Origin of the sequence: Pseudomonas sp. Au-Pse12, assembly GCF_021341665.1 — a bacterium.
Taxonomy (GTDB): Bacteria; Pseudomonadota; Gammaproteobacteria; order Pseudomonadales; family Pseudomonadaceae; genus Aquipseudomonas.
Window position 1 is genome coordinate 1 of sequence record NZ_JAJTTH010000018.1, and the last position, 57,476, is coordinate 57,476.

At 65.0% G+C, this 57,476-nt stretch carries 42 protein-coding genes; 7 read left to right on the forward strand and 35 right to left on the reverse strand.

The features are described from left to right. Positions 1-132: 132 nt before the first annotated feature. The 12 genes from LXM55_RS30640 to LXM55_RS30695 all read right to left on the reverse strand — a co-directional run bounded on the left by LXM55_RS30640 (position 133) and on the right by LXM55_RS30695 (position 16,505). A complete protein-coding gene (locus tag LXM55_RS30640; RefSeq protein WP_233323852.1) occupies positions 133-1,875 on the reverse strand; it encodes a ShlB/FhaC/HecB family hemolysin secretion/activation protein in 1,743 nt (580 codons plus the stop codon). 503 nt (positions 1,876-2,378) lie between these two features. Further along, positions 2,379-2,891, reverse strand: coding sequence for a poly-beta-1,6-N-acetyl-D-glucosamine biosynthesis protein PgaD (gene pgaD / locus LXM55_RS30645; RefSeq protein ID WP_233323853.1), 513 nt, complete (start codon positions 2,889-2,891; stop codon positions 2,379-2,381). Further along, complete coding sequence (gene pgaC / locus LXM55_RS30650; RefSeq protein ID WP_233323854.1) at positions 2,891-4,240, reverse strand: poly-beta-1,6-N-acetyl-D-glucosamine synthase; 1,350 nt, start codon at positions 4,238-4,240, stop codon at positions 2,891-2,893. The genes pgaD and pgaC overlap by 1 nt, the downstream gene beginning before the upstream one ends. Before the next feature lie 3 nt (positions 4,241-4,243). Further along, complete coding sequence (gene pgaB / locus LXM55_RS30655; RefSeq protein WP_233323855.1) at positions 4,244-6,241, reverse strand: poly-beta-1,6-N-acetyl-D-glucosamine N-deacetylase PgaB; 1,998 nt, start codon at positions 6,239-6,241, stop codon at positions 4,244-4,246. A gap of 14 nt (positions 6,242-6,255) precedes the next feature. Beyond that, a complete protein-coding gene (pgaA, locus tag LXM55_RS30660) occupies positions 6,256-8,742 on the reverse strand; it encodes a poly-beta-1,6 N-acetyl-D-glucosamine export porin PgaA (RefSeq protein WP_233323856.1) in 2,487 nt (828 codons plus the stop codon). A 264-nt stretch (positions 8,743-9,006) separates the two neighbouring features. Continuing rightward, on the reverse strand, positions 9,007-10,506 hold the full coding sequence (locus LXM55_RS30665; RefSeq protein ID WP_233323857.1) for a YdgA family protein: 1,500 nt from the start codon (positions 10,504-10,506) through the stop codon (positions 9,007-9,009). A gap of 219 nt (positions 10,507-10,725) precedes the next feature. Beyond that, positions 10,726-11,361 (reverse strand): NADH:ubiquinone oxidoreductase subunit N, encoded by a 636-nt coding sequence (locus LXM55_RS30670; RefSeq protein WP_233323858.1) that lies wholly within the window; start codon positions 11,359-11,361, stop codon positions 10,726-10,728. 93 nt (positions 11,362-11,454) lie between these two features. After that, positions 11,455-12,903 carry an efflux transporter outer membrane subunit gene (locus LXM55_RS30675; RefSeq protein ID WP_233323859.1) on the reverse strand — a complete coding sequence of 483 codons (1,449 nt, stop codon included), beginning with the start codon at positions 12,901-12,903 and terminating at the stop codon, positions 11,455-11,457. Further along, positions 12,900-13,790 carry an efflux RND transporter periplasmic adaptor subunit gene (locus tag LXM55_RS30680; RefSeq protein WP_233323860.1) on the reverse strand — a complete coding sequence of 297 codons (891 nt, stop codon included), beginning with the start codon at positions 13,788-13,790 and terminating at the stop codon, positions 12,900-12,902. Before LXM55_RS30680 ends, LXM55_RS30675 begins: the two co-directional genes overlap by 4 nt. Then, positions 13,787-13,996 (reverse strand): DUF1656 domain-containing protein, encoded by a 210-nt coding sequence (locus tag LXM55_RS30685; RefSeq protein WP_011058538.1) that lies wholly within the window; start codon positions 13,994-13,996, stop codon positions 13,787-13,789. The genes LXM55_RS30680 and LXM55_RS30685 overlap by 4 nt, the downstream gene beginning before the upstream one ends. Then, positions 13,993-16,080, reverse strand: a complete 2,088-nt coding sequence (locus LXM55_RS30690; protein ID WP_233323861.1) for an FUSC family protein — start codon at positions 16,078-16,080, stop codon at positions 13,993-13,995. The genes LXM55_RS30685 and LXM55_RS30690 overlap by 4 nt, the downstream gene beginning before the upstream one ends. Further along, on the reverse strand, positions 16,077-16,505 hold the full coding sequence (locus LXM55_RS30695; protein ID WP_233323862.1) for a MarR family winged helix-turn-helix transcriptional regulator: 429 nt from the start codon (positions 16,503-16,505) through the stop codon (positions 16,077-16,079). The genes LXM55_RS30690 and LXM55_RS30695 overlap by 4 nt, the downstream gene beginning before the upstream one ends. Before the next feature lie 197 nt (positions 16,506-16,702). Here LXM55_RS30695 and LXM55_RS30700 point away from each other — a divergent pair, with 197 nt between their 5' ends. Together LXM55_RS30700 and LXM55_RS30705 are read left to right on the forward strand one after the other, a co-directional pair. Continuing rightward, entirely contained in the window at positions 16,703-16,981 is a 279-nt protein-coding gene (locus tag LXM55_RS30700; protein WP_233323863.1) for an antitoxin of toxin-antitoxin stability system, read from the forward strand. Beyond that, positions 16,978-17,259 carry a type II toxin-antitoxin system RelE/ParE family toxin gene (locus LXM55_RS30705; RefSeq protein WP_233323864.1) on the forward strand — a complete coding sequence of 94 codons (282 nt, stop codon included), beginning with the start codon at positions 16,978-16,980 and terminating at the stop codon, positions 17,257-17,259. Before LXM55_RS30700 ends, LXM55_RS30705 begins: the two co-directional genes overlap by 4 nt. On the opposite strand, the gene LXM55_RS30710 is transcribed toward LXM55_RS30705, so the two are convergent. From LXM55_RS30710 to LXM55_RS30750, 9 genes are all read right to left on the reverse strand, one after another. Beyond that, positions 17,256-17,501, reverse strand: coding sequence for a DUF2789 domain-containing protein (locus tag LXM55_RS30710; protein WP_233323865.1), 246 nt, complete (start codon positions 17,499-17,501; stop codon positions 17,256-17,258). The two genes, LXM55_RS30705 and LXM55_RS30710, sit on opposite strands and share 4 nt — an antisense overlap. A 14-nt stretch (positions 17,502-17,515) precedes the next feature. Beyond that, a complete protein-coding gene (locus LXM55_RS30715) occupies positions 17,516-17,977 on the reverse strand; it encodes an aminoacyl-tRNA deacylase (protein WP_233323866.1) in 462 nt (153 codons plus the stop codon). A 108-nt stretch (positions 17,978-18,085) separates the two neighbouring features. Beyond that, positions 18,086-19,033, reverse strand: coding sequence for a sulfotransferase family protein (locus tag LXM55_RS30720; RefSeq protein WP_233323867.1), 948 nt, complete (start codon positions 19,031-19,033; stop codon positions 18,086-18,088). Next, entirely contained in the window at positions 19,021-19,809 is a 789-nt protein-coding gene (locus LXM55_RS30725) for an aspartyl/asparaginyl beta-hydroxylase domain-containing protein (RefSeq protein WP_233323891.1), read from the reverse strand. Before LXM55_RS30725 ends, LXM55_RS30720 begins: the two co-directional genes overlap by 13 nt. Further along, positions 19,806-20,411, reverse strand: a complete 606-nt coding sequence (gene cysC, locus LXM55_RS30730; protein WP_233323868.1) for an adenylyl-sulfate kinase — start codon at positions 20,409-20,411, stop codon at positions 19,806-19,808. Before cysC ends, LXM55_RS30725 begins: the two co-directional genes overlap by 4 nt. Next, positions 20,395-21,909 carry a TolC family protein gene (locus LXM55_RS30735; protein WP_233323869.1) on the reverse strand — a complete coding sequence of 505 codons (1,515 nt, stop codon included), beginning with the start codon at positions 21,907-21,909 and terminating at the stop codon, positions 20,395-20,397. The genes cysC and LXM55_RS30735 overlap by 17 nt, the downstream gene beginning before the upstream one ends. 74 nt (positions 21,910-21,983) lie before the next feature. After that, positions 21,984-28,943, reverse strand: a complete 6,960-nt coding sequence (locus LXM55_RS30740; protein WP_233323870.1) for an Ig-like domain-containing protein — start codon at positions 28,941-28,943, stop codon at positions 21,984-21,986. A 69-nt stretch (positions 28,944-29,012) separates the two neighbouring features. Further along, a complete protein-coding gene (locus LXM55_RS30745) occupies positions 29,013-29,846 on the reverse strand; it encodes a sulfotransferase family protein (protein WP_233323871.1) in 834 nt (277 codons plus the stop codon). Positions 29,847-30,021: 175 nt separating this feature from the next. Then, entirely contained in the window at positions 30,022-31,602 is a 1,581-nt protein-coding gene (locus LXM55_RS30750) for a glycosyltransferase family 39 protein (protein WP_233323872.1), read from the reverse strand. Positions 31,603-31,827: 225 nt separating this feature from the next. Here LXM55_RS30750 and LXM55_RS30755 point away from each other — a divergent pair, with 225 nt between their 5' ends. Both LXM55_RS30755 and LXM55_RS30760 read left to right on the forward strand, forming a co-directional pair. Further along, on the forward strand, positions 31,828-32,418 hold the full coding sequence (locus LXM55_RS30755) for a phage tail protein (RefSeq protein ID WP_233323873.1): 591 nt from the start codon (positions 31,828-31,830) through the stop codon (positions 32,416-32,418). A 62-nt stretch (positions 32,419-32,480) separates the two neighbouring features. Beyond that, a complete protein-coding gene (locus LXM55_RS30760; RefSeq protein WP_233323874.1) occupies positions 32,481-32,792 on the forward strand; it encodes a DUF6916 family protein in 312 nt (103 codons plus the stop codon). On the opposite strand, the gene LXM55_RS30765 is transcribed toward LXM55_RS30760, so the two are convergent. Genes LXM55_RS30765 through LXM55_RS30780 form a run of 4 tightly spaced genes read right to left on the reverse strand, consistent with a single transcriptional unit; the run spans position 32,785 to position 37,531 of the window. Next, a complete protein-coding gene (locus LXM55_RS30765; RefSeq protein ID WP_233323875.1) occupies positions 32,785-33,279 on the reverse strand; it encodes a GNAT family N-acetyltransferase in 495 nt (164 codons plus the stop codon). The genes LXM55_RS30760 and LXM55_RS30765 overlap by 8 nt on opposite strands. Before the next feature lie 51 nt (positions 33,280-33,330). After that, positions 33,331-35,427: an HlyD family efflux transporter periplasmic adaptor subunit gene (locus LXM55_RS30770; protein ID WP_233323876.1), complete on the reverse strand. Its 2,097-nt coding sequence runs from the start codon at positions 35,425-35,427 to the stop codon at positions 33,331-33,333. After that, positions 35,427-36,749 carry an efflux RND transporter periplasmic adaptor subunit gene (locus LXM55_RS30775; protein WP_233323877.1) on the reverse strand — a complete coding sequence of 441 codons (1,323 nt, stop codon included), beginning with the start codon at positions 36,747-36,749 and terminating at the stop codon, positions 35,427-35,429. The genes LXM55_RS30770 and LXM55_RS30775 overlap by 1 nt, the downstream gene beginning before the upstream one ends. Further along, entirely contained in the window at positions 36,746-37,531 is a 786-nt protein-coding gene (locus tag LXM55_RS30780) for an efflux RND transporter periplasmic adaptor subunit (RefSeq protein WP_233323878.1), read from the reverse strand. Before LXM55_RS30780 ends, LXM55_RS30775 begins: the two co-directional genes overlap by 4 nt. A 237-nt stretch (positions 37,532-37,768) precedes the next feature. Between LXM55_RS30780 and LXM55_RS30785 the strand changes: the two genes are divergently transcribed. Together LXM55_RS30785 and LXM55_RS30790 are read left to right on the forward strand one after the other, a co-directional pair. Next, positions 37,769-39,967, forward strand: coding sequence for an outer membrane assembly lipoprotein YfiO (locus LXM55_RS30785; protein WP_233323879.1), 2,199 nt, complete (start codon positions 37,769-37,771; stop codon positions 39,965-39,967). Then, on the forward strand, positions 39,937-40,692 hold the full coding sequence (locus LXM55_RS30790) for a DUF3142 domain-containing protein (protein WP_233323880.1): 756 nt from the start codon (positions 39,937-39,939) through the stop codon (positions 40,690-40,692). The genes LXM55_RS30785 and LXM55_RS30790 overlap by 31 nt, the downstream gene beginning before the upstream one ends. 94 nt (positions 40,693-40,786) lie before the next feature. On the opposite strand, the gene LXM55_RS30795 is transcribed toward LXM55_RS30790, so the two are convergent. The 10 genes from LXM55_RS30795 to LXM55_RS30840 form a co-directional block, all read right to left on the reverse strand. After that, positions 40,787-43,252, reverse strand: a complete 2,466-nt coding sequence (locus LXM55_RS30795) for a TonB-dependent siderophore receptor (protein ID WP_233323881.1) — start codon at positions 43,250-43,252, stop codon at positions 40,787-40,789. Positions 43,253-43,349: 97 nt separating this feature from the next. Then, the gene (locus LXM55_RS30800; protein ID WP_233323882.1) at positions 43,350-44,303 is read right to left on the reverse strand and encodes a FecR domain-containing protein; all 954 of its coding nucleotides are present in this window, start codon (positions 44,301-44,303) and stop codon (positions 43,350-43,352) included. Next, positions 44,300-44,809: a sigma-70 family RNA polymerase sigma factor gene (locus LXM55_RS30805; protein ID WP_233323883.1), complete on the reverse strand. Its 510-nt coding sequence runs from the start codon at positions 44,807-44,809 to the stop codon at positions 44,300-44,302. Before LXM55_RS30805 ends, LXM55_RS30800 begins: the two co-directional genes overlap by 4 nt. Positions 44,810-44,879: 70 nt before the next feature. Further along, the gene (locus LXM55_RS30810) at positions 44,880-46,472 is read right to left on the reverse strand and encodes an efflux transporter outer membrane subunit (RefSeq protein WP_233323892.1); all 1,593 of its coding nucleotides are present in this window, start codon (positions 46,470-46,472) and stop codon (positions 44,880-44,882) included. A gap of 14 nt (positions 46,473-46,486) precedes the next feature. Continuing rightward, entirely contained in the window at positions 46,487-47,557 is a 1,071-nt protein-coding gene (locus tag LXM55_RS30815; protein WP_233323884.1) for an HlyD family secretion protein, read from the reverse strand. A gap of 14 nt (positions 47,558-47,571) precedes the next feature. Further along, a complete protein-coding gene (locus LXM55_RS30820; protein ID WP_233323885.1) occupies positions 47,572-49,116 on the reverse strand; it encodes an MFS transporter in 1,545 nt (514 codons plus the stop codon). A 176-nt stretch (positions 49,117-49,292) separates the two neighbouring features. Further along, positions 49,293-50,219, reverse strand: coding sequence for a LysR family transcriptional regulator (locus LXM55_RS30825; protein WP_233323886.1), 927 nt, complete (start codon positions 50,217-50,219; stop codon positions 49,293-49,295). Positions 50,220-50,397: 178 nt separating this feature from the next. Continuing rightward, the gene (locus tag LXM55_RS30830; protein WP_233323887.1) at positions 50,398-51,765 is read right to left on the reverse strand and encodes an HlyD family type I secretion periplasmic adaptor subunit; all 1,368 of its coding nucleotides are present in this window, start codon (positions 51,763-51,765) and stop codon (positions 50,398-50,400) included. After that, a complete protein-coding gene (locus tag LXM55_RS30835) occupies positions 51,755-53,911 on the reverse strand; it encodes a type I secretion system permease/ATPase (RefSeq protein ID WP_233323888.1) in 2,157 nt (718 codons plus the stop codon). The genes LXM55_RS30830 and LXM55_RS30835 overlap by 11 nt, the downstream gene beginning before the upstream one ends. A 37-nt stretch (positions 53,912-53,948) precedes the next feature. Continuing rightward, complete coding sequence (locus LXM55_RS30840) at positions 53,949-55,301, reverse strand: TolC family outer membrane protein (protein ID WP_233323889.1); 1,353 nt, start codon at positions 55,299-55,301, stop codon at positions 53,949-53,951. A 363-nt stretch (positions 55,302-55,664) separates the two neighbouring features. Here LXM55_RS30840 and LXM55_RS30845 point away from each other — a divergent pair. Continuing rightward, a partial coding sequence (locus tag LXM55_RS30845; protein ID WP_233323890.1) for a retention module-containing protein occupies positions 55,665-57,476 on the forward strand: 1,812 nt, incomplete at its 3' end.

Below are 57,476 nucleotides of genomic sequence, written 5' to 3' on the forward strand. Positions count from 1 at the left end.
GAGGATGAACGCCAACCCGCGTTTCGACAGCCCCCAGAAGGTGTCGCGCGGTTGCAGGGCAGCCGAAGGCTGGCGGGCCAGGAAGGCGAGTTGGCGAACGTCCATGTCAAAAGCCTCAATGAATCAGTGCAATCAGAGAAAGAGATCCAAACGGAAGTAGATCGGTGCTTCCCGCTCACTCAGGGCATCTGGCCGCTCGAGGGAGTGGGCGAAGGTCAGGCTGGCGGCGAGGTGCTTGCCGCGGGCGAAGAATTCGATGGAGTCGCTGGAGACCCGGCCATGCTGCTCGGCGTTGTAGCGGTCGTTGCGGATCGCCCCGACGTCATAGCCCAGCCCGGTGCCGTACTCGGCGAACGCCGGGCGCAGCCAGTTCCAGGTCACCGGGCGACTCCAGCGCAGGTCGTTGCGCCAGTAGTAGCCGCTGTCGCCATTGAGGCTCTGGTCCTTGTAGCCACGGATCGAGGACTGGCTGCCCAGGCTCATGCGTTGCGAGCTGAACAGCACATCCTCGCTGCGCTGGCCGGTGACCAGGCTGCTGAACACCAGGGACTCGTCCCACAGCTTGAACGGCTGCAGGTAGCTGGCGGTGGCGGTGTATTTGCGATAGCGCGCGTTGGCCTGGCGATTACCGTACTTGTCGCGCTGGTTTTCACGCTGGGCATCGAAGGCGCCGATGCCGTCCTGCAGCCCCAGGTCGAGGTTGACGAAAGCGCCGCCGACGCGCCGGCCATGGTTGATGCCGAACTGGGCTTCGCTGAGGCGGTTGCTGCTGTTACTCAGCTTGCTGTCTTCGATGTAGTTGTTGGTGCGCAGGTAGCTCAGGCCGCTGTTCAGCGAGGTCTTGCTCACGGCGTCACGGTGGATCACTCGCTCCACCCGCAGTTGGTGGTTCTGGCTGTCGCCGGTCTGCTTGAAGTTGAAGCCCTGCCCCTGGGCCAGGGAGCGGTATTCGCTCTGGCTGTAGCTGTAGCTGAGGTTCCACCAGCCAAACGGCAGGTTGTAATAGAGCATGGCGTTGCGCGAGGTTTTCTGGTGGTCGCTGATGGCGTCGTGGCCACCGCGCAGCACCAGTTGGTCAGCCAGGCCCAGGGGGCTGTCCCATTCGAAAGAGCTGCCCCACTGCTGCTCGCCGGTGCTCTTCTGGCCCTCGTTGCTGCGTGACAGCCCTACGCGCCAGGGCTTTTGCGCATTGTTCTTCACCAGCACTTCACTGCCGCCCACGGCCTGCCCAGGGGCCAGTTCCATCTGCGCCTGGTTCGACGGCAAGCGGTTGAGCTGGTCGACCATCTGCTCGATCTGCCGCAGGTTGAGCAACTCACCGCTGCTGCCGGGAAAGGCCATGTTCAGTTCGCGGGTGCTGAGTTTGCTGTCTTCGGCGGCCTTGAGGCCTTCGAGCTTGCCTTCCACCACCAGCACCTGCAGGTGGCCGCTGGAAAGATCCTGCTGCGGCAGGTAGGCGCGGCTGGTGACCAGGCCCTTCTCGATGTAGCGGTTGGTGATGACCTTGAGCAGCTCGTTGAGCTGAGGCACCCCCAGGCACTGGCCGATGTAAGGCTTGAGCAGGCTCTCGCGCTCGCTGGCGGACAGCGAGTCGGCGCCCTTGAGCTGGATGTCCTTGATCGGGAAGCAGCGGCTGTCGGCGGGCGCGCTGGGCGCCACCGGAGTGGTGCTCTTGCCGGGCAGGTCCTTGAGTTCTTCGAGACGCCGCTGCTGTTCTTCCAGCAGGCGGTTCTGCCGGTCGCGGATCAGGTCCTGGTCGCCGGGGCTGAACGTCGGGGCTGGTAAGGGGGCGGCAAGCGCCGTGTGCAAGGGGCCAGTCAGCAGCAGGCAAGACAGCGCACAGCACAACCTCATCCCGAGGGTGGAGAGAGACATATTCGATCCTTCGAAACCGTGACTGCAAGAGTTACGAAGGGGGCGATACTAATAAGCCACTATTGCGTCGTCAAATAACTGCCGGTTAATCGCCAGTGGCGATTAAGCCGTATCTAAAAAGCATTCTCAGAGATAAATCACATGCAGTTACATCACTGTGCGACTCATCTGAGCACTTGCTCTATCCAAACGTTCATTTCACTTGAAAGTCTTTGAAATCAAGGCCCACGATGTTTTCCGGTGTTCGAAAAATAAACTCGATATTGTATATTTCGAAGAATCAAAACCAATACCAAAGAGCACTGAACCTCACTCACTCTTCACGATAAAAACAACGCTCACACCACAACATCCGTAGCGATAACCACATATAAAAAACATCAAAAAATTCAATAAACCATTGATTTATATATTGAAAATACAATCAGAAAATTCCACCCACAGATTCAGACGAATGGTAGCCATCCAGCGCTCACATCAGCTACGCCATTAACCCACCTCCATTACCTCTTGCCTTCATCCACCTCCGAATGCAGATGAATCACCCGCGGCGGCGGTTCCACCACCAGTGGAGGGTGCTGCTGATCCTCGGGCCGGATACGGTAGAACTGCGTGGTGACATGGGTGATGCCCCCCTCTTCATCGTTGTGCACGGTCATGATCCCGGGCTGGCGCATCTGGGCGAAGGTCTCGTCGCTGAGCTTGAAGCTTTCACTCAAGCGCTTGTCGTCCACCACCGGCGCGGGTAACCGTGGCGGGTAGTTCCGGTTGCGACGCTGGCGATAACGGGCCCAGGAAATCAGCAGCAGGGCATTGAGCACCGCCACCCAGGCGTAGAACTGCAAGGTGGTCAGGGCGCCGAGCATGCTGGATTCAAAACGCGGCCCCTCATGGGTGTCCAGCAGGGGTATGAGCCCGCGAATCAGCAGGTACAGCAGGCCGACCCAGGCCAGTACGGTGAGGACAACGTCGACGACCACCATGAACGGTCGCTGGCGGGTTCGGATGATTTTCATCAGCGCGCCTCCTCTTCGTCATCGATGGGCTTGATACCTCGGTCCGGGCTGACCCAGCGCGCCCGTTTCTGATGCTCGCCAAACAGCACCCTGGGGAAACTCACCAGGGTGGTGAGCAGGCTGATGAACCAGAACACCAACGGATACCAGACCACCCAGAACATCGTCTTCCACAGGTCCTTCTCATAACGCCGGTCGATCAGGACGCTGACCGCGAACTGGGCCAGGCACACCATCGCCAGTACCAGGCCGGTAAAGGTCGGCGGCAAAATGGAGTGCACCGCGATGGCCTCGGGCATGACAATGAATTTGCCCAGCACCCAGAAGATCATCGACAGCAGGAACGTGAAGGCCCAGCCGGTGGACAGGCAGTAGTCGAACAGCAGGGTCCACAGGTAGCGGTGGCGCCACTCCCAGATGCCACGGATGTTCTTGAACAGCACCTCGGCGCCGCCCTGGGCCCAGCGCAGCCGTTGCTTCCACAGGCCACGCAAGGTTTCCGGCATGAGGATCCAGCACAACGCCCGGGGCTCGTAGAACACGTACCAGTGGTCCAGTTGCAGCTTCCAGCTGATGTCGATGTCTTCGGTGACCATGTCCGGGCTCCAGTAGCCCACCCGGTGCAAGGCCGTGCGGCGGAAGGCGACGATCACCCCGGAGACGGTGAAGACTTTGCCGAACACTCGCTGGGTGCGCTTGATCAGGCCGATGATCGAGGAGAATTCGCCCACCTGAACCCGGCCCACCAGGGTCGAGCGGGTGCGGATCCGCGGGTTGCCGGTGACCGCGCCCAGGCGCGGGTTGCTCAGCATCGGCGCCACCAGGTAGGCCGCGGTGTTGGGCGCCAGCAACGCATCGCCATCGATGCACACCAGGTACTCGCTGCGTGCCGCCACCGCGCCCATGCGCAGGGCCACGGCCTTGCCCTGGTTCTGCGCCAGGTGCAGCACCCGCAGGCGCGGGTCCTGGGCTGCAATCGCGTCGAGGACCTCGGCGGTGTTGTCCTTGGAGCCATCGTTGATGGCAATCACTTCGATGTTCGGGTAGTGCTGCGCCAGCGCCGCGTGAAGGGTGTCGGCGACGTTGTCCCCTTCGTTGTAGCAAGGGATGAGGATGCTGATCAGCGGCTCCCCGGCCAGCGGCGGCGGCAACGTGTCATCGGACCAGGGCCAGTGGCGCTCCCAGTGCAGCCAGAAATACAGACCGCCAGCGATCCACAGCGCCGACATGAACAGCGGGTAATAGAAGACGAAGTCCATGAGGAATTCGCCGGTCACCAGGAAAATCAGCCCCAGGGGCACTCCAAGGACCAGCGCCAGCACCACCAGGGCGAATATACGATCCATCATGATTCAAGGGCTCCATTTGTTGGAGAGCGCGGGCCGCAGGGTTTTCAGGTCCGGTGAGTTCTCGAGGAAGTTGTCCGGGTAGTAACCGAAGTGGGTCGCCCCTTGGCGCTTGAGCCGGCCCATCCAGTCCGCCATCTGCTGGGCCGACAGCTCGCTGGCGGGCTTCTGCCTCCAGTCCCGGGCCTGGAGCTCGAATACCGTGCGTTGCAGGGCACCGGGGCGGGCCCGCACCTGATCCACCAGGGCCTCCAGCCAGGGCCCGGACTGTTTCAGGCTCTGCCCTTCCATCAGGGGCATGGCCATGGGCGCGGTCCAGTCGTAGTTGACCAGGAAGTCGTCGAGGTTCTGGGCGAACCAGGCTTCGCTCTGCGGGTTGATGATCGGTTCGGCAAACAGGTTGCGCGCGGTCTGCACCTGGGGCCCGCGGATCGCCCGGACCTTGGCCGTCAACTCGTGGGTGAAGTCGATCAGGTAGCGGCTCTTGAAACGGCTCCAGCGCTGCAGGGTCGCCGGATCGTCGCGCAGCCCGGCGATGGAATCCGGCAGCCCCTGGGCGGCATAGGCGCGCAAGGCCTCGGGGCTGGCGTCTTCGAAGTCCGAAAGCACGGCATCGTCGTGGAACAGGATGCCGTCCACCGAGGTCAGCCGCGCCAGGTCTTCGTACAGGTCGCCAATCAGGCGCCGCACGCTCGGGTCGAAGGGCGACAGCCGTTGGTACTGCTTCGGATCGACGCTGGTCTGGCCGCTGGCCGGATCCCAGCGCGTAACCCGCGGCAACCGGGCGTCCAGGGCGAAGCTGAGCACCGGCATCCAGGCGTAGACCTTGACGTGGGCCCGGGTACGCAATTGCCAGGCAACCCGGTCGAACAGGTCGGCGCGCATTGGCAGGTGGCGGTTGGGGAAGTACAGCGACTGCACCAGGCCATCCCCCTTGGGGTCGGCAAACGCCTGGAGGAACACGGTATTGGCCCCCAGGTCGGCCATGCGCTGCACCAGCTTGCCGAGGTTGATTTCCTGCTGTTTGGGGTCCGGGTCGTAGACATTGTCCAGGTCCACGTGCACCACGCGCATCGGGGCGCTGGCCTCGGTGCCGACGATGCTGTTGGAGAAGTGCATGCCGTCCGGGTCGGAAACCACCAGGAAGCGCGGGCTGCTCATCAGGTTGTCGAGGGTGCCCAGGCCGTCGTCCAGGGTCAGGGCCATCTTGAAACCCTGGCTGTCGACCACTTGCAGGGTCGAGCCGTCGGCCGTGCCATAAGGCCAGACCCAGATCCGCGGACGGTAGCCGGCCACGGCCAGGATCTTGTCCGAGATGCTGGTCACGTCCTGGCGCATCCGCGCCTGGAAATCCGCCTCGCTTTCATAGCGACCAGTAGCGGCGTCATAGCGTCGGGTGGCCGCCGCCGGCTGCAGGTTGCCCTGGGGGTTGGCGAGAATGCCCAGGTGGCTGTGGTCGGTATGGGCGGCAATTTCCACCAGCCCGGAGCGAGAGATCTCACGCACCTGGGCCCAGGTCAGGAACTGCGAACGGGGCCGCAGGTCACCGGCGAAATCCACTGGCTGGTTGGCCGGGGTGTCGATCCACACGCCCACCGGCGCCAGTACCGCGGGCCAGTGATAGCTGCGCAGCACCGGCAGCACACGGGTGTAGAAGCTCGAATAGCCGTCGTCGAAGGTCAGCAGGATGGCCTTGGCCGGCAGTTCCGGCCCCCCTTTGCGCGCCGCCAGGATCTGGTCCACGGTCACCGGCCGGTAGCCGTTCTCCCGCAGCCAGGCCAGTTGCTCGATCATCCGCTCGGTGCGCACCGCCACCACCCGCTGGTCCGGGTCGCGATCCTCGATGTCGTGGTAGGCAATGCCCAGCACGTGGTTTTTCGGCCACGGCGCCTCGCTATGAGGCAAGGGGCGCTGCGCCGGGGCGACAAACTCCGCCGCGGGCTGGGAACAGGCGCTGAGAACCAGGGCTCCCAGCAGGAGAATGCAACGGTTGATCAGGCGCATCATCACGCTCGTCTCTAGAAACGATAGGTAAGGTCGACCGCCAGACGCAGATCGGTTTCCCGATCGCCGTCGTAGGGCCGGTTGATTACGCTCAAGACCCCAGCGATATCGAACACGTCATTCCAGCTGTAGCGCTGGCCGTAGCTGAGCAGCCCCACCGCGCCGGTGGAATAGCCGCGTTCGCTGTAAGTCCCGGCGCCGGCCTGGAACTGCTGGCTCCAGGCGGTTTGATAGCGGTGATAGAGCACGTGGTTGACGGTGACCGTGGGCAGCACGCTGAGATCCGCCTCGGGGTTGTAGTAGGGCGTGTCTTGCAGGGTGTTGTGGCTGGCGCCCACTTCCAGGCCGAGGTCGACCTGCACCTTGGGTGAGCGGTAGACCCCTTCACGGCCGGTGAGCAGCGCTTCGAAACGGTTGTTGCCGTCGCTGAAATGCGACGGGCTGAGGGACAGTTTCCATTCCCGGCTTTCATTGGCCCGCCAACGCAGGAAAGCGCTGCCGCCATTGGCGCTGATGTCACTGTTCAACGCCCGCAGCGGGGTGTTGGCCGAGAGGTAGTCGAGGCTGCCGCCGTATTGCCAGTGATCGTCGATGTCGCGGGCCAGGGACACCCGGGCACCGGTCTTGTCGCCATAGCCGTAGGAGTGGTTGGAGACTTCGGCTTCCAGGGTCATGTCACGGGTTCGCCGCTCCACCCCCAGGACCTGCCAGCGGTGGTGGCCGATGCCTTCGGGAAAATCGCCCATGGCGTAACCGACCCCGCCGAACAGGCGCCAGTCCTCGGCAATGGGCGGCGTATAAAGCCGGCTTTCGATACCGAAATCCCGGCTCCCGGCCACTGCGCCGGCACCGCTGCTACCGCCGCCGTAGCTCTTGCCGCCGTAGGTCGAGACGCGCAACTCGGCCATGTCATGCACTTCGCGCTCGCGGGCCAGGCGCTGCACCTGACGGCTTTCCGGGAAGCGCTCGAGCACATCGTCGGTCAAGGCATCCAGTTGCCGCCATTCCTGCAGTTCCAGGGCGGTGTGCCCCTGGGACACTTCCAGGCTGACATCGCGGGGGGCCACGCTTTCGGTTTCCTTGAGCAGGCTTTCCGACAGCCGCGGCCAGTCGCGCACCCGGTACAGGTCGGCCTGGGCCAGGCGCACGCTGATATTGCCCGGGGCCTGCTCGGCCAGGGCCTCCAGCCGTTGTTCGGTGCCCGGCAGGTCCGCCCCTGAAGCGCCATCAGCGCCGGCCTGGGCCGCCAGCAGTTGCGCATCGACCCAGTCGTCATTGGGGTCGCCCACGGTTTGTCCGGTGAGCTGAATCCGCCGTGGCGTGCTGTCAGCCAGGTCATTGGCGAGCTTCAGCGCCTCTTCCGGCTGTTCGCTCTCCAGCAGCGCGTAGTACAGGGCGGTGGTGTCTTCCAGGCGATACGCGGCATCGCCATCCGGCGCCGACAACACGCTGCGATACAGTGGCACGGCGGTTTCCGGCTGGCGCCGGTCGAGATAGGAAGCCGCCACCCAGCGCAGGGCATACGGGGGAATGACCACACCGGCAGCGGTGAGCTGCTCATATTCGCTGATCACCTCTGCAGTGCGCGCCCGAGACTTGAGCGCCCCCAGCCGGTCGATGCGCCAACGGGTCAGGTCTTCCTGAGCCCGAGGGTCCTGGTCCCAGGCGGCGAACAGGGCGTCGTAATCGGCCAGGGCGCGGTCGGCGACCACGAACCGTTCCTTTTCGCTACGGCTGGCCAACTCCGACAGGCGTACCCGTTCGGCCGCAAGGTCGGCCTGGAGCCGCCGCTGGACGACCGGATCGATCAGCCCCGGATGCTGCTGGGCCAGGCGCAGGGCCGGCTCCGGCAAGCGCACCCGTTGCAGGGCGTTGATGTATTCGCGGATGACCTCGGGCCTGTCGCCGGCACGGATAAAAGCCTGGTCGTATTCACTCAGGGCGTCGTAGGGCTGGTTGGCGCGGGTCAACGCGTAGCCCAAGGCCAGGCGCCGGTTCGGGTCATCGGGCTTGGCCATCACCAGCGCCCGGGCCCGGGCCACCGCTTCAGCCGGCTGGCCGGCATCGGCCTGGGTCAGGCTCAAGCCCAGTTGCAGGTCGGCGTTCTGCGGGTCGCGCTCCAGGGCCTGGCGATAGAGCCGGGTGGCGTTGTCCCATTGCTTGAGGTTGCGATAGGCCCGGGCGATGGCTGTCAGGGCCTGTGCCGGCAGCACCCGATTGCGCCCCTGGGTCTCATAGACGTTCACCACTTCGGCATCCAGACCGGCCCAGCTGGCGATCTGCAAATGGTCGCTGACCAGGCCGTTGGTCAGTTGGCTGGCCGGTATCTGGCGCAGGTGATTCAGCGCCGGGGCGTAGCTGCCGGCACGGGCCTGGATGATCAGTTGGTCATAGGCCGCATCGGCGAACGCCAGCCCCGGCCATAACAGTTGGCTGCACAGTGCCAAACGAAATAACGGACGAAGGTTATAGCGGCGAATGGGATGAACAGTGCAATGCATTTCGTCAGCATCCTTACATGGCTAGCCGGAGTTCTGCGCCCCGCGCTCAATGCCCCAGCACATGCGAGCACAGGGCCAACACTGCGTTCCGGGAAAATTCTTCCACGAAGGTTAGTTCACAATTTGCGTTGCCATGTTTATTCGGAATCAGACGCTGCCCCCGCCTGCTGCAGACAGCAAAACGCCCGACCAGTGCTCATTGCACGGGCCGGGCGCCGGGGCTTGCACGAGAGGGGCCAGCACTGGCTGGCCCGCTCAGGTTGACTACTGGGCGCCAACGCCTCCCAGCTTGCTCATGACAAAACCGATGAACTGTTCGACGGTCATTTTCTGGCCATTGAAGTTCACTTCATTGCTGGCGTAGTGCAGGGCCGAAACCACGTTATTGCCTTCCAGCTTGGCCAGTTGAGTGGCCAGGGCCATGGCGCTGAGCATTTCCGCGGTGGCCGCGCTCTGCTCGGCAATCTGCTTGGCATCGGTCAGGCCTTCAGCCTGGGCCTGCAAGGCCGCCACGTCCGCCACCATCGGTTTGGACAGCAACAGCTTGGCGTCCAGCTGGCTGATCAGTTGCTTGCCCAGCTCGGCCGGCGGCAGCTCCAGGTTCTGCGGCTTGGCCAGATCCAGGCTCAGGCTGAAACGGCTTTCACCACCCGCGGTCTTGAATGCCAGGCTTTCCAGAGCGATTTGCGGCTTGGCTTCCAGGACCTTGTTCACCGCCGCACGTACCTTGACCTCTTGAGCTTCGCTCATTTGCAGTTCCGGCGCCGGCTCGCCCTCGGCAGTGGCCGCGGTGGCAGCCTGCTGATACGGCTGCAGCACGGTCTGGTAGATCTGGAGCAGATCGAGCATGCCCTGGCTGTCGAGGTTCTTCATGCTCCAGAGCATCTCGGCCGAACCCACGGTCTTGCCGTCGAAGGCGATTTCGCCCACTCGGTAATCCGCGCGGCCCGCTACCGTGCTGCCGGTTTCTTCGCTGGAGGTCTTCTGTTCGAAGTTCTTCAGGGTCAGCACCGACTGCTTGTCACCGAAGGTGGCCTTGGTGCTGGTGAGCTCCAGGGTGTTCTGGCCCAGGTAGTAGTCGAAGCTGCTCTTTTGCAGGTTGCTGGCCAGGGTCAGGCCGTTGATTTCCAGTTTGAGCGGTGCTTTATCCGGCGAGCTGAGGAACAGGCTCAGGCTGTCCATGTAGCCGTCGACCTTGGCTTTCTGGCGGTTTTCGCTGACGCTGAAGGTGGCGCTCAGGCCGGAGAACTTGAGGTTGTTCAGTTCATCCCGGGCCAGCTCCATCGGGGCGAAATCCACAGTGCCCTCGGCGGACAGGTCATAGCCAACATTGACCACGCCCTTGAACGGTGCAGCACCCTTGGTGGCGGCAAACAACTTGTCGGTCTGGGCATTATTTTCCAGTTGGAAATGACTGGACGCCATGACGGGCAGCCACTTGAGACGGATCAGGCGCGAGAAAGGCAGCGGGCCGTGTTCGACGTGGTCGGCGATCATCAGTTCCAGATCGCCACCGAACACTTCACCCTTGCCCTTGAGGCGGTAGCGGGCGTTGCTGCTGAACACACCACGCTCCAGGGACACCAGTTCCAGGGTAGCGGTGGCGTCGTAGCCGATCAGAGCCGCTTGCAGCTCCTTGTTGCTTTCGATCACCTGCTGCTGCAGGACCCCTTCCAGCTTGGTGCCGGTGTACCAGGCGCCGCCGGCACTGATTGCACCTACTGCGACGACGATTCCTAACAGTACGCCTGCTGATTTATTCATGTCTGACCCGATCAATATCCGTTGTTTGAAGGTGTGCTGGTCTTCCCTGAACCCATGACGGGTCGCGGCTCGACTCCGCGTAAAACCGGCGCAGATTACCACTGGCGGCCAAAGCTAAACCAGCTGCAAGGCTGCAAGCCTCAAGTTGCAAGCTAGAGGCGGCAGGCAGCAGACGGCTTGAGGCTTGAGGCTTGAGGCTTGAGGCTTGAGGCTTGAGGTTTAGGAGTATTCGACTTCCAGGGCGTCGAGTTGATGGTCGAAGCTTTTGAGGCGGGCGCTCCAGGTGTACACCAGGACCTCGAAATCCCGGTCGATCACCGTGCTGTTGCCCCGGGACTCGCCCCGGGGGTCGCAGAAGTCCAGCTGGTAGCGTTCCCGGGCCATGGCGGTGGCGACGTCCGACAGCTCGCGGGCATTGCTCAGCCAGTGGTGGCCGTCGTCGGCCTGTTTGTCGAGCAGCATGCACTGCTTCTTCAAGGCCTCCAGGCTCTTTTCCAGCGGGGTGCCGGTCAGCTCGCCCATGACCTCGGCGAAGGTGCGCCCCGGTTGCCAGTAGCTGCCCCAGAAGTAGCGGTCAAACACCGTTTCGACCCGCCGCAAGGCCACCTTGGTGTCCCAGATGACCACCAGGGTCTTGCTCTGTTCGAGCTGTCTTTTCTTGATTTTCTGGCCCTGGAAGGAGGCCCAGGCCACCACGCCGATGGCCATCACCGCGATCAGCGCGCTGGCGCTGTCGAGGAACACCAGGGCCTTGTCGATCTGGTGGGCCAGCATGATGCCGTAGAAGTAGGTGGCAGACAGCAGCACCAGGGCGCAGAGCGCGCACCAGAAGCCCGGAGCATAAGGGTTTTTCATTATTGGAATCCCCATGACCATCACACGCTTTGACCGGTTGGAAAGCAGGTTGCACAAGGTGCTTTTCCAACTGATCAAAGCATAGCAACGGCCTCAGGGTTTCGCGTGTTCCGGGCCTTGCGTTCGTCCGCTTTCCCAGCCACCGCCCAGGGCCAGGAACAGATCGATCTGGCTCATCGCAACCTGGGTATTGGCCGCCGCCAGTTGCGCGCGCATGTCGGTGTAGGTACGGGTGGCTTGCAGGTCGGCGAGGAAGGACGCACGCCCGGCCTGGAAGAAGCGGTGAGTCTGGTCCGCCGCCTGTTGCGCCGACTGCTCGGCGTCTGCCAGGGCCTCACGGCGTTGCAGTTGCGCGCTGTACTGGGCCAGGCCGGTCTGGGTTTCGCGAATGGCGTTGAGCACCACGCCGTCGAAATGCGCCAGGGCGCCCTGGCTCGCGGCCTCGGCCTCATGAATGCGCTCGCGGGCGCCGTTGGCCGGCACCGTCCAGCTGATCAGCGGGCCGAAGCCCCAGCGGTTGGTGGACGCTTTGCCGAGGTTGTCGAGGATGCCCACGGTGCCGACCGTCGCGCCAATGCTGATGTCCGGGTACAGGGCCCCGGTGGCCACGCCGATGCGCGCGGTGGCGGCGGCCAGCTGGCGCTCGGCCTGGCGTACGTCGGGACGGCGCTTGAGCAGCGCCGCGCCGTCACCCACCGGCAACAGTTGGGCGATGTGCGGTAACTCGGCGCACGTGCCAATGCCAGCGGGCAATTGATCCACCGGCCTGGCCAGCAGCATCGACAGGCGAAACAGCCCCGACTGGCGCGCGGCCTCGTAACGCGGCAATTCGGCGCGCAGGGACTTGAACTGGGTCTGGGAACGGGTGACCTGGGTTTCGTCGCCGCGCCCGGCATCGCGCAGGCGCTGTGTCAGTTCGGTGCTCTGGGCTTGCAGGCTCAGGGAGTGCTCGGCGATTTCCCGTTCTTCGTTGGCCGCGCAGACCTGGGTGTAGGCCCGCACCACATCCGCCACCAGGGTGATGCGCGCGGTATCGGCCGCGGCCTGGGTCGCGTCGGCGTTGGCCTGGGCCGCCTCGATGCCGCGCTGCAGGGTGCCGAACAGGTCGAATTGGTAAGAGGTGCTGATGGACAGGTTGCCAACGTTGGCCACCGGCACTTTCTCCGGCAGCAGGAAAGCTTCGCCGGATTCCTGCAGGCGCTCGACGCCGGCCTTGACCCCACCGCTCCAGCCACCGGCGGCCTGGGCTTCATCCACCTGGGCCCGGGCGCGAGCCAGGTTGGCCGCAGCCACCCGCAAATCGGTATTGGACGCCAGGGCCTGCTGCACCAGCTGGTCCAGGCGCGGGTCCTGGTACAGCCGCCACCAGTCGGCGGGCACTGGCGCCGACACCACGTTGGCGCCCTTGGCGCTCAACTCGCCCTGCAAATCCGGGCGTTGCAGCGCCGCGTCCTTGGGCAGCCGGTAGTCCGGCCCGACCATCTGGCAAGCCGAGAGCAACAGGCCGAGCCCGGCCAGGGCCAAACGTGCGCCCGGCTTCATTGCCCGGGCTCCCGCTTGGCCTGGTCGTCGAGGATCGACACCGTGGCGGTGCGCCCGGCAATCATGCGAAAGTCCGCCGGCACGTCATCGAAGGCAATCCGCACCGGAATCCGTTGCGCCAGGCGCACCCAGCTGAAGGCCGGGTTGACGTTGGGCAGCAGGTTGGAGCCGCTGCTGCGATCACGGTCCTCGATCCCGGCGACGATGCTTTCCACATGCCCGCGCAGCCGCGCGCGGTCGCCGATCACGCGGATATCCACCGCCTGGCCGACATGGATGCCGTCGAGCTTGGTTTCTTCGAAGTAACCATCGATATGAAAGGAGTTGCTGTCCACCACCGACAGTACTGGCCGCCCGGCGCTGACGAACTCCTGGGCGCGCGGCGCACGATCGTTGACGTAGCCGTCCACCGGGCTGCGCACCACCGAGCGGTCGAGGTTGAGCTGGGCGCTGTCCACCGCCACCTGGGCCTCGGCCAAGGCCGACTGGGCACGGGCCTCGCGGGACTGGCTTTCTTCCAGTTGCTCGCGCGGCACCAGGTTGCCCAGACCGCGGTTGCGCTTGGCTTCGCGCTGGGCCTGGGCCAGGGTTTCCTGACGGTCGGCCAGGGCCGCCTTGGCTTGGCGCAGGGCCAGCTTGAAGCGGTCCTGGTCGATGCTGAACAGCACCTGGCCGCGCTTGACCAGCTGGTTGTCGCGCACCTCCACCTGCTGGATCAGCCCGGACACGTCCGGGGCGATCTGCACGATATCGGCGCGGATGTGCCCGTCCCGGGTCCAGGGCGCGAACATGTAGTACATCACCATGCGCCAGACCACCACGACCGCGAAGGTCACCACCAGTAACGTCAGGACCACACGGCCAATGGTCAATAAGGGTTTTTTCATGTCATCAGGTATCGACTGAGAGAGTCCACCGCGCCCAGCAGCAGCGCGTAGAGACCCACGTTGAACAGCGCCCGGTGCCAGACCAGACGATAAAAGTGCAAGCGCGTCAGCACCCCGTGCACCAGCAGGTACAAGCCATAAGTGATGCCCATCAGCACCAGCAGCGTGGGCAGGAACACCCCGCTGATATCCAGATCACCGATCATAAGGGCGCTCCATCGATGCCATGGGGAAGGGGGTGTTCAAGCTCGCCGGTGGCGACGAATTCCACCCCCGGCAGCAGTGCCAGGCGCAGGCCGCTGAGGGCGTGCAACAGGTGCAGGCGGGTTTCGTCGTCGCCTTGCAGGCCCTGGCTGCCCAAGGCCCGGCGGGTACGATCGAGGGTCATCAACAGGCCGCCGGGAGCCGGCAGGCGTTCACCGGCCTTGAGGCAGGCCTTGAAGTAGTCGCCGACCTCGGCCACCACCTGGCCCAGCAGGGCCTGGGCCACGCCCCGCACCCGCGGCGCGTAGGCCAGCAGGTCCAGCACATTGAGCGCCACGCGCAACTCTCGCAGGGCGGCGCCGGTGTCCTGGCCGGTGATGGCCAGGCGCGGCAGGTGCTGCATCAGCCGGTCGAGCATCTGCGCGGCCATGTGCCGGTGCTCGGCCAGGGTTGCAGGCTCGGAAAGGCTGACAATGTCGCGCCAGCTGAAGCGGGTCAGGCGCTTGGCCGCCAGCTCCGAGCCGAACGGCCGGGCGATCAGGGTCCAGACAAAGGCGAACAGCAGGCCCATGGGCCCGGCCAGGTTGGAGTTGGCAAAGCTCAGGAAATCCGCGTCGTAGGCGCCCTGGATACTGATGAAGGACGAGGTGTTGACGATGGTCAGGAGCATGCCCAGGTAGAAGCGCGGCTGTACCGTCAGGGTACCGACGCAGATAAAGGGCACGGCGAAGGCCAGCACCAGCATCGGGAAATCGTGCAGGTTGGGCAGGATCAGGAACAGGTAGAGGCTGGCGAACAGCACCGACATCGCGGTCCAGAAAAAGAACCGGTAGATCTGCGGCGCCGGGTCGTCCATGGAGGCGAAGAAGCTGCAGGCCACCGCCGCGAGAATCACCGCGCTGCCGCCGTCGGTCCAGCCCAGGAGGATCCACAGCACCGAGGCGACGATGATCGCGAGCACCGTCGAGCCCGCCGAATACAGCATCAGCCCGCGGTCGAGAAACGGCGTCAGCCGGCCCAGGCGCCAATGCCGGTAGACCGCGCGCCAGGTGTCCTGGCTTTCGCACTGGATGGCGTGCTGCAGGCTGCGGCAGTCCTGCCAGAGGTCGATCCACTCGCCGAGGCGATACAGGGCATTGGAGAACAGCAGCTGGCGCCGGTCATCCAGCGCTTCAGCGCTTGGCTGCAGGGCTTCGAGCTCGCTGCGCAGGGCCTGCCAGTGCTCCACCGAGGCGTCCCGGGCGGTGCCTTGCAGCCAGGCCTCGGCCTTGGCCAGCACAGGGGCAAATTGCGCCACCAGCTCCGGGGTCCGCCGCTCCAGGGCATACAGGGCGTCATCCAGGGCGTCCACCACTGGCAGCAGGTGGATCATCCGCCCACGCAACTCCTTGGTGTTGCGCACCGTCTGCGGCCGGGCGCCTTCGTGGGGCAACTGGCCAATCATCAACTCCAGGGTGTTGAAAGTACCCACCATCGATGCGCGCAGGGCGCTGACTTCTTCAGGCTGGACGTTGCGGGCCAGGAAGCGCTGGCTGTAGAGCGCGGCATCGGCGAACCACTTGCTAGCGGAATCGACGAACACCGGGGCCAGCCGCCGGGGCCAGAACAGACTGCCGATGACCGCGGCGCAAATGATGCCGAGGAAGATTTCCTCGGTCCGCGCCTCGGCCACGTCCCACACCGCCAGGGGGTTGTCCACCACCGGCAGGGCGATCAGCGGCAGGGTGTAGCCGGCCAGCATCAGCGCGTAGTTGTTGGCCGTGCGCAGGTGCATGGACAGGAACAGCAGGATCCCGGTCCACAGGGCAATGATCAGCACCAGCACATAGGGGCTCTGCACGAACATCGGCACCAGCAGCACCGCCGCCGCCGCGCCGAGGAAGGTGCCGATCGCCCGGTACAGCGCCTTGGAACTGGTGGGGCCGACAAAGGGGCTGGAGACGATGTACACCGTGGCCATGGCCCAATAGGGCCGGGGCATCTGCATCAGCATGGCGATGTACAGGGCGATCATCGATGCCGCGAAGGTGCGTACACCGTAGAACCAGTCCCGCGCGGGGGGCATGCCGGTAAAGAAGCCTTTCAAGAGGGCAGCACCGGCACATGGCTGGCGGACTCGAAGGCGCGGATCACCCGCAGCGCGGCTTCCAGGTCGGTGCTGCTGATGCCCTCCAGGACTTCATGGCGCAGGCGCACCAGCTCGCTTTCCACCGCCTGCACCAGCTCGCGGCCGGTGTCGGTCAGGCTCAGGCACTTGGCCCGGCGATCGTTGGGGTCTTCACTGCGGCACACGTAGCCGGCGCTGCACAGCTGGTCCAGCAGGCGCACCAGCGATGGGCTTTCCATCCCCGCGGCCTGGGCCACGGTGACTTGGCGCACGCCCTCGCCCAGGCGCCCGATCATCAGCAGGGGCACCGCACAGGCTTCGGAAATGCCGAAATTGACCAGGGTGGTCTGGCAGATCCGCCGCCAATGCCGGGACGCGACCACCATGCCACTGCTGATGTTCATGTGGAGTGATTCAAGGGAGTTGGGCACAAGACTGTTCGCACACTGTTAGTTTGCTAACTATCAATATGTCACTGACAGATTAATCCAGTCAAGTTTTGTAACAAATACCTCGACCAAGCCTTCGACCGAGCAGCTTCAAAACGAAGAAAGTACTGAAAAGGTATATACTTTTTTAGTACTTTTTGAGGAGAGCGCTCATGCCCAAGCACGCCATTTTTACGATGAAACTGGAAACTGAACTGCGGGATCAGTTCATGGCGGAAGCACAGGCCGCACATCGCCCGGCCTCGCAGATCGTGCGCGAGATGATGCGCGAATTCGTGCAGAAACAGCACGAATTCCGGGAATATGAGGCGTTCCTGCAACAAAAAGTCCAGCTGGCCCGAGCCTCCGTAGACGCTCAACGCGGGCACAGCCATGAAGAGGTCGAAGCAGAGTTCGCTGCCAAGCGCGCTCGGGCATCGAGGCTGGAATGAAGGTTGTCTGGGCTCCCGAAGCCCTACAGGACCGCATGGATATCTGGGATTACCTGCATGCGCTCAACCCGAGGGCTGCGGTTGAAATGGACAGGCGCTTCAGCGAATGCGTCGGCCATCTGATCCTCAACCCGCAGATGGGCTCCACGGGGCTGGTGGCCGGAACCCGCGAACTGATTCCCCACCCGAGCTATCGCCTGGTCTATCAGATAAGCCAGGACCGAGCCTGGATCCTGGCCCTGGTCCACACCGCTCGCCAATGGCCGCCACCGACCTAAACCCCGCGCCCCATCCTCAACAACACATCCAACTGATCCACCACCTCCGCCCAATCAGCGTCATCCAGCACTTCGTCGCGCAGAAAATCCGCCTGGCTCTTGCTCCAGAAGAACGCATCCGCCAGGTGCAACTCCGGTTTCAGCGGGGAATGGGTGGCGATGAAACGATCAATACTCTCCGGGTCATCGGCCAGCCCCAACTGCTTGAACAGCGCCGGCAGGTTGTGGGTCGGTGATTCCATGGTCGGGCTCCTGGTCAGTGCGAGACTTCGCAAACCTCGGCGTGGGGTACCAGCTTCAGGTACTGGGCCATGCTCATGTGCACCAAGTTGTGGTGGTTGCCGGCTTCCAGGTAGATGTCTTTCTGCCGGGTCAGCAGCGGGTCGATCACCACGTCCAGCCCATAGGACTCGCCCAGCGCCGGCACCGCGCCACGCTCGCAATCGCTGAACAGATGGGCCAGGGTGCTTTCCCGGGTGACCTGCCATTCACCACTGCCGCGCACCTTGCTCAGGTCCAGGTGACGGCTGGCCGGCAACACCGCCATCAGGTAGTGGCCGTGGTGATCGTCGAGGATCACCGACTTGGCCACCCGCTCCGCCGGCACCCCCGCCACCCGCGCCGTTTCCAGGCTGCTGGCGGAATGGGGATGGGTCACCAGATCAAACTCGCAAGCGGCCTGTTCCAGGCTGCGCTGCACGGTTCTTGCCATACGCATGATGCACCTCGGTGCCCCGCGAACGGGGACAGGACTGTGACTCCTGATGCAAGTCTAGGCCGCGCATCGCCTGGCGTCGGACAAACTTCCCAACGGTGCGTGAACGCCTCAACCACCCTGCAGGCGGCGACGTTCCAGACGTTCATAGGGCCCCCGCGCCCAGCGCTGCACCTGCTCGACCAGGGCCGGCGTGGCCGCCTGCCGCTTGTCCGCGACATCATCCTGAAACGCCTGGTCCGGTTGCTTGGCATGGCGCTGGGTACAGGCGAATGCGGCGCGGCGCTGGGCCGCCGTGAGGGCGAAAAAATCCCCCAGCCAGCCGCCCATGGCCGCGGGCAGCTCCTGGTAGTTCACCAGCAGGCCATCGAACTCCCGGGCACCGTCCAGGCCCCGTTGCAGCAAACGGCCCAGGCGCCGGGCGATAAAACTCTCGCGGTCGGTGCAGGCGCCGGCGTCCAGCACACTGGGCCCGATCATCCCGGGCACCATGTGCATGCCCGGGCGACGCAGATGAGAGACGGCAATCTCCAGGGGATCGCGGTAGACGAACAGCCACGGCGTCGCGGGGAAGCACTGGCGCAGCAGCGCCAGCTCGCCGATGTTCCAGGCATCGAGCTTGATCACCAGGCGCGACTGCCCCGGGCAGCGGACCTGCCCGTAGGCACTGAGCAAACCCTGGATCGCCCGCAGGCGGATCTCCGGCGGCAGCTCGGCACGCAGCAGGGTGTCCAGCGGCGGCGGTTCGGACACCACGATATGGCTGTCGAGCTGCGCCAGCATCTGGCTGATCAGGGTCGAGCCGCATCGCGAGGCGTGGAACACCAACGCGCTGGGTGCCAGCCCGGGGCAGCGAGCGCGCCATTCATCCAGGGCCGCCAGGGGTGTTTCGCGACGCAGCGCCTGATTGAACGGCAGGCGCAGGGCCTGATCCACCGCATCGCGAAAGAACGGCTGATGCAGCGGCTGGGCGCCGAACCAGCACCAGTCCACCCGCCAGCCCGGGTCCGAACGCCGGATACCGATTGGCAGCCAGCCTTGCAGGTTCAGTGAGTCCATTGCCGTTGCCACTGGCGTCGCCCCCGGGCCATGGCCGAACGCACGTCGTCGGCAGCGAACGCCAGGCCGCGCTCGGCCGCCAGGGCCACACACAGTTCGACAAAGGCCTGCGGGTCGGTCTCGGCCTGCAAGCGTCGGCACAGCGAAGCGTCCTGCTCCACCCAGAGGCGCCAGCGCTCGAAGGCCGCCGCGGCCTGCCCGGCCCCCGGCGCCGGCGTGCTGGCCAATCCTTCCCGGATGGCCTGCTCCAACCAGACTCCGGGGCGGCAATCGAGCACCAGGTGGATGCGTTCGCAGCTGTCGCGGTTGATCACGCTGTGGGGCCGCGCCAGGTCCAGGAACCAGCACTCGCCGGCGGCCATGGGCATGCGTTGGCCATCCAGCATGAAATCCACTTCGGGGGGGCTGAGCAGGGGAATGTGCAGGCGCAGGTCGGCTTGTTCGCCCTGCAGGTCATGATCGCAATGTTCGAGAATGCGGCTGCCCGGCCCCAGGCGCAGCAAGCGTGCGCTCACCAGTTGCACCGGCAAGGCTTGCAGGGCCTGTTGCCAGCGCGGCTCGGCGTACCACGCCGAACGTTGCACCGGGGCCTGGCGACCGGGGGCCAGTTCATGGGCGTCGGCGGCGCTGATCAGCACCACACCGCTCCACTCGCCGTGGAAATAGTCACGATTGAAATGCTCGCGCCATTGCGCGGCCCGGATGCCGGCCAGGGCCTCGCGCAGTAGGGCCAGGTCCAATTGCACCGGCAACCGCGAATAGGCCGGGCGGCTCATGGCGCCGGCAGCACCCGGCACTCGCTGAGCCATGCCAGCAACTGCTCGAGGCACACGTCCACCGGTTGCCCTGCGGTGTCCAGCACCAGGGCCGCGGCCGGCGGTGGCTCATAGGGCGCCGAGACACCGGTAAAACCCGGCAGCTCGCCACGCCGGGCCCGGGCGTAGTGCCCCTTGGGATCGCGCTGCTCACACACCGCCAGCGGGGCGCTGCACCAGACCTCGTGATAGTCCGCCCCCAGGCGCCGGGCGAACAGCTCACGCAGCTCGATCAGCGGCGCGATCAAGGCCAGGATCACCACCTGCCCCTGCTCCACCAGCAAGGCCGCCAGCTCGCTGGCGCGGCGAATGTTTTCCTGGCGATCGACAGGGCCAAAGCCCAGGTCGCTGTTCAAGCCGCCGCGCAGCGCATCGCCATCCAGCACCAGGCTCTGCGCCCCACGGGCGAACAACTCGGCCTGCAGCGCCTGGGCCAGGGTCGACTTGCCCGAGGCCGGCAACCCGGTGAGGAGGATGGCGGCGCCGCGATGACCGTTGCGGCGCTCCCGTTGCTGGCGGCTGACGCTGGCGCGCGGCGCCAGCAGGTCACTGGGCCTTGGCACGGGCCACCGGCGCCGAGATATTGCCCGCCGACCAATCGGCCTCACGGCTGGCCAGGGCGCTGGCGATGGTCTGCACCTGGGTCGATTGCAACTGGTCGGGCAGCGGGTCCAGCCCGGCGCTGGCAAAGATCTGCCCATAGGCATTGCGCAAGTCCGCGTAGGACAGGTCGCGACGCAGATCGGCCTGCAGGGTGTTCAATTCGCCCTGGATCAGGTCGAGCTCGCCAATGCCCGCCGCCTGGTAGCGGTTGCGCAACTGGCCGACGATCTGCCCGTCGATCTGCGCCAACTGCTGGTTGGTCTGGAACTGACGCAGGGCATCGCGGTAGTTGGCGTTGGCCACATACAGCTGGGCCAGCACGGCAATCGACATGGCCTGGCGCCGCGCCGTGGCGACTTCCTCGCCGGCCTTGGCGACATCGATGGCCGCCGGCGCGGAAATCACGTTGAACAGGTTCCAGGTGACCTTGACCCCGTAGTCGGCCCACTTGTCGTTGACCAGGAACGAGTTGCTGTCGTAGTGGCCGCCGGCGGAGAACTCCAGGCCCGGCAGCAGGCGCAGCATGGCCTTGCGGGTTTCCGCGCTGCTGATGCGGCTCTGGTAGTCCTGCTCGCGCAATTCGGGGCGGCTGGCCAGGGCTTCCTGCTCCAGCCGGTTGATGTCCACCTTGAGTTCGGGAATCGGATACTCGTCGCTGGTGGCCAGGGTCAACTCGGTGCCCAGCGGCAGGTTGATCAGGGTCGCCAGCTCGGTCTTGGCCAGGGACAGGGCCCGGCGCTGCTCTTCCAGCTGACGGGTAGCCTCGATGAGCGCGCGCTGGTAGCCCAAGGCCTGGATCGGGTCGCCGATGCGCTGGTCGCTCATTTTTTCACTGTTGCCACGGGCCACTTCCACCCGCGCCATCAGGCTGTCGATCTGCTTGAGCAGGCGCTCCGCCGCCACCGCCCGCCAATAGGCCGAACGCACGTCCTGGACGATGGTGTTGATCACCTTGCGCCGCCGTTCCTGGACGATCAGGCGCTGGTCGCCCTGCTGCTTGGCGCTGATGTAGCTGACGCCGAAATCGAGAACGTTCCAGACCATGGTCAGGTCGGCGACGTTGCGGTCGCGATCCTGGGAGGTCGAAGGTTCCAGGGACTGGGTACCGGTCCGCACGCTCTGGCTACTGGAGGCACTGATGTTGTTGCGCCCGGCATAACCGGCCGAGAGCGCCATGCGCGGCAGCATGTCGAAACTGGCCAGGTCCAGCTGGCGCTTGGCCAGGGCCTCCTCCATGATTTTCAAGCGGCCTTCGAGGTTGTACTTCACCGCCCGGGCCATGGCCTGGTGCAGGGTCAGCGGGCCGTTGAGGGGCTCCTGGTCCTTGTACATGGTTTGCAGGTCATTCCTGGCCCGCTGCTCGCTGACACTTCGATCGATGGGCTGGCTGGTGACCGCACACCCACTTACCACCAGCGCCAGCAAGCTGACGCTGAACAGCTTTTGACTTCTTTTCATCCCTTGCCCCGCCCCTGTGTCCTGCTTGCTTTTTATAAGCGCCGGCCCGGGCCGGCGCTGACTTCAAATTGATCTCAGGCCGATATTTCGCTGATACCGACCTGTTCCAATGCCCAGGCTAGTTCATGCAGCTGTTTCTGCTCGGTGTCTTTGAGTTGTTGCAACTGCTGGCCCAGCGTGGGCGCGCCAAATACTCCGCGCAGGCCCTGGCTCGCGTCGCCCAAGCCTTTGCCGGAGGAGCGCTCGAACGCACCGTGGGCCGAGTTGTCGCTCGCTGCTTCGCGGCTGAACAGCCCGGACAAGGTGCTGCTGCCGAACACCCCACCGTCGCCGCCCCCGAAGCCGAGGAACCCGCTGCCATTGCCATCGCTGGCGTTTTCGTTGCTGAACACCTGTGCGATGAAGCTGGGAGCCAGCCCGCCATTGCGGATGAAGATGTTGCCCAGTGGCGGCAGGCCGCCGCCGGACTCCCGTTGCTCGAACAGCGGCGGGAAGCCGATGGGCGAACCCAGGTCGCCGCCGGGCGGGCCAAAGACAATGGGCTGCAGGGGCACATTCGGCTGGTCCTGGGGCCGCGCCGGCTCGGTCACGCGAAATTGCGGGTCGCCCGTCAGGGCTATGGTGTTGACCGCGTAGTTGTTGGAGTTGGCATAACCCGTGCCGGCATTGCCTGCCAGGTCGGTCACCAGGCTGGTGTCCAGGGTGATGAAGTTGCTTGGGTCGTTGAGGTTCGCCGTGGGCGTCAGGGTCGCGGTCCAGGTCTTGCCGCCGTCGCTGCTGGCCAGGTTGGACAGCACGCCATTGGCCACGCTCAGGTCCGACAGGTCGAAACCGCTGACTTTTTCGCTGAAGGTGAAGGTCACGGTGGTGGTCTGGCCGGCCGTGAGGCTGGGGTTGGCGACCACGATGGTGGCCGTCGGCCGATCGCCGTCGACCACATAGTTGTTGGAGATGCTGATCCCGGAGCCCGTGTTACCCGCCGCATCGCTGACCAGCGCGGTGTCGAGCACGATCAGGTTGGTCGGATCGGAGATCGCGGCGGTGGGCGTCAGGGTGGCGGTCCAGGTCTTGCCGCCGTCGCTGCTGGCCAGGTTGGACAGCACGCCGTTGGCCACGCTCAGGTCCGACAGGTCGAAGCCGCTGACCGCTTCGCTGAAGGTGATGGTCACCTGGGAAGTCTGGCCGATGCCCAGGTTGCTGTTGGCCACCACGATGGTCGCCGTCGGCCGCTGGGTATCGATGCTGTAGTTGTTGGAATTGGTAGTCCCGGCACCGGCATTGCCTGAAGCGTTCTGCACGCCGCTGTTGTCCAGGGTGATCAGGTTGCTGGCATCGCTGATATTGCTGGTCGGGGTGAAGGTGGCGGTCCAGGTGACTCCGCCATCGTTGCTGCTCACCGCACTCAGGGTGCCGTTTTCCACGCTCAAGTCGGCATTGCTGAAGCCGCTCACCGCCTCGCTGAAGGTGATGGTCACCAACGAGCTGGAGCCCACGTTCAAGGCCGGGTTCGCCACGATTATGGTCGCGGTCGGCCGCACGGTATCGATGCTGAAGTTGGCCGAGTTGGTCACGCCAGTGCCAGTGTTGCCCGCAAGGTCGGTATAGCCGGTGTTGTTCAGGCTAATGATGTTGGTGGTGTCGTGCAGGTTGGCGTTCGGCGTGAAGGTTGCGGTCCAGGTAACGCCCCCATCGCTGGAGCTCACCGCGCTCAAGGTGCCGTTGGGCACGCTCAGGTCGCTATTGTCGAAACCGCTGACCGCCTCGCTGAAGGTGATGGTCACCTGGGTGGTCTGGCCAATCGTCAGGCTTGGGCTGGCAACCACTATGCTCGCCGTCGGCCGCACGCTGTCGACCACGTAGGCATTGGAACTGGTGGTCCCCGTGCCAGCGTTGCCGGCCACGTCGGCAATGCCGCTGTTGTCCAGAACGATATGCCTGTTGCCCTGGGTGACTCCCGCTGCCGGAGTCAGGGTTGCGGTCCAGGTGATGTTGTCGCTGGTGGACAGGTTGCTCAGGGTACCGTTATCGGCGCTCAGATCAGCCAGGGTGAACCCCGTCACCGCTTCGCTAAAGGTGACGGTCACCTGGGAAGTCCCTCCCAGGTTCAGATGATCGTTGGCCACCACGATGGTCGCCGTCGGCCGCTGGGTATCGATGCTGTAGTTGTTGGAATTGGTAGTCCCGGCACCGGCATTGCCTGAAGCGTTCTGCACGCCGCTGTTGTCCAGGGTGATCAGGTTGCTGGCATCGCTGATACTGCTGGTCGGGGTGAAGGTGGCGGTCCAGGTGACTCCGCCATCGTTGCTGCTCACCGCACTCAGGGTGCCGTTTTCCACACTCAGGTCGGCATTGCTGAAGCCGCTCACCGCCTCGCTGAAGGTGATGGTCACCAACGAGCTGGAACCCACGTTCAAGGCCGGGTTCGCCACGATTATGGTCGCGGTCGGCCGCACGGTATCGATGCTGAAGTTGGCCGAGTTGGTCACGCCAGTGCCAGTGTTGCCCGCAAGGTCGGTATAGCCGGTGTTGTTCAGGCTAATGATGTTGGTGGTGTCGTGCAGGTTGGCGTTCGGCGTGAAGGTTGCGGTCCAGGTAACGCCCCCATCGCTGGAGCTCACCGCGCTCAAGGTGCCGTTGGGCACGCTCAGGTCGCTATTGTCGAAACCGCTGACCGCCTCGCTGAAGGTGATGGTCACCTGGGTGGTCTGGCCAATCGTCAGGCTTGGGCTGGCAACCACTATGCTCGCCGTCGGCCGCACGCTGTCGACCACGTAGGCATTGGAACTGGTGGTCCCCGAACCGGCGTTGCCGGCCACGTCGGTAACGCCGGTATTGTCCAGAACGATGTGGTTGTTGCCCTGGGTGATGCCCGCCGCCGGGGTCAGGGTGGCGGTCCAGGTGATGTTGTCGCTGGTGGACAGGTTGCTCAGCGTGCCGTTGTCGGTGGTCAGGTCGGCCAGGGAGAAGCCGCTGACCGCCTCGCTGAAGGTAATGGTCACCTGGGACGAGCCGCCGACACCCAGATGGTCGTTGACCACGACCACGGTGGCGGTCGGGCGCTGGGTGTCGATGCTGTAGTTGTTGGAGTCGGTGGTGCCACTGCCGACGTTACCCGAAGCCGCCGCCTGCACGCCGCTGTTGTCCAGGGTGATCAGGTTGGTGGCATCGGTGAGATTGCTGCTGGGGGTGAAGGTAGCGGTCCAGGTGATGCCGCCATCCATGGAGCTCACTGCGCTCAGGGTGCCGTTTTGCACCGTCAGGTCGGCGTTGCTGAAGCCGCTGACCGCCTGGTCGAAGGTGATGGTAACCAGGGCGGTATCGCCGATTTTCAGGTTCGGGGTCGCGATCACGATAGTCGCCGACGGGAGCACGGTGTCGACGCTGAAGTTGCTCGAGTTGGTGGTGCCCTGGCCGCCGTTGCCGGCCAGGTCGGCGATACCGGTGTTGGCCAGGGTGATGACGTTGGTCGCGCTGTGGGTATTGCCGTTCGGAGTGAAGGTGGCGGTCCAGGTAATGCCGCCGTCGCTGCTGCTCAAGCCGCTCAGGCTGCCGTGACCAGTGCTCAGATCGGCCAGGGTGAAACCGCTGACGGCTTCCGAGAAAGTGATGGTCACCAACGAGGTTTCACCCGCCGTCAGCGTCGAGTCGGCCAGCACGATGGTGGCGGTCGGGCGCTGGGTATCGATGGCGTAATTGTTCGAACTCGTGGTGCCAGTGCCGGTGTTGCCGGCCGTGTCGGTGTAGCCGGTGTTGTCCAGGGTGATCAGGTTGCTGGTGCTGGTGACGTTCGACGTCGGGGTGAACGTCGCGGTCCAGGTCACCCCGCCGTCATTGCTGCTGACCGCGCTCAAGGTGCCGTTGGAGAGGGTCAGGTCGGCATTGCTGAAACCGCTGACCGCCTCGCTGAAGGTGATGGTCACCAACGAGGAGGAACCCAGGTTCAGCGCCGGGTTCGCCACCACGATGGTCGCGGTCGGCCGTACGCCGTCGATGGCCACGTTGTTGGACGTGGTGGTACCGCTGCCGGTGTTGCCCGCCGCGTCCTGCACGCCGCTGTTGTCCAGGGTGATCACGTTGCTCGGGCTGACGATGCTCGCCGTCGGGGTGAAGGTGGCGATCCAGGTGACGCCGCCATCGCTAGAACTCACCGCGCTCAGGGTACCGTTGCTCACCGTCAGGTCGGCATTGGTAAAGCCGGTGACCGCCTCGTTGAAGGTAATGGTCACCTGGGAGGTCTGGCCGATGCCCAGGTTGGGGTTGGCGAACACGATACTGGCGGTGGGTCGCTGGGTGTCGACGCTGTAGCTGTTGGAGCTGGTGCTGCCGCTGCCGGCGTTGCCCGCCAGGTCCTGCACGCCGGCGTTGTTCAGGCTGATCACGTCGCCACTATGGCTGACCCCGGCGCTCGGCGTCAGGGTCGCGGTCCAGGTGATGCCGCCATCGCTGCTGCTCAGGCCGCTCAGGGTACCGTCGGCCACGGTCAGGTCAGCGGTGGTGAAGCCGGTCACGGCCTCGCTGAACGTGATGGTCACCAGGGACGTACCGCCAATATTCAGCGCCGGGTTGCTGACCACTATGCTCGCGGTCGGCCGCACGGTGTCCACCGCATAAGTGTTGGACAGGGTGACGCCGGTGCCCGCATTGGTGGCCGTATCGGTGTAACCGGTGTTGTCCAGGGTGATGACGTTACCGGCGCTGGTATTGCCGGCGCTCGGCGTCAGGGTCGCGGTCCAGTGGATATTGTCGGCGGTGGTCAGGTTGCTCAGGGTGCCATTGGACGCGCTCAGGTCGGCCAGGGTGAAACCGCTGACCGCTTCGCTGAAGGTGATGTTCACGGTCGAGGTGCCACCAAGATTCAGCGCGGGGCTGCCGACCACCACGGTAGCGGTCGGCCGCACAGTGTCGATGGCAAAACTGTTGGACGAGGTGGTGCCGCTGCCGACGGTTCCTGTCGACGCACTGGCGACCCCTGTGTTGTCCAGGACGATCTGGTTGCTGGCATTGCTGACCCCGGCGTTCGGGGTGAAGGTGGCGGTCCAGGTGGTGCCGCCGTCGCTGCTGGCGACCGCGCTCAGGGTGCCGTTGGACACCGTCAGGTCGGCGTTGGTGAAGCCGGTCACCGCCTGGTTGAAGGTGATGGTGACCTGCGATGTGCTGCCGATGTGCTGGCTGCTGTTGCTGACCACGATGGTCGCGGTCGGGGCCGGAGCATAAGCCGTATTCACGGTGCCACCATCGTTGTAGATATTGCCCACCGCCGCCGGGGTGAGACCCATGGAGCCACCGCCCGAGGCAGGGCCGCCAGAGCCGCTGCCGCCGGCATTACCGGTCATGGCGGCGAAGTTGGCGGCGGTCATCAGCAGGGTGCCCTTGTTCCAGATGGCACCCACGCCCTTGCCGCCCACGCCGCCCGGATCGGCGGAACCGCCCAGGCCACCGCCACCGCCGCCACCGCCGCCCGCCCCGATGTTGTTGGAGATCACCGAGGTGCCGACGACCGTCAGGGTGCCGGTACTGGCGTTGTAGATACCGCCCGCGGCCGAGGCACCGGCCCGGCCGGGCTTGTCCCAACCGGAACCACCGCCGCCGCCACCGATGGACAGACTGCCGTTGTTGGCCGTGCCACCCGCCCCGCCATTGCTGTAGTTGGCGGCGCCTAGACCACCGGCACCACCGGTGCTGCTTCCACCGCGGCCGCCCATGTAGGTGGGGGAATAGCCACCGCCATTGCCACCGTGGTTGACGCTACCGGCAGTACCGCCGTAGACCCCCGAACCGAATCCTGAGGAACCGCCATGGCCGCCGGTCCCGCCACCGATCGCACCACCACCGCCACCGCCACCGCCCACCGCACCGCCGACATAGGGTGCCGTGACCCCGCCGCCGCCACCGCCGCCGGAAGCCGCGTTGGCGGTCACGGTTACGTTTTTCAAGGTCAGGTTACCGGCGTTGAAGAGGCCACCGCCCATCGCGGCCAAGCCGTCGACGCCGGCATTGGCGCCATTGCCGGACACCAGGCCCTGGGTGATGACCAGGCCGTCCAGGGTCGCGGTGACCCCGGAATTGACCCTCATCACCTGGGTCTTGTACTGGCCGCTGAGGGTTACATCGGCGACCCCGTCGTTGTTCAAGTCGCCATCGACAGTGAGGTTCTTGGTGATGATCAACTGCGAGTTGAGGTTGACCGTCATCCCGGCATTGAAGGTGACGATGTCCCCGGAGACCGCATCGCTCAGGGCCTGGCGCAGGGAACCGACGCCACTGTCGCTATTGTTGCTCACCGTGATCGTGGCCAGGCCGTACTGATACCCGGCCATGGCATCAGCCGACAGCACGTTGCGGCTTTCGATACTGCCGGTGGCGATTTCCAGGGTCCAGTCACCGCCCAGGCCGGTGCGGTTGGTCGAGGCCGCGATATCGCGCCCGGTGTACTGCGCCAGGGAATCGACAAAGCTGACGCCCTTGTCGCCCGCGGCGGTGTTGCAGGCGTAGATCAGAATATCGCCGCCGACATTCATGTCATTGCCAATACGCGCCAGCACATCGGCCCGACCCGCGACGTTGTCAGCCGACAGATAGGTATTACCCAACCACAGGTCGCCGGAGTTGCCGTGGGCCACGATTTCCACGGTGCTCACGCCCCGGTGGGTATCCAGGTAATCGGCAATCTGCTGCAGGCCGTCCTTGCCGGCCTGCAATTCCACCACCTGGGTGCCTGGGGCAACGCCCTTGAGCAGGCTGTCGAAATCCTTGACCCGAGAGTCGATGAACACCACCGACTGGCCGGGGACCGCCGCGGGCACCGGGGTGGGCGCGGCATCCGATTGCGGGTGGGCCTCGGCGGGCGCGGTGGCGTGATCGGTGGCCGGCGCCTTCGCCGCGTCCGTCGTGGGATGGCTGGCCGGCTGCGCGGCCTCGGCCACCGTGGCGGCCACGGCGCCGTCGAACAACATGCGCGGTTCGAGGGGAATGATCAGCGGTGGAGTCAGGGTTGTCACACCTTGCGCACGGGCCTTCTGCTTGTTCCACCACATGTTTCACCTGCTCTCGAACGCTCTGGCGTTCAACGGTTGCTTGGGTTGTCAGAACTGAAAAAACCGCGATCAGCTCGCGGTCGGGGTCTTCATCCGAATGACGTTCGCGGCACTGGCCGAGCCATCGTTCCAGAACGACAGCTCCGCGTATTTTTCGAACAGGTCCGGCGGCAGGATGGTCCGCCGCGACTCCAGCGCCACCCTGGGTTTTACCCGGTGCAGGCCGGCCACGCCCAGGGCCTGGTCGAACGCCGGTGCGTCATAGACCAGATGCTCGAAGTCATGCTCGAACCAGGGCTCGCCGATAAAGTCGTAGACCAGCCGCAGCACCCGCTCGGGGGCCTGGGACAGCAGGTCGTAGTCCACCAGCAGCAGGGAGCCGGCCTGCTCGCCGTAATAGGCTTCCTTGAGGGCGGTCCAGGCAAAGCCCACCAGACGGTTGCGCTGGGCCAGCGTCTCGCAGCGGCTGTAGACGGTGTTGCGCTCCACTTCATCGTTGAACAGCTTGGTGTTCTCGAAGGGGTTGGCGCGGTACAGCCGCTCCAGGCTGTCCATGACCCAGGCCACATTGCGCACGCAGGCAATGACCTTGGACTGGGGAAACAGATCCATCAGGGCCGGCAGGCGCGCGGACCATTGGCGATTGGTGTCGAAGATCACCGACTGTTCGGACTTGTCGGCGTAATAGGATTCGAACAGGCCGCGCAACAGGCGGCGGCGCATCGCGGTGTCGATCACCGAGCCGAATTCGCTGCCGGCGCTGCACTGCTCCAGCACACTGGTGAACAGGGTGCCCACCGGGCTGCTCATGCCGGCGTGAAAACGTGGATTCTGCAGGAGGATGGCGGAGAGCAGGGTCGAGCCTGAACGCGGCAAACCTGAGATGAAATGGAAATTGTGCAATCCCTACACCCTCGACCTAAGTCCTTTTGTAGGACAAAGCGTAGCGTAAGAGAATATTTCCGACTAGTTGTATTTTGATATCAATGTCCGAGTTTTTAAGTCGGAAAACCCCTGCAAACACGACTCCAAACGCACTTATCCACAAGCCCGCCGCTCTAGCTCAAGGCTCCCGTTCTCAGCGTCCACTGCAAGAGGCATTACAGACCTCATATAAAACCGCCTGGGTATCGCCTCCCGCATGCTGGTCAATCTTGCGCCACGTACCGGGAATGGACGGAAATTCGTCGGGGTCCACCCGGCTCATCACCAGCCAGACCCGGCCATTGCCCGCAGGCAGATCCTCCAGGCGGTCGAGAAACACCACCGCGCCATCCTCGATCAAGGTGCCGAAACCGTAACGGTTGGGCCGGGTCGAGGCGCCGGCCGAGGTCGGCGGCGTATACAGCCGCGGGGCAATGCGGCTGCGGTCGTAGTACCCCCAGGTCAGGTACCAGAACATGTCGCCCAGCACCACCTGGTCACCGGGCCGGGAATGCTGGTTCATGTACTCGACCATGTTGTTGAACTGATCGTCGGCATCCACCGTGTAGTTGTTCTTCAAGCCCAGCCCCGACACCAGAAGCACCCCCAGCAACAGCATCGCCGCCAGGGTTTTATGGCGCTGCGCCAGCCAATCGACGGCCAGCGCCAGGCACAGGGGCAGCCCGAGTGCCGGCACCGTCAGGTAGCGTTCGATGAACACCGGGGAAATGAACGACACGGCAAATACCAGCAGCAAGGGCAAAACGCTGTAGATCACCAGCAGCGTGGCAAAGCGCGAACGGCTGCGGTCCTGCCAGAGCAGATACACCAGCACTGCCGCCAGCAGCCCCGGCAGGCTGATGAGCAGCCACCACGGCATGCCCTCAGCGTCATCCTGGGCCAGCAATTGCCAGATCATCGCGGGCAGCGAACGCAAGGTGACTGGCGGTTCCCAGCCGACATCGCCCGCGGCCTTCAACTCGTCCATGTGCAGCACCAGGTCGATCAGGCCCGGCAGCCAGGGCAGGAACAGCAGCACGATGGCCACGTTGGCCAGCCACCAGGGCCCCCGGCGCAGGTAATGCGGGCCGGCCTCGGGCCGGGCCAGCGCCAGATACAGCCAGTGTGCCAGCACACAGAACGCGGTGAAGTAGTGCGTGTAGAAACCGGCCGCCATCAGCAGCACATAGATCGCCAGGTAACGCGGGCGCTGCGGCGCGCGAACCCAGTAGGCCAGCGCCAGGGTCGCCCCCAGCAGCCACACGCCCAACAGCGAATACATGCGCACTTCCTGGCTGTAGCGCACCGCCGTGGGCAACAGCGCCAGCAGCAGGCAGGCCAGCAACGTGGCCCGCCGCCCGGCAAACAGCTGCATCAGCCAGGTGCCCAGAAACACCGAGATCACCCCAGGCACGGCACTGAGCAGGCGGATCGACAGGATCGAGTCGCCAAACAGGCCGACCCAGGCATGCAGCAGGAAGAAATACAGCGGCGGGTGGACATCGTAGGCGGCATGGGTCCAGATTCCCGCCAGCGGTAGCTGGGCCAGCAGCACGCTGGAGCCTTCGTCGCCCCAGATCGCCGCCGCCGTCAGCTCATAGCAACGCAGCGCCAGGGCCAGCAGCAGCAACGGCGCCAGCCAGGGCTCACGCAGCAGTTGTGCCAGTGGCTGCGAGCGCGCAACTGGCTGACGGTAAAGTTGCTTCGCTGCTTGTTCTGTACTCGGAACGCCCATCACCACCCTCTGGAAATCGACCGCCGCACCCGCTCGGGGGGCCATGACGCGCTGATTGTAGGTCAGAACCCCGGGCTCATGTCCGGGTCTTGTGCCGCCACAGGAAACATCCGTCGCCTACAGCATCTACGCTGTCAGTCGGTGCACGACAGGTCCGGGAACGCCAGACAGCGTCCCTGTACCGGGCAGTGCGCCTCACTCAACACAGCGGAAGGATAAGGATCTATGGAAGTCTTTCTTGGCACCATCCAGATGTTCGGCTTCAACTTCGCCCCCAATGGCTGGGCCCTGTGCAACGGCCAGATCGTGTCGTTGGCGCAGAATCAGGCGCTGTTTGCCTTGCTGGGCACCTACTACGGAGGCAACGGCCAGAACAACTTCGGCCTGCCCAACCTCCAGGGCCGGATGCCCATCGGTCAGGGTTCGGGCCTCGGCCTGTCGCCCCGGGTCATCGGCGAAAGCTCAGGAACGGAAAACGTCAGCATCCTGACCAGCAACCTGCCGCCCCAGGCGATCCCCACCAACAACCTGACCGTGACCACCACCGTCAACCTGGCCAACGCCCCCAGCAACGCGGTGACCGCACCCACCGCCACCAACGCCTACATCGGTGCTTCCACCGCGGCCGGGCCATCCTCGGCCGCGATCTATTCCGATCAGCCGGGCTCCGCGCCCGTGGCCCTCAAAGGCGTCAGCAACAGCATTGGCGGAACCCTGAGCACCCCGGGCAGCAGCCTGCCGCTGGGGGTCATGAACCCCTTCCTGGCGCTGAATTTCAGCATCGCCCTGCAAGGCCTGTTTCCTTCACGCAACTGACCCACCTGCGAGCGCCGGGGCCCGCAGGCCCCGGCACCGGCCACGCATAACGGAGCCTAACGATGCTGCTACAGGTTTGCGATCAACACTTCCAGGCATTGCTGCACCAGACCTGCCCCTTGCAACTGCCCGACGGCAGCCTGCTGCCGATACAGGTCCAATCCATCGAACTGCGACCACAGGCGCGCCTGCCGGAAAATCCCCGTATCCCTTTCAGCGTGATGCTGCGCAGCCTGGAGCCGACTCCATTCGTCGACGGCCTGTGCGCCCTGGAACTGCCACAACTGGGACGGGTCGAGGCGATCTTCGTGTCCCGCGAGCCGCCCCTCGGCCGAGACCCGGCCCTGGGCTACTTCAACATCGTCTTCAACTGAGCCCCGGGTACCACACCAGCCGCTCGGCGGCCGACGTGCTTTCCTCGACCCGAAAACCCAGCGCCAGGTAATGCTGGCGCGCCTGGGGATTGCTGGCCCAGACCACGGTGGCCACCGGGCAGCCCAATTGCCGGGCGGCCTGCTGCACACCCTGCAGCACCGTGCGGCCAAACCCCTGGCCGCGGGCCGCGGGGACGAAGGCCAGGTACAGCACGCGAATTTCATGGGCGCCGAAATCAGCGCTGAGCACCCCGATCGGGGTGTCGAGCTTTTCCACCACATAGTGCAGGGCATTGGGGAAGTGCTCGCCGATGCCCTGCTCCTGCACGAGAAACTGCTGGGCGACCACCTGCTCGATCAACTCGGGGTCGGCGTCGATCCATTGCAGTTCGGGGCGCGCCGACTGGTAGAGCCCCTGCAGAAAAGGCCCATCGCTGACCCGCGACGGGCGCATGGACAAACCACTGGATGACGCACTGTGCAACATCGGCTGTTCTCCCTGCCCCTGACGATCGACACGGCCTCCCGGGCCATCCCACTAGAACCCGCTTTCGCGTACCCCCAGCGCCGCCAGGCGCCGCCAGGCCGTGCCCAGCAACGACTCGCTGCGCCCTTGCAGCACCGCCACGCCGCGAATCGGATGGCTGGGCGCCGGTTGTTCCTGCAACAGTTGCAAACGCACCCCGTACTGCGCCTGCACCGGCTCGGGGCGGCGGTTTTCGTCACGCCGCACGGCAATCGGCCCATGGTGATCGGAAGTCAGGGCCTCCTGATCGATGGCCGCCACGCCGTTGGCATCCACTTCCAGCAATTCCACGGGCCAGGCCGGACGCATCGGATCGTCAGCGACAAAACGGCCACTGGCCCCCGGCGCCACCCGCCACAGATCCTCTTCGGCCAGATAACCGCGCAAACGGGTGCCCCCCTCGACGATCCGCGCCAGCGGCTCCCGGCTTGAAACCCAGCGCCCGGCAACCAGGTTGGGCATCAGGTCGCGCACCTGGCCGGCCTGCGGGGCGCGCAGCAACAGGCGCTCGCGCCGGGCCTGCAAGCCCCGGTACTCGGCCACGGCTTCCGCCAGGCGCTGTTCGAGAATGCCCACGTCCGCCGCGGTTTCACTGCGCCCGCCCTGGCGCCGCATCTGCAACTGCAAGACCTCGATCTCGCGCCGCACGATCAACAGGCGCGAGTCGATGTCCGGCGACTCCAGCTCCACCAGCAGCGCGCCCTGCTCCACCGCCTGACCGTCGATCACATTGACCTGCCGTACCCGCGCAGCGGCCGGCGCATGCAGGGCCGTGACTCGCCCGGCTTCGAGCATCGCCGGCACCTCCACGCTGCTGCGCCAGGGCAGCGCCACCAGCAACAGCAGCGCCAGCAGGCCCAGGCCGCTGAGCAGAACCCGCGGGGTATGGGCCTGCTCCCGGCGCGACCACCATTCCCGCGTCTCCTTGACGATGGGTAGAAAGATGAACCAGCCCAACTCCACCAGCATCAGGAAGATCCCCAGCAACTTGAAGAACAGGTGATAGACCGCCAGAGCGATGCCGAAAAACAGCGCGGCCCGCCACAGCCAGGACATGAAGCCCCACCACAGCAGGCGCCGGCGCATGCGCGGAGACCAGGGCTCGGGGGCCGGCTCGCCATAGCCGAACAGCAGTTCGCGCAGGCGCCAGCGGCACAGGGCAAAGGCCCGGCCCTGGAGGTTGTCCACCTCCCACAGGTCGCTGAGCAGGAAGTAGCCGTCAAAGCGCATGAACGGATTGAGGTTGACCGCCAGGGTGGTCAGCCAAGTGGCGCTGGCCAGCATGAACGCCGCGGTGCGCGCCGCGCCATCGGGCAACAGCGACCAGGCCAGCAGGGCCATGCAGGCCAGGAGCATCTCGGCCAGGACCCCGCCGGCGCCGATCAACAGCCGGGCCTTGCGATCGTTGACCCGCCAGGCATCGCTGACATCGGTGTAGAACAGCGGCAACAGGACCATGAAGGCTACGCCCATGCTCTGCACCCGGCAGCCGGCGCGCTTGGCCATGAAGGCATGGCCGAACTCGTGGCACAGCTTGGCGAAGAACAGTGCCACGCCAAAGGCCATGGCGCCGCCCAGGCTGAACAGGTGGGGAAAGGTCCCCAGGAAGCGCTGCCAGTCCCGCGAGACCAGAAACACCCCGAGCCCCAGCGTCACCGGCAAGCCATAGCGCAGCAGGCCAGGGCCGAAACGCTGCAGCCAGGGCCAGGCGCGGTTGAGAAAGGCGTCCGGACGCCACAGCGGAATACGGAAGAACAGGTACTGATGCAGCGCCATCTGCCACAGGCTCTGGCGCGCCGCGGCGGCTTTCCAGGCATAGCTGGCCCGTTGTTGCGGGTCCATCGCGGCGATCAGGTCGTGGCTGCGCAGAAAGGCCAGCAACTGCTCGACTTCACTCTCCCCCAGAGGCAGCCCCGGCTCGCGATTGGCGGCTTCGAGCACCTGGGTCACATCGCCCAGCGACCAGTGGCGCAATAGACGAATCGCCTGGGCCCCCAGCTTGAAGTAGCGCCCGCGTATCGGGTCGGCCAGGGTCCAGCGGGGCGAGCCGTCCAGCGCCATGGCGGCCGGCGTCAGTTGCAGGTCCGGGCGCAGGCTGGGCAGGCTCATTACAGGCCCACGCTCTGGCGCAGGCCGGCCAGGGGACGGCGCAGCAGGTACAGCGCCAGCGGCGCGCGCTGGCCGAACAGCTTGGCCGTGCCTCGCAGGCCAATGCGCGGCGGCGGTGAATCGGTGAACGCAGCGTCCAGTCGATAGACCAACTGCCCGGCCGGTGTCGACTGCGCCTCGTAGGCCACCCGCTCCAGCCGCGCCGAATGACGTTGCAACGGGTCGCTATCAAGGAACAGGGCGACCTCGGCATCCGGCTCCAGGGCAATGGCATCGCCCACCGCCAGCTCGACGCGCAGCTCGGCCTGGGCCGGGTCGGCGATTTCCATCAGCCGCTCGCCGGTCTGCACCGGCTTGCCGGTCCAGCGCTCGGCGTCGGCGAACACCGCGATACCGTCGCGCTCGGCGCGAACTTCGCTGCGCTTGAGCAACTCGGCGGCATAGTCGCGCTCGGCGCGCTTCTGCTCGACCCGGGCGGCCAGCAGGTCGATCTTCGAACTCGACTCGGCATCGGCGAAGGCGCGCTGGGCATTGGCCTTGAGCTCGGCCTCGGCCACCCCGAGCGCCCGCTGGGCGACATCGGCCTGGGCCTTGAGGGTGGTGCCTTCGAAACGCACCAGCAGGTCGCCGCTCTTCACCGGCTGGTTGGGCTTGACCAGGAACTCGGCAATCACCCCGTCCAGCGGCGCGGCCACCACCCGCCCGGCCAGTGGCACCACTTCCGCTGGCGCCAGCACCGACTGGCGCACCGGAACCAGCAACCCCAGCAGCACCAGGGCCACCAGCAGGGCCTGACGCTTGCCGGTGAGCCGCAAGCGCCACGGGCGCCGAGGCTGCAAGGCCAACCAGGCATGGCTGTAGGTGTCGCCCAATTGCGCCAGCAGGACTTGTTCGGAAGGGCTCCAGGGCGTGTCCCGGGCCAGCCACAGGCCGCCGAAAACCTCGTCCTGGCGGTCCAGCAAGGGCAACCAGAACACCTGGGGCGCGGACAGGCTCTGCCAGTCCTCGCGCACCGTGGCGCTGAAGGCTTCCATCGGCACCACCGTCGCCGGTTTCGCCCGCTCCAGCTTGAACAGCTGGGCCACGGCCTGTTCGACAAAGGCGACGAAGGGCGCATTGGGCTCCACTGCACTGACCCCGGTCACCGCCCGCACCTTGCCGGCGATCAGCAGGCAGGCATGGCGAAAGCCGAACAGCGCCTGGCCATCGTTGACCAGGCTGTAGGCCAGCTGTTCAAGGGTGCCCGCGGCGCGGGTCTGGCGTTCAAGGTCAAGAAACTGGGCAAAGACCCGCTCCACCCCGCCGGCGGCAGGTGCGTTCACGGCAGCGCCTCGAAATGCGCGGTGCCGCTCATGCCTGCCAGCAGGCCATCGGCCTTGGGCAGGCTGGCCACCAGCAGCAGGGTCTGGCTGCCTTCATCGATCCGCGCGCCCAGGCGCTTGACCGTGGCCTGCAGCGGCCGGCCGGTTTCATCGGGAGTGAAACTGAAGGTCTGGCCGGCCTTGAGCTTGCCCATCCAGCGCGAGGGCACCAGCAGGTGAATCTCCAGGGTGCGGTTGTCGACGATCTCCAGCAACGGCGCGCCGGCGGACACGCTTTCGTAACGCTGCACCTTGCGCTGCACCACCTGGCCGTCGTAAGGCGCCACCACGCTGCAACGCTTGATCTGCACCTGATAGACCTGGGATTGCGCCTGGGTTTCGCTGAGCTTGGCTTCGGCACGGGCCACTTCAAAACGGCCCACGGAGTTCAAGGCCGCCAGTTGCTTGTTATGGGCCAACTCTTCGCCGGCGCCACGGCTGGCGGCCTGGGCGGCATTCAACTGGGCCTGATAGGCCGAGCAGTCGAAACGCGCCAGCACATCCCCCTTGTTGAACGATTCGCCTTCGCTGAAGGGCAGATCGACGATGCGCCCCGAGAGTTCACTGGCCAGCATCGCCTGGTCCCGGGCCCGCAACACGCCCCGGGCCTGGGTCGCGGCGGCCCCCTCGGCCGCCGGACTGTTGAGTAGCGGGTCATCCTGCGCTGCAGGCGTTTGTGCCTGGACCAGACACGCCACGCCGATCAACCCCAAGCCAAACACCACACCACGAAAACGCCGCATAGCCGCTACTCCCTGTCGGATGGGCGGAGTCTACGACAGCCTCAGAGCGCGTCAAGCACATGGCCAGCATCTTTTTCAGCGCCTTGTGCGGTTCATCCGGCGCGGCCTCTCAAGCGCGTAGCCTGCGCTGAAAAACGTCGAAATCCTGCTTCTGTCTCATAGGTTAGACGCTGCAGCTTCTGTATGATTTTCCGCACTTCGGGACCCGCCCATGGTTCTCAGAATTAAGGACAATTCATGCGCCAGTTTCTGCTCTCGTCATTGACCCTGGCCCTCGCGGCGCTCTGCGCCGGCCAAGCCCAAGCCAGCTCGGACGACATCTGCTCACCGACCTGGAAGCTCTACGCCAACCAGCTGGACGGTTGCAGCAACCTGCCCTTTCTCAGCCCGGGCAACGACAGCCGGGTCAACCTGCGGCTGCTGCTGGCCGACCAGGGCAGCCTGCCCCTGGCGCCTCGGCCCTTGAGCCAGGATGACCTGGGCATGGGCTACGGTCCCGTGCCCTTCATGCACTATCGCCTGCACCCGGCGGCCCCCGAACTCGACCCCGACACAGGCAACCCACCCAAGCCCGGCCCCTCGCCCGCCACCGAGCAGCTCGACAGCCTGCTGCAGGCCGTGGGCCTGCGACGCGACAGCAAGGAAACCGCCGGGGACGGCTTTCTCTCCGGGGAAGGCAGCCGTTGCCGCAGCAACTCGGACGCCAGCGCCCTGGCCTTTGTCGAGCAGCTCAACCAGGCGCCACTGAGCCCGGAAGAACGCCAGGCCCTGGCCGAAGCCCGGGTGCAACTGCTGGCCAGTTGCAGCTGGAACGCCAGCGAGATGAGCAAGCTGCTGCCGGGCAACCTGAACTCGGCGGCGGCCAAGGCGTTCGCCAGCTACCTGCAGGCCGCCGCCGACTTCTACAGTGGCCGCTTCAGCGAAGCCGGCAACGGTTTTGCCGCGCTCAAGGACAATCCCCAGCCCTGGCTGGCCGAAACCGCGGCCTACATGAGCCCGCGCACCACGCTCAACCTGGCCCAGCAGAACGCCTTCGATGAATGGAGCATGGTCAATCTGGAGCATGTGGATAAACCCCTCCTGCAACAGGCCGGCGCCGGTTTCGAGGCCTACCTGAAGGCTTATCCACAGGGCCGTTACGCCGTGTCCGCCAAAGGCCTGATCCGGCGCGTGCACTGGCTGACGGGCGACACCCCGGCCCTGGCCGACGACTACGCCCGGCAACTGACCCAGGCGCCGGGCACCCCGCGCAACATGCGTCTGGAAGACCTGGTGGAAGAAGTCGACTACAAACTGCTGAGCCTGCCCGAAGACAACTTCAAGGCCCCGCTGCTGCTGGCGGTCAAGGACCTGATGCACATGCGCGGCGCCACGCCGGCGGCATTGACCCGCGACGCCCTGCAACAGCAAAAAGCCCTGTTCGAAGGGCAACCGGCACTGTTCGATTATCTGCAGGCCGCCTTCAGCCTGTATGTCGAGCAGCAACCGGCCGCGGCGCTCAAGCAACTGCCCAGCCAGTTGCCGGCGCACCTGGACTACCTGAGTTTCAGCCAGCAGACCTTGCGCGGCCTGGCAATGCAGGCTCAACAGGACTGGAAAGGCGCCGAGGCGCTGTGGCTGCAACTGCTGCCCCTGGCCCAGCAACCGCTGCAACGCGAACAGCTGGAACTGGCCCTGGCCTACACCTACGAGCGCAGCGGCCAACTGGACAAGGTGTTCGCCGCCGACTCGCCGATCAAGACCGCCCAGGTGCGCGCCATTCTCCTGCGCCAGGTGGCCTCGCCCAAACTGCTGCGCCAACAGGCGCAGAAGGCCGACTCGGCAGAAGAGCGCAACGCCGCGCGCTTTATCCTGCTGTACAAGGACCTGACCCGCGGCCAGTACGCGGCCTTCGGCCAGGACTACGCGCAACTGCCGCCCACCCTGCCCGACGCCAGTCTTCCCGCCAGCCTGGGCTACATCTACCTCAGTACCCCGCCATTGCAGGATTTCCACTGGAATGGCGCACAGCCCGAAGCGGAAACCCCCGACTACCGCTGCCCGAGCCTAGTGGAGACGGCCGCCCTCCTGCAGCGTGATCCCAAGGCTCCGGCCGGGCTGATCTGCCTCGGCGAGTTCATGCGCTTCAGCGGCTTCGACCGCATGCCCCTGGACACCCCGCCACCAGCCCAGAACCTGGGCGGCACCCCGGATGCGTTCCCGGGCAAGCCGTTCTCGCGGCTCGACGGCTATCAGGTGGTGATCAACAACCCCAAGGCCAGCCGTGACGATCGGGCCTACGCCTTGTACCGGGCCATCAACTGCTATGCCTCCTCGGGCCACAACAACTGTGGCGGCGCCGGCGTCGAACCGGCCGTACGCAAGGCCTGGTTCCGTCAGTTGAAGACCAAGCTGGGAGATACCCAATGGAGCCAGTCATTGCGCTACTACTGGTGAGGATGAAGTCCCTGGGCTACTGCCTGCTGCCGCTCTGGCTGTGGTGGGCCACCCCGGCGGCCGGCGCGGCGCCAGTGCAGGCCGCCGACCACGACGCCTTCTGGCTGTGGAGCGGGGTCAAGACCCAGCCAGTGCTGGCCCGGGCCAAGACCCTGTACATCCTCCAAGGCCAGGTCAGCCGCTCGCGGCGCCATCCGGCCAGCGGCGTCCAGCTCATTGCCCAAGGCCTGCCGGTGTCGCGCCTGCCCCAGGAACAGGTGTGGGTGGTCTACCGCGCCCACACCCTGGCCTGGACGGAGCCGGTGTATCGCCAGCTGTTCGGCCAGTTGCAGCGCTGGCAGGCCACGGGCAGCCCGGTGGTGGGCATCCAGATCGACTTTGACAGCAGCACCCGCGACCTCGAACGCTACGGCAATTTCCTCCGCGACCTGCGCCAGCGCCTGCCCGCGCACTACCGCCTGAGCATCACCGGCCTGATGGACTGGGGCAGCAACGCCGACCCGCAAGCCATCGGCCAGCTCAAGGGCGTGGTGGACGAAGTGGTGGTGCAGACCTACCAGGGCCGCCAGAGCATTCCCAACTACGCCGCCTACCTGCCGCGCCTGGACCGCATGGGCCTGCCCTACAAGGTCGGCCTGATCCAGGGCGGCGACTGGCAGGAACCCCAGGCCCTGCGCGACAGCCCCTGGTTCAGGGGCTATGTGGTGTTTTTGCAGAATCCTTAAGAGCAAGGCGGCCCAGCGGACGCCTTCGCTGCCAAGTCAGCTCCCAAAACAGCCGAAAGCGAACAAGGGACCTACGAGTCAGTCAGACGCCCCCTTACCAGTCATAGGTCAAGCTCGACACCATGGTCCGGCCTTCGCCGTAGTAGCAGTCCCAGATGGTGGTGCAGTTGGCGACGTAGGTCTTGTCGGTGAGGTTCTTGACGTTCAACGCCAACTTCACGCCCTTCCATTGCAACGGCGATTTTTCCAGGTCGTAGGTCAGGCTGGCGTCGTACACGGTGTAGGACGGGATCTGGAAGGCGCCCTCGTAATCGGTGCCGTAGCTGCCCTTGACGTAGCGGGTGCCGACGCCCGCGCCCAGGCCCGCCAGGGGGGTGTCGCCGAGAAGGGTGTAGTTGAGCCACAGCGACGCAGTCAACGGCGGCATGCCCGCCGGATGACGCCCTTCGCGCCCGTCGTTGTCCTTGGTGTACTTGATGTCGTTGCGCGACGCCGAGGCAATGACGTCCAGCGATTCACCCAGGCTGGCCTTGGCTTCCAGCTCGATCCCCCGGGAGCGCACCGCGCCACTCTGGACGCTGTGCGCGGGACTGGTCAGGTCGGGGGTCAGGATATTCTCCTGGTCCAGCTGGTAGGCCGACACCTGGACGAAACTCTCCTGGCCCGGTGGCTGGAACTTCACCCCGACTTCGTACTGCTTGCCCGTGGATGGCTTGAAAGCGCTGCCGCCGAGACTGGTGCCACTCAAGGGCAGGAAGGATTCCGAATAGCTGACAAAGGGCGCCAGCCCGTTGTCGAACAGGTACACCAGCCCGCCGCGCCCGGTGAAGGACTGGCTCTTGGCGTTGGTATGCCCCCCATTGAGCGGCGTCTTGTTATCGGTTTCCGCCCAGTCGTTGCGACCGCCGAGCACCAGCACCCACTTCTCGTACTTGATCTGGTCCTGCACGTACAGGCCGGTCTGGATGACGGTGTTGTCCCACTGGTAAGGGTTGCCGAAATTCAGCGACTGACCGTAAGTCGGGGTGAACATGTCGAGGATCGGCGGGTTGAAGTCGTACTTGCCGTGGAATTTCGAGTTGAAGTGGTAGTAGTCCAGCCCTACCAGCAGGGTATGGCCGAACGGCCCGGTGTCGAATTCGGCCTGGGCGACGCTGTCCACGCCGTAGACCTTGTTGTGCTGCTTCCAGTCGACCCCGTAGCGGCTCATGTAGCGCTGGTCGTTGAGCCCGGTCTTGGGATTGCTGACGAACTTGTAGCCGTGCAGCGGCGCGCGGTAGCGGTCATCGACGTCGGCGTAGCGGGCGTTCTGCTTCAGGGTCCAGACATCGTTCAAGCGATGGGACAACTCGTAGCCTAGGACGAACTGGTCGCGGTCGTAGGCGTTGACCCCGGGCTCGCCGAGGAACAGGTCGCGGTCGATCTTGCCGTTGCGGTTGGCGAACACCGTGCCCACGCTGGGCAGACCCTGGGCCTCGGGCACGTCGTTGTCTTTCTGGAACTGCGCGAACAGCGTCAGCTGGGTGTCGTCATCGGGCCGCCAGGTCAGGCTCGGGGCGATGAACTGGCGCTGACGCTCGACGTAGTCGATGGCGTCCTGGCTGTCGCTGGCCAGCCCGGTCAGGCGATAGAGGAACTGCCCCTGCTCATCCAGCGGCCCGCCCAGGTCCAGGGCGATGCTCTTGTGGTCATAGCTGCCGGCTTCCAGCACCAGCTGATGCAAAGGGGTTTCGGTGGGCCGCTTGCTGACCATGTTGACGATCCCGCCCGGCTGGTTCTGCCCGTAGAGCACCGAGGCCGGGCCCTTGAGCACTTCGATGCGCTCCAGGGCATAGGGCTCGATCTGCAGGGCACCGCCAGTGCTGCCGCCGCCATAGGGCAGATGCAGGCCATCGAGGTACATCGGCGTCGGGGAAAAACCACGGGAGGTGGGCTCGTCGAAAATCTTCACCCGGTCGGAAAAGCCGCCGCCGGTCATGCCCGGGGTATAGAGCAGCGCCTCGGTCACGCTCTGGGCGCCACGGGCCTTGATTTCCTTGGCGCCGATCACGTTGACGGTCTGCGGAATCTCCACCAGCGCCGAGTCGGTCTTGCTGCCGGTGGCGCTGCGCTTGGCGACGATTCCCGGCACCGCGCCCCAGGCACTTTCATCCGCCTGCGCGGCACCGATCCGGGTCGCCCCCAGTTCCAGCGTGCCGTTCTCGGCCAGAGGCCGCAGCCCCCAGCTGGCGCCAGTCTGCTGCGCTTGCAGGCCGGTCCCGGCGAGCAGCTGATGCAGCCCTTGCGCCACGTCGTAGCGGCCTTGCAGGCCCGCGCTGTGCTTGCCGGCGGTCATGCTCGCATCCACCGACAGGAGAATCCCCGCCGCACTGGCAAAGCGGTTCAGCACCTGATCGAGGTGGCCGGGGGCAATTTGGTAGTCACGGGCTTGGCTCTGGCTGCCCGTGTCGGCCTGGACGATACCCGGCAACACCGGCGCCAGCGCCAGCAGGGCGACAAAGGCGCGGCGTCGCGCGGTGGTGCCCAAGGTCAAAATGGATGCAGCGGTCTGGTAAGGCATTCCTGAACTCCCCATGAGAATGCGTCTTGATCGGCTTTCATGGGGTATCCCGAACAGCTCGGCGGAACCGACAAGTGCCGGCAGGTATTTTTTGCATTCAGCCTCGCGGCTTGAGGGTCACCCAGTAACGGGTCACGGCGTGGGCCCGCACCGGCAACGCATGCTCTAGGGCCGCAAGCACCGCATCAGTGTCAGCCAGGGGGAAAACCCCGGTCAGCAGCAGCCCGGCGACCTGCTCGTCGCAACGCAGCACGCCCGGCCGATAGCGCGCCAGCTCGGCGACGAACTGCCCCAGGGGCTGGCGCTCGGCAATCAGCCGCCCCTCGCTCCAGCTGCTGGCATTGACCTCGGCCACTTGCCGGGGCGAGACCCGCTGGGCGTCGAACCACAGCCGTTCGCCAGCATTCAGTTGCAGGGCCTGGGCATGCCGCGGGCTGACCCGCAACGCGCCCTCGTAAAGATCGACCCGGGTGCCGCCCTCCAGCTCGCGCACGGCAAAGCGCGTACCCAGGGCCTGGATATCGCCGGCGGCGGTTTCAACGATCAGCGGCCGCGAGGCGTCATGCCCGCTGGTGAGCAGGATCTCGCCCTGGATCAGGCGAATCCGCCGCTCGCTGGCGCTGAACAGCAGGTCGACGGCGCTGGCGCTGTTGAGGTCCAGGCGGCTGCCGTCGCTCAGCGTCAGGTGGCGCACTTCGCCGGTGGCACTGCGCTCTCCGGCAAAGGTCGCGCGCCAGGGCTGGCTGCCTTGCAGCAGGTAGCCACTGCCGCCCGCCACCACCAGCAAGCCGAGCAGCTTCAGCGCAGCCCGGCGCTGCAGGTCCGGAGCCTTGGCCAGCAGCACATGGGCGCTGTGTTCCGGTACGCCCTGCAAGGTCTGTTGCAGTTGCTGCAGGCGCTGCCAGGCCCGCAGGTGCTCGGGATCGGCCTGTTGCCAGGCCTCGAAGGCCGCGCGCTGCTGCGGGCTCAAGGCGCCGCCCCAATGCAGCATCAGCCACTCGCTGGCTTGCGCGACGACGCTGGGGGCAATGGGGGCCTGATGGGGTTTCATTCTGCGTAGAGCACCTGGTAGCAGGCCTGGATCGCGCGGGTCATGTACTTCTGCACCGAGCTGACGGACACCTCCAGGCGCTCGGCGATCTGCGCATAACCCAGGCCTTCGAACTGCGACATGACAAAGGCCTGGCGCACCTTGTCCGGCATGCGGTCGAGCATGGCGTCGATCTGCATCAGGGTTTCGAGGATCAGCGCGCGGCTTTCCAGGGAAGGCGTCTGCGGCTCCGGCAAGTGGGCGATGCTGTCCAGGTAGGCGCGCTCGATGCGCGCGCGTCGCCATTGGTCGACCACCAGATTGCGCGCGATCTGTGCCAGGTAGCGGCGGCTTTCCTGCTGCCCGGGAAAGCGCCCCGAGAGCAGCAGGCGCAGGAAAGTGTCCTGCGCCACATCCGCCGCATGCTCGCGGTCGCCCAGGCGCTTGCGCAACCAGCCCTGCAACCAGCCGTGATGATCCTGATACAGATGATGGAGCTGGGCGTTAGCGTCGGTGGTGGCTGGCATGAATGAAACTGCGCACATGATTGAGAGCAATTATCATTACACTTTTTTCTCAATCCAGGCAAAACGCTTTTCAGCGTGCCTGGCTGGCAGCCTGCAACGGATAAACCGACTCCCAGCCGCCGCCCAGTGCCTTGTACAGGCCCACCATGGCCAGGGACACCCCGGCCGAGCTTTCCACCAGTTGCTCCTGGGTCGCCAGCAAGGCCCCCTGCACCGTCAGCACGTTGACGAAATCCACCACGCCTTCAACGTACTGCTGCTGGGCCGTGCGCAGGGCGATCTGGTTCTGCCGCACCGCCTCGGCCAGGCTGTCGCGTCGCAACTGGCTGGTGTTGTAGCGGGTCAATTGATCGTCGATTTCATGCCAGGCCCGCAGCACGGTCTGCTGGTAGGCCAGTGCCGCTTCCTGCTGCTGGGCTTCACGCAGCTGGAGCATGCCGCGCAAGCGTCCGCCGTCGAACAGCGGCAGGCTGAACTGCGGGCCGATGCCGAACTGGCGTGAGCTCCAGCTGCCGAAATCCGCCAGTTGCAGGGCCTGGGAGCCGAAGTTGCCGGACAAGGTAATGCGCGGGTAGAAATCGCCCTTGGCCACGCCGATGCTGGCCGTGGCCGCATGCAGGCGCGCCTCGGCCTGACGGATATCCGGGCGCCGCTCGGCCAGTTGCGAAGGCAGGCCGATGGCCACCTGGGACGGCGGTTGCGGCACGGGGGCGGCACTGGCCAGTTGCTGGTGCAGGGCCTGGGGCGGCTCGCCCAGCAGCAGGCTCAGGGCATTGATCAACTGCGCCTGACGCTGTTGCAGCGACGGCAGTTGCGCCTCGATGGTGGCGACCTGGGCAGCGGCTTCGGCCACATCGAGGTCGGTGGCCACGCCGTCGGCCAGGCGCAATTGCGAGAGCTTCAGGCTGTGCCGGGCAACGTCCAGGTTCTGCTCGGTGACCGCCAGGGTGCTCTGCACCCCGCGCAGCTGAATGTAGTCCTGGGCGGTTTCCGCCAGCACCGACAGCAACACCCCGCGTCGATCGTTTTCCGCCACTTCCAGGGTCGCGTCGGCGGCCTCGGTTTCACGCCGTACCCGGCCCCACACATCCAGCTCCCAGGCCGCGGAAAAACCCGCGTCCCAGAGGTTGAAGGCCGACTTGCCGTTGTTCCCCGAAGGGTCGTTCAGGCCTTCGGCGCTGTTGCGTTTGCGCGCGTAGCCCCCGTTGGCCGAGGTGCTCGGGTAGCGCTCGGCGGTGATCACCTGGCGCGCCGCCCGGCTCTGCTGCAAGCGGCTGGTGGCCAGTTGCAGGTCGAGGTTGTCGCTCAGGGCTCGACGACTCAGGGCCGACAATTGCGGATCGTTGAACACCTCCCACCAGCGCTCCTGCATGACGCTGTCCACCGCCCGGCTGGCGGCGGCCGTTGCAGGCGCCGACCAGGCCTGGACCTGGGTCGCCCGGGGCCGCTGGAAATCCGGGCCGACGTTGCAGGCGGCCAATGCCAGCACACTCAGCGCCAACAATGCACGGCCCCCGTGGCGAGGGAGCTTGCTCCCGCTCGAGTGCGCAGCACTCGCAAAGCGGCCTTCGCGAGTGGCGGGGGCAACGGCGTCGGAGGGTTCCGGGGTTGCTGCGCAACCCGGCGGGAGCAAGCGCCCTCGCCCCGTAGAGCGTCTGTACATATGGCGTACGCTACTCATCGCTGGGTCACCTCGCGGGCGCTGGTGGCCGAGCTGTGGGTGTCGACACTGGCCTCCACCGACATGCCGACCCGCAGGCGCTCGGCCATCGGCTGGTTGGGCTCCAGGAGAATCTTCACCGGAATGCGCTGCACCACCTTGGTGAAGTTGCCGGTGGCGTTGTCCGGTTTCACCGCGGCGAAGGTCACGCCCGTGGCCGGGGCCAGGCTCTCGACCCGGCCGCGCAGGGTCTCGCCGCCCAGGCTGTCGACCCGCACCTCAACCGTTTGCCCGGCCTGCATGGCGGTGAGCTGGGTTTCCTGGAAGTTGGCCAGCACATAGGCCTGCTGCAACGGCACCACGGCGAGGATCTTGCTGCCCGGGGTGACATAGGCACCGACCCGTACCGCGCGCTCGCCGACCATGCCGTCCACCGGCGCCACGATGCGTGTGTAGGACAGCTCGTAGCTGGCCATTTCCAGGGCCGCCTGGGCCCGCTTCAGGCCACCTTCGGCGGCGTCGCGCTGGGCGGTGAGAATCTCCACCTGCTTGCGCTCGGCCGCCAGTGCCGCGGTGGCGGTGGCCAAGCGAGCACTGGCCTGGTCGATGCGGGTCTTGGCTTGCTGGGCATTCTGCACCGTGCCGGCGCCGACCCCGGCCAGGTGGTTGTAGCGATTCAGCTCATGCTCGGCAAAGGCGTGCTCGGCCTGGGCCGCGCTCAAGGCCGCCTGGGCCTGGGCAATCACCGAGCCCTGCCGGTCCAGGGTCGCTCGGGCGTTCTGCAGTTGCGCCTTGGCCACCAGGGTTTCGGCATCCGCCGCCTGGGCTGCGGCTCGCAGGTCGCGGTCGTCGATCAGCGCCAGCAGTTGCCCGGCCTTGACCTGCTGGTTGTCCTCCACCAGCACCTCCTTGATGAAACCCGACACCCGCGGAGCGACCAGGGTGTAGTCAGCGGCGATGAAGGCATCATTGGTGCTCTGTTCGCTGGCGCGGCCGAACAGGCCCGGCGCCACCAGGTACGCCAGCACGCCAAGGACGGCCGCCGTCGCCACGGCGACGGCGATTTTATCTTTGCTCTGGATCGTCATAAAAACCTTCTCGTTCAAGTGGGCGCCCGCGGTGGATAGATCCGCGTCGGCAGCCAGAAAATCAGCAGGATCAGCGCAGCGGCCAGCCCTGCCATGCAGAAATACAGATCGGCCGAGGTCAGCACCACGGCCTGCTGGTGCAGGCGCTGGGCCAGCCCCGCCACCCGGTCGTCCACCAGCGGCGAGTTGCCCAGGCTGTCCACCAGCATCGTCGAGTGGAAATGCAGGCGGTGGGTGGTCAGGACATCCAGCACCCCGGTGGCGATCACCGCCGCCAGGCCCTTCACGGTGTTGAACCAGGCCGAGGCAAAAGGCCCTTCCAGCGGGGTGATGCTGCCGGTGGAGAGCATCAGCAACGGCAGCACCGCCATCGGCTGGCCGAAGATCTGCAGCAGTTGCAGCACATAGAAATCATCACGGATCCAGGCCGAGGTCAGGTGCGTGCCGCCCAGGCAGGACAGCACCAGCATGCCCAGGCCGATCCCCAGCACCCAGCGGCAATCCACCCAGCGCAGGTTGCACAGGGCCGCCACCAGGGGCAGGGCCAGCAATTGCGGCAGGGCCATGACCAGCATCACCGGCGCGGTCTGCAACGGCCGGTAGCCCTGGACCTGGGCCAGGTAGGCGGAGGGGATGATGATCACCGCGGTCAGCACCACCAGCACTCCGGCCAGGGTCAGCAAGGCGAAGGACAGGTTGCGGATGCCGAGCATCTGCAGCTTGAAGAACGGGATCGGCTGCGACCATTCGTTGATCAGAAACAGCACCAGCAACACCAGCCCGCCCCCCAGCAGCACACTGATCAGCGGCGAGTGGAACCAGTTCAGGCGGTTGCCCTGGAGGATACCGATCACCAGCATGCAGATCGCCGGGAAGCCCAGCAGCAGGCCGCGCCAGTTGAACGGCTTGAAACGCTCCAGGCGCAACGGGTCCTGGGGCAAGCCGTAAGCCACCGCCGCCATCGCCAGCAGGCAGGGCGCCACCACCTGCCAGAACGCCCACTGCCAACCCACGTATTCGGTCCAGAGTGCCGCCAGGGGCGTGCCCAGGCTGGGGCCGAAGGTGGCGGTCAGGGCGTAGCCCGCCAGGCCGTAGAGCTTGACGTTGGCCGGCAGGAAACGCAGGGCCACGGTCATCAGCATCGGCGGCAGCGCGCCACCGGCCAGGCCTTGCAGGGTGCGCAGCAGCAACAGGCTTTCGTAGTTCGGGGCGAAGGGACACAGCACCCCCAGCAGGGTGAACAGCGCAATCGCACAGAGGGTGAAACGGCGCAGGGAAAAGGTCACCGAGCACCAGGGCGCAAAGGCCATGGCTGCCACCGAAGTGGCGGTGTAGCAGGCCACCAGCCAGGTGCCTTCGTCGAAGCCGATAAACAGCGCACCGCGAATATCCGCCAGGGCGATCTTGGTCACCATCTCGTTGAGACCGGAGACCAGCACCGCCAGCAGCACACCCACCAGGCCGATGATGATCCGCGGCCCGAACACCGGCGGCGCAAGGGCTGCCGGCTTGCTGGCGGCTTCAACCGAAGCAGGCGCAGCGACAGCGAGGGAACTCATGGAAATACTGCTCCAGACAAGAAAACCAGAGCAGTTTATGAACAGCCAATGCTGACGAAAACTGACTTATCGACAGTTTATAAGTGTGTCAAACGCAACGATCCGACCGGTTGATCGCAGTCGCTGGCTGACCAGCGAAGGCGGCTCCAAGAGCGCATTCGCCGGCAAGCCGGCGGCTACAGGGCGGCAGGCTGGGCTTCCTGCCAGGTGGCCTGGCAGGAGCTGCGCAGGGTTTCACGGAACCATTTGTGCGCCGGGTCCTTGTCGTAGCGCGGGTGCCAGGCCTGGGTCAGGACCAGGGTCGGCAGAGAAATCGGCAGCACGAACGAGCGCAAGCGCAAGCCCAGGCGCGAGACGCTGAGCAGGGTTTCCTGGGGCACCGGCAGAATCAGGTCCGAATCCGGCAGCATGAACATCGCGGCGTGAAAGCTCGGGGCAATCAGCGACACCCGCCGCTCCAGGCCCTGCTCCGCCAGGGCCGCGTCGATCGGCCCGCGGGCAATGCCGCGGCGCGACATGCTGATATGGGGAAACGCGGCAAATCGCTCGGCCGTGATTTCTTCGTCGAGCAACGGATGATCCTCGCGCACCAGGCCGACAAAGGCGGTGGTGAACAGGTTCTGCACCTTCACTTCCGGGGTCAGCGGCCGGGTGTTGCTGATCCGCAGATCGATCCGCCCTTCCCGCAGGGCCTCGTCGTCGCCGTCGCCTTCAGGCACGAAACGCAGTTCGCACAACGGCGCCTGACGCTCCAGCGTATCGATCAGGCGCCCGCCGTAGACACCGACGAAAAAGTCATTGGCGCGCACATTGAAGCGCCGTCGCAACGAAAGCAGGTCGACCTGATCTGCCGAGCGGAACAGCAGCGCCGCCTGCTCCACCAGATCACGCACCTGGCTGCGCAGCTCCAGCGCCTTGGGGGTGGGCACCAGGCCGCGCCCGGCGCGCACCAGCACTGGGTCGCCAAGGGCGTCGCGGATTCGCGTCAGGGTCCGGCTCATGGCCGCGGGGCTGAGGTTCATGCGCCGCGCGGCGCCGACCACGCTGCCCTCGTCGAGCAGGGCGTCGAGGGCCACCAGAAGGTTCATGTCCGGAAGTTGCATGCTGAGCACTCGTGATGGGGCAGGATTGATCCACACGCAATGCTAGCAGGCTTGTCGTTCAGAAAAATGCGGGAGATCAATCCTTGCCCGGGAAACCGCTAGCACCCATAAAAGCGGCTTGCCAGCGAAGGCGGTCTCACGGCCGTCTTCGCTGGCAAGCCCGCCCCGGCAGGTGGCATCAGCGCTCGTGCAGGGCTTCGGCGCGGGCGCGGATGATCGGCTTGAGCAGGTAGCTGAGGATGCTTTTCTTGCCGGTGATGATGTCCACCGAGGCCACCATCCCGGGGATGATCAGCAGCGGTTTTTCATCGGTGCCCAGGTGGCTGCGGTCGGTGCGCAGCTTGATCATGTAGTAGGTGGTCTTCTTGTCTTCGTCGGTGATGGTGTCGGCGCCGATCTGTTCGAGGCGGGCCTTGAGGCCGCCATAGATGGTGTAGTCATAGGCGCTGAACTTGACCACCGCTTCCTGCCCCGGGTGCAGGAAGGCGATGTCCTGGGGACGGATCTTGGCTTCCACCAGCAGGGTGTCGTTCAGCGGCACGATTTCCACCATGTCGCTGCCCGGCTGGATCACCCCGCCGATGGTGTTGACCATCAGCTGCTTGACGATACCGCGCACCGGCGAGGTCACCAGGGTCCGGCTGACCCGGTCTTCCAGGGCCTTGCCGGTGGCGCTGGCCTTGTTCAGCTCGGTGCGTGCCTCGTTGAGCTGGGTGAGGGCCTCGCTGCGGAACTTGCCGCGGGTTTCATCGATCTTGCGCTGCACTTCCTTGATCGCCGATTCGGCGCGGGGAATCGCCAGGGTGGTGGCGTCCAGCTGGCCTCGGGTTTCCACTTCGGCGCGCTTGAGCCGCAGCACTTCCACCGGCGACACCGCGCCCTGGGCCACCAGGGGCTCGGACATGGCAATTTCCTGACGCTGCAAGCCCAGTTGCTGGCGGTACTGGGCCTGCTTGGAAGTGAACTCGCGCAGTTCCTGCTGCTTCTGGATCAGCTGTTCCTGAAGGCCGCCGATCTCGTCATGCAGTTGCTGGCGACGGCTCTGGTACAGGGACCTTTCGCTGGCCGCCTGGCCCGGCGCTTCCTTGACCGCGTCCGCGGGGAAGCTCAGTTCGCGCTCATCCACCTCGGCGCTCAGGCGCTCGACCCGCAGCAGCATGGACAGGCGCACGGTCTCGGTCTCGCCGACGTTGGACTGGAAGCGCGTGTCGTCCAGGCGAATCAGCGGCGCACCGGCCTCCACCACCTGACCTTCCTTGACGTACAGCTCGGAGACGATCCCGCCCTCCAGGTTCTGGATCTTCTGCACCTTGGACGAAGGAATGGCCTTGCCCTCGCCCTTGGTCACTTCATCGATGACCGCGAAGTTGGCCCACAGCATCAGGAACAGGAAAAACGCGATGATGCCCCAGATGGTCAGGCGAATGACCCGTGGCGCATCCTCGATCAGGGCCTTGTTGACTTCCGGCAGCGGCTGCCCCTTGAGGGAATCGCTGCCTTTGAAATAGCGGCGGATCGAGTCCTTGAATCCCGACTTAAGCAACACTGATCTGCCCCTTCTTCAACGCTTCCATCACCACCGCTTTCGGCCCATCGGCCAGGATCTGTCCACGGTCCACCACCAACAGCCGGTCCACCAGCGACAACAACGATGCCCGGTGAGTGACCAGGACCACGGTCTTGTTCTGCACCACTGCTTCCAGGCGCTGTTTCAGACGCTCTTCACCGGTGTTGTCCATGGCGCTGGTGGGCTCGTCGAGCAGCAGGATCTGTGGGTTGAGCAACAGGGCACGGGCCAGGGCGACGTTCTGGCGCTGGCCGCCGGAGAGGTTCTGCCCGCGTTCGCCGACCTGCAATTCATAGCCTTGCGGGTGCAACCGGGCGAACTCATGCACCCCCGCCAGTTCGGCGGCTTGCAGCACCAGTTCGTCTTCGACGTAACGGGCGCCGGAGGTCAGGTTGTCACGCAGGGTGCCCGCCAGCAGCTGGATGTCCTGGGGCACGTAGCCAATGTTGTGGCGCAGCTCGCTGACGTCGATCTGGCGAATGTCCACGCCATCCACCAGCAAGGCCCCGGATTCCGGTTGGTAGAGCCCCACCAGCAACTTGGCCAGGGAGCTCTTGCCGGAGCCGCTGCGGCCGATGATGCCGACCTTCTCGCCCGGCTTGATCACCAGGTTGATGTTCTTCAGCGCCGGGTTCTGCTGCCCCGGGTAGGTGAAATTCAGCAGCCGGCATTCGATGGCGCCCTGCAGCACGCTGCGGCTCAGGGGGCGCTCGTCGAAATTGCGCTCCTGGGGCAGCTCCATCATCTGGTCCACCGAGGTCATGGTGACGCGCGCCTGCTGGTAACGGGTCAGCAAGCCGGACAGCGAAGCCAGCGGGCTGAGGGCCCGGCCGCTGAGCATGTAGCAGGCGATCAGGCCGCCCATGCTGAGGTTGCCGTCGATGATCTGGTACACACCGAAGATGATCATGGTCACCCCGGCCAGCTGCTGGATCAGCAGGGTGATGTTCATCGCCAGGCTGGAGAGCATCTTCACCCGCAGCTCCAGACGGCTGAGGGTGCCGATGGTCTGCTCCCACTGGTACTGACGCTCGCTCTCGGCGTTGTTGACCTTCACGGCGTCCAGCCCGGCCAGGGTTTCGATCAGGCTCGACTGGCGTTCGGCGCCCAGGGCCATGGTTTTTTCCATGGTCGCCACCAGGGGCTTCTGCAAGGCGTAGCCGATGCCCAGAGCGATGGGGAAGGCCAGCACCGGGATCCACACCAGATGGCCGCCGAGGATGGCGATCACCAGAAAGATCAGCAGGGTGAAGGGCAAGTCGATGAGGCTGGTGAGGGTCAGGGACGCGAGGAAGTCCCGCAGGCTCTGAAACTCATGGATGTTCTGGGCGAAGCTGCCGACCCGGGCCGGGCGGTACTTCATGGCCATGCCGACGATGCGCTCGAACAGCGTGGCGGAAATGATCAGGTCGGTCTTTTTCCCCGCCAGGTCCAAACAGAGGCTGCGCAGGCTCTTGAGGATCAGGTCGAAGATATAGGCGCCCATGATGCCGATGGACAACACCCACAGGGTCGACGTGGCCTGGTTGGGCACCACCCGGTCATAGACGTTCATCACGAACAGCGGCGCGGCCATGGCGATGATGTTGATCAACAGGCTGGCGGCGATGGCGTCGGCATACAGCCAGCGCGAGCGCTTGAGGGTGTCGCGGAACCAGGAGCGGGCCCGGGGAATCAGCGAACCGTGATTGACGTCGAACTTGTGCTGGGGCTGGGCGAAGAACACCTGCCCGCTGTAGTCGTCGGCCACCAGTTGGCGATCGACGCAGACTTCGCCGCCGTCGCTTTCGCTGAGCAGCAGGCGCGCCTGGTCTTCACCTTGCCAGCCCAGGAGCACGGCACTGCGACCGTTCTTGAGCAACAACAGGGCGGGCATGGCGATGGTCGGAATCTGCTCGAGCTTGCGACGCAGCACACGCCCCTGCAGCCCGGCCCGAGCTGCCGCGCGGGGCAGCAACTCGGCGCTCAGGCGCTGGGACGGCAATGGCAGACCGGTGGTCAGCATTGCCGCACTGGCGGGCTTTTGATGCAGGAAGCAGAGGGTCAGCAATCCATCCAGCAAGGGGTCGTCATGCATACCGCGTGGATCATGACTAAATTGCGCTCGACTGGCTTCTGATTCCACGCTGGACACTCTTGGCTGGCTGTTGGATGAAAATAGCTCAATTCATCCCAGGCAGCTGGACCTTGGGCTTCGCATCGTTCTGCACGACGGAAGCCATAGGTGCGACCACTCCCTGGCTCTTGAGCAACTCGCCCATGGTCGCCTTGATTCGATACTGAGTAAATAACTGAATGTTCTTGATCTCGGCCAAACGCCGGGAAGCAGTGAACAACTCGTTTTCGCTGTCGAGCAAGTCCAGCAGGGTGCGCTCGCCGAGGCTGAATTGCTTCTGGTAGGCGGTGCGCACGGCGGTGCTGTGATCCACATATTGCTGAGCGATCGGTACCTGGGCGTTGGCGTTGTTCAAGGCGTTCCAGGCCAGGCCCAGTTCCTCGTTCAAGACCCGCAGGGCGTTGTTGCGGATATCCAGCGCCTGGTTGGATTGATAGGCCTTGGACTCAAGGTCGGCCTTGTTGCTGCCGCCGGCGAACAGGTTGAAGCGCATGCGCAGCATGGCCTGCCATTCATTGTTGTGGCCGTTCTGGCCGTCCAGGTCGTTGTCTGCGGTACGGCCCAGCTCCGCATCGAAACGTGGGTAGAACGCCGATTTGGCGGCGTCGTACTGCTTCTCGGCAGCCACGATGTCGGATTCCGCGGAACGCAGGATCGGGCTGTTTTCCAGCATCTGACGGCGTGCTTCATCGAGGTTGGCCGGCATCATCGCCATAAAGCTGGCAGGACGCTCCAGCTGATCCGGCATCTGCCCTACCGCGCTCAGGTAGTTGGTCTGGGAGTCGGCCAGGTTGGTCTGCTCGGTGATCAGGTTGTTGCGGGCCTGGGCCATACGCGCTTCGGCCTGGTCAAGGTCGGCGCCGCTACCCACACCACGCTGGGTGCGCAGCTTGATCTGATCGTAGATGCGCTCGTGGTTGCGCAGGTTGTCTTCCGCCAGTTGCACGAACTGACGACGGGTCAACACGTCCAGATAGACCTGCGCCACGGTCAGGCCCGTGCGCTCGGAAGTGCCAAGAAGGGAGTACGCCCGGGAATTGACGGTGGCTTGTTGACGCCCCACTTCACTAGAGGTGGCAAAACCGTCAAAAACCATCTGTTGGAGACGTAAACTTGACTCTCCGCGATTCAACGTTTCCCAGTGATTGCTGCCAGTACCCGCACGAGTACTAGGGTTATCGGTGCCCTCACGGCCATAGCCGGCAAGCATATCGACACGTGGCAGATAGCCACCTTTGGCGGCTTTGAGCTGATAGTCAGCGGCTAGACGGCTGTTGACCCCGGCTTGAATTTCCGGGTGCACATCCAGTGCTTTCTGCATGGCTTCGGGGAGTGTTTGTGCCTGCACGAAACTCGCGGCGAAGGCGAATGGCAGGGCCTTTAACAGGTGAAAACGCATGATAGAAATTTCCCTCGGACAGCTTGTCCAGAAACACGTCAAAACGTGGCGCCACATTGAATGATTACAACCATCAATGACCGTCCGTCGGAAAGTTCAAACTAAGAACTGGTTCACATACTTCAAGTCAGGTTACTGCATGAATATCAATGTGACATTAATTCAGCGATTGTTTAGGATGGCACCCATAAGGTCAATAGTTTGGCATAAAGTTAATCTCGAAAAAATCCAGCCAAAATATTGACGGCTATACTGTCAAATACCCGTTTTCAATTACACAGCAATGTGCCTCCTGACTGAGTTGCGGCCCGAGCCCAAGCCGGTACATGGAAGTCGACTAAGCGGTACATCGGAGAGTCCCCAATGAGCAGTGTTGTTGCCATCGTCAAAAGCATTGTCGGTCAGGTTTTCGTAGTTTCCCCGGAAGGAATCCGGCGCGTACTCATCGAAGGCGACCGCCTGTTCGTGGGTGACCAGGTCGATACCGGCCCGGCCGGTGCCGTCACCCTGGAATTGACCGACGGGCGCACGCTCGATCTTGGCCGTGACACCCAGTGGAGCGGCGCCGCGCCGGATTCCGGCACCGACCTGGCGCAGGCCAGCGCGCAAGCCGCCCCCTCGGTGGCAGAGCTGCAGCAGGCAATCGCCGCTGGTGCCGACCCGACCACCGATCTGGAAGCCACCGCAGCCGGCCCGAGCGCCGCAGGTAGTGGCGGCGCGGCTGGTGGTGGCCACAGTTTTGTCCAGTTGGAAGAGACTGCCGGCCGGGTCGACCCGATCATCGGCTTCCCTACCGCCGGCCTGGGCCTGGCCAACGCGGCTCAGGACAACACCGTTGGCGGTCTGGCCAACAATGGCGGCCTGGCCAATGGCAACGGCAGCGGCAGTGATTCGCTGCGGCCGGCCACCCTGACCCTGGGCGCGACTCCGACCATCACCGAGGCTGGTGGCACCCTGGTGTACACCGCCACCCTGACCCAGGCGCCACTGACCGACCTGACCGTCACCCTGTCCAATGGCGCGGTGATCGTGATCAGCGCCGGGCAAACCACCGGTAGCGTGCAGGTGCCACTGGCGCCCCACGACAACGTCTATATCGACCCGGGCCAGATCAGCGTCAGCGTGACCGGCACCACAGGCGGCAGCGGCCTGCTGGTAACGGTCAACCCGACCCCCGCGGTGACCCAAGTCACCGACACCATCGATACCACCACAGTCAGCCTGACCGCGGACACCAGCGTCACCGAGGGCGGGCAGATCACCTACACCGCCACCCTCACCAACCCGGCACAGACGCCAGTGACCATCACCTTGTCCAACGGCTCGGTGATCACCATTGAAGCGGGCAAGTCCAGCGGTTCGGTTGATGTTGCGGCACCGGCCAATGACGTCTACAAGAATGGCGGCACCATCGAAGTCGGCATCACCAAGGCTGACGGCGGTAATTTCGAAAACCTGGTGCCCAGCACCGACAAGGCGGTAACCACCGTTACCGACAGCATCGACGATACCGGCCTGAGCCTGTCGGCCACCGGCACCGTGGCCGAAGGCGGTTCCATCGTCTACACCGCCACCCTGACCAATCCGGCCGGTACTCCAGTCACCGTGACCCTGTCCAACGGTGCGGTGATCACCATCGCTGCGGGCGCCACTTCCGGCACCGCTACCGTCGCGGCTCCAGCGGATGACGTCTATAAGGACGCCGGCAAGGTTGAAGTCACCATCACCAAGGCCGATGGCGGCAACTTCGAGAATCTGGAGACCAATCCAGCGCCGGCCGTCACTGATGTCACTGACACTATCGATACGTCGACTGTCAGCCTGACCGCTACGCCGAGCGTCGCTGAAGGCGGCATCGTGGTTTACACCGCTTCGGTGTCTGCACCAGTTACCGGCTCGCCGGTGGTGGTAACCCTGTCCAATGGCCAGACCATCACCATTCCAGTTGGTGAGTCTTCCGGCACCGTGAACTTCACCGCGCCTAACGATGCACTGGCAGGCGGCAGCTCCCTGAGCACCACCATTACCAAGGCTGACGGTGGTAACTACGAGAAGCTGGATATTAATGACAAGCCAGCTGAAACCTCGGTTACCGATACACCAGACACCACCACCCTCAGCGTGACCGCCACCGATACCGTGGCCGAGGGTGGCTCGATTGTTTACACCGCAACC

What these genes read in the sequence shown, in the direction of transcription:
- LXM55_RS30640 (WP_233323852.1), bottom strand. Translation starts at nt 1,875, where the DNA reads ATGTCTCTCTCCACCCTCGGGATGAGGTTGTGCTGTGCGCTGTCTTGC.
- pgaD (WP_233323853.1), bottom strand. Translation starts at nt 2,891, where the DNA reads ATGAAAATCATCCGAACCCGCCAGCGACCGTTCATGGTGGTCGTCGAC.
- pgaC (WP_233323854.1), bottom strand. Translation starts at nt 4,240, where the DNA reads ATGATGGATCGTATATTCGCCCTGGTGGTGCTGGCGCTGGTCCTTGGA.
- pgaB (WP_233323855.1), bottom strand. Translation starts at nt 6,241, where the DNA reads ATGCGCCTGATCAACCGTTGCATTCTCCTGCTGGGAGCCCTGGTTCTC.
- pgaA (WP_233323856.1), bottom strand. Translation starts at nt 8,742, where the DNA reads ATGCATTGCACTGTTCATCCCATTCGCCGCTATAACCTTCGTCCGTTA.
- LXM55_RS30665 (WP_233323857.1), bottom strand. Translation starts at nt 10,506, where the DNA reads ATGAATAAATCAGCAGGCGTACTGTTAGGAATCGTCGTCGCAGTAGGT.
- LXM55_RS30670 (WP_233323858.1), bottom strand. Translation starts at nt 11,361, where the DNA reads ATGAAAAACCCTTATGCTCCGGGCTTCTGGTGCGCGCTCTGCGCCCTG.
- LXM55_RS30675 (WP_233323859.1), bottom strand. Translation starts at nt 12,903, where the DNA reads ATGAAGCCGGGCGCACGTTTGGCCCTGGCCGGGCTCGGCCTGTTGCTC.
- LXM55_RS30680 (WP_233323860.1), bottom strand. Translation starts at nt 13,790, where the DNA reads ATGAAAAAACCCTTATTGACCATTGGCCGTGTGGTCCTGACGTTACTG.
- LXM55_RS30685 (WP_011058538.1), bottom strand. Translation starts at nt 13,996, where the DNA reads ATGATCGGTGATCTGGATATCAGCGGGGTGTTCCTGCCCACGCTGCTG.
- LXM55_RS30695 (WP_233323862.1), bottom strand. Translation starts at nt 16,505, where the DNA reads ATGAACATCAGCAGTGGCATGGTGGTCGCGTCCCGGCATTGGCGGCGG.
- LXM55_RS30700 (WP_233323863.1), top strand. Translation starts at nt 16,703, where the DNA reads ATGCCCAAGCACGCCATTTTTACGATGAAACTGGAAACTGAACTGCGG.
- LXM55_RS30705 (WP_233323864.1), top strand. Translation starts at nt 16,978, where the DNA reads ATGAAGGTTGTCTGGGCTCCCGAAGCCCTACAGGACCGCATGGATATC.
- LXM55_RS30710 (WP_233323865.1), bottom strand. Translation starts at nt 17,501, where the DNA reads ATGGAATCACCGACCCACAACCTGCCGGCGCTGTTCAAGCAGTTGGGG.
- LXM55_RS30715 (WP_233323866.1), bottom strand. Translation starts at nt 17,977, where the DNA reads ATGCGTATGGCAAGAACCGTGCAGCGCAGCCTGGAACAGGCCGCTTGC.
- LXM55_RS30720 (WP_233323867.1), bottom strand. Translation starts at nt 19,033, where the DNA reads ATGGACTCACTGAACCTGCAAGGCTGGCTGCCAATCGGTATCCGGCGT.
- LXM55_RS30725 (WP_233323891.1), bottom strand. Translation starts at nt 19,809, where the DNA reads ATGAGCCGCCCGGCCTATTCGCGGTTGCCGGTGCAATTGGACCTGGCC.
- LXM55_RS30735 (WP_233323869.1), bottom strand. Translation starts at nt 21,909, where the DNA reads ATGAAAAGAAGTCAAAAGCTGTTCAGCGTCAGCTTGCTGGCGCTGGTG.
- LXM55_RS30740 (WP_233323870.1), bottom strand. Translation starts at nt 28,943, where the DNA reads ATGTGGTGGAACAAGCAGAAGGCCCGTGCGCAAGGTGTGACAACCCTG.
- LXM55_RS30750 (WP_233323872.1), bottom strand. Translation starts at nt 31,602, where the DNA reads ATGGGCGTTCCGAGTACAGAACAAGCAGCGAAGCAACTTTACCGTCAG.
- LXM55_RS30755 (WP_233323873.1), top strand. Translation starts at nt 31,828, where the DNA reads ATGGAAGTCTTTCTTGGCACCATCCAGATGTTCGGCTTCAACTTCGCC.
- LXM55_RS30760 (WP_233323874.1), top strand. Translation starts at nt 32,481, where the DNA reads ATGCTGCTACAGGTTTGCGATCAACACTTCCAGGCATTGCTGCACCAG.
- LXM55_RS30765 (WP_233323875.1), bottom strand. Translation starts at nt 33,279, where the DNA reads ATGTTGCACAGTGCGTCATCCAGTGGTTTGTCCATGCGCCCGTCGCGG.
- LXM55_RS30770 (WP_233323876.1), bottom strand. Translation starts at nt 35,427, where the DNA reads ATGAGCCTGCCCAGCCTGCGCCCGGACCTGCAACTGACGCCGGCCGCC.
- LXM55_RS30780 (WP_233323878.1), bottom strand. Translation starts at nt 37,531, where the DNA reads ATGCGGCGTTTTCGTGGTGTGGTGTTTGGCTTGGGGTTGATCGGCGTG.
- LXM55_RS30785 (WP_233323879.1), top strand. Translation starts at nt 37,769, where the DNA reads ATGCGCCAGTTTCTGCTCTCGTCATTGACCCTGGCCCTCGCGGCGCTC.
- LXM55_RS30790 (WP_233323880.1), top strand. Translation starts at nt 39,937, where the DNA reads ATGGAGCCAGTCATTGCGCTACTACTGGTGAGGATGAAGTCCCTGGGC.
- LXM55_RS30795 (WP_233323881.1), bottom strand. Translation starts at nt 43,252, where the DNA reads ATGCCTTACCAGACCGCTGCATCCATTTTGACCTTGGGCACCACCGCG.
- LXM55_RS30800 (WP_233323882.1), bottom strand. Translation starts at nt 44,303, where the DNA reads ATGAAACCCCATCAGGCCCCCATTGCCCCCAGCGTCGTCGCGCAAGCC.
- LXM55_RS30805 (WP_233323883.1), bottom strand. Translation starts at nt 44,809, where the DNA reads ATGCCAGCCACCACCGACGCTAACGCCCAGCTCCATCATCTGTATCAG.
- LXM55_RS30810 (WP_233323892.1), bottom strand. Translation starts at nt 46,472, where the DNA reads ATGTACAGACGCTCTACGGGGCGAGGGCGCTTGCTCCCGCCGGGTTGC.
- LXM55_RS30815 (WP_233323884.1), bottom strand. Translation starts at nt 47,557, where the DNA reads ATGACGATCCAGAGCAAAGATAAAATCGCCGTCGCCGTGGCGACGGCG.
- LXM55_RS30820 (WP_233323885.1), bottom strand. Translation starts at nt 49,116, where the DNA reads ATGAGTTCCCTCGCTGTCGCTGCGCCTGCTTCGGTTGAAGCCGCCAGC.
- LXM55_RS30825 (WP_233323886.1), bottom strand. Translation starts at nt 50,219, where the DNA reads ATGCAACTTCCGGACATGAACCTTCTGGTGGCCCTCGACGCCCTGCTC.
- LXM55_RS30840 (WP_233323889.1), bottom strand. Translation starts at nt 55,301, where the DNA reads ATGCGTTTTCACCTGTTAAAGGCCCTGCCATTCGCCTTCGCCGCGAGT.